This is a genomic window from Burkholderia sp. B10 (assembly GCF_004368385.1).
Classification (GTDB): domain Bacteria; phylum Pseudomonadota; class Gammaproteobacteria; order Burkholderiales; family Burkholderiaceae; genus Burkholderia; species Burkholderia vietnamiensis.
The window spans coordinates 55049-109924 of record NZ_PQMX01000013.1; the positions used below are offsets into that span (position 1 = coordinate 55049).

Below are 54876 nucleotides of genomic sequence, written 5' to 3' on the forward strand. Positions count from 1 at the left end.
GCGCGAGCACGCTTGCGACTGCGTATTGACCGACCCCATGATGCTCCCCATCTTGCACACACCCCGTCGTGATTTCACGACCCTATCCGTAACTAGACCCCGACCCGCGTCGTTGCACCCATCGCGCTTACCAGCGCTTGCCTTCGGGCGTATCGAGCAGCGGACGCAATTTTGCAGCGATTGCCTCGCGAGCCCGGAAGATCCGCGACCGAACCGTCCCGATCGGGCAGTTCATCATTTCCGCGATTTCTTCGTAGCTCAGGCCCTCGATCTCGCGCAGCGTAATCGCCTGACGCAATTCTTCGGGCAGGACGGCCATTGCAGCGTTGACCGTCTCGGCAATCTGCTTGCTCATCAACATCGACTCTGGCGTGTTGATATCCCTTAGTTGGTCTGCGTCGGAGAAAGTTTCCGCCTCCTCGGCATCGGCCTCGGTGGAGGTCGGCGCCCGACGGCCTTGCGTCGCAAGGTAGTTCTTCGCCGTGTTGACGGCAATCCGGTACAACCACGTGTAGAACGCGGACTCACCGCGAAATTGCGGCAACGCACGATACGCCTTGATGAACGCGTCCTGGGCCACGTCCTCGACCTCGGCGGGATCCCGCACGAGGCGCGAGATCAGCCGAATGATCTTGCGGTGGTATTTGGAGACCAGGAGTTCGAACGCCGCCTTGTCGCCTTTCTGTACGCGCTCGACCAGAGCCTGATCGATTTCTTTTTCACTCACCTGACAAATCCGTTAACTAGGGATGCAACGCGGAGCGTTATTGTAGCGTTCCGCCGCCGGCCGCTGGTTACGGTACGTAACGAGCCGCGATCATGCCCGCCCCGTCGTGCGCGCGGTACGCGCGAGCACGGACAGCGCGCTGAACGACGCGGCGTCGAGCGCGTCGGCCGGGATCAGCAACGGCCGCGCGCGGCGGGCGCCTTGCCCGACCGACAGCACGAGCAGCAGGCTGCTCCAGTGTGCATGGCCGGTCACCCGGCCGCGGGCCAGCAAGCGCCCGCCGCGGCTGAACGCCGCGATCTCCCCGAATGCATCGATGCGCAGCTCCGCCGGCAGGCGGTGCGCAAAGGCCCGCACCGCGCACGACGTCAGCAGCGCTGCCGTCGCCGCGGCCATGCCCGCGCCGGCGGCAGCACCCGCGCGCGGGGCCCAGAACAGGTACACGGACGCGGCGCACGCCGCGACGAACGCTGCCAGCACGACATACGACACGGCCGAGGCCCGCAACGCAAAGCGCTGCGGACGCCCGGCCGGAGCATCGAATGGACTCGTCAAGCGATTCGACGTCAGACGCGCTTGAATACCAGCGTGCCGTTGGTGCCGCCGAAGCCGAAGTTGTTCTTCACGGCCACGTCGATCTTCAGGTCACGCGCGGTGTTCGCGCAGTAATCGAGATCGCACTCCGGGTCCTGGTTGAAGATGTTGATGGTCGGCGGCGACACGTTGTTGTGCAACGCCAGCACCGTGAACACCGACTCGAGGCCGCCCGCGCCACCGAGCAGGTGACCCGTCATCGACTTCGTCGAGTTCACGGCGAGCTTGTACGCGTGCTCGCCGAACGCCGCCTTCACCGCGTCCGACTCGTTCTTGTCGCCCAGCTGCGTCGACGTGCCGTGCGCGTTCAGGTACTGCACCTCGTCCGGATTCACGCCGGCATCGCGCAGCGCCGCGACCATGCAGCGGCGCGGACCGTCCATGTTCGGCGCGGTCATGTGGTACGCATCGCCGGTCATGCCGAAGCCGGAGACTTCCGCATAGATCTTCGCGCCGCGCGCCTTCGCCGCCTCGTACTCTTCCAGCACCATCACGCCCGAACCCTCGCCCAGCACGAAGCCGTCGCGGTCCTTGTCCCACGGGCGCGACGCGGTTGCCGGGTCGTCGTTGCGGGTCGACAGCGCGCGCGCGGCCGCGAAACCGCCGATGCCGAGCGGCGACACCGTCGATTCGGCGCCACCCGCGACCATCACGTCGGCGTCGCCGGCCTGGATCAGGCGCGCCGCGAGGCCGATGCTGTGCAGACCGGTCGTGCAGGCCGTGACGGCCGCGAGGTTCGGGCCCTTCAGGCCGAACATGATGCTCAGGTGGCCCGAGATCATGTTGATGATCGAACCCGGCACGAAGAACGGCGAAATCCGGCGCGGGCCGCGATCGACGTAGGTCTGATGCGTGTCTTCGATCATCGGCAGGCCGCCAATGCCGGAGCCGACCAGCACGCCGATGCGCTCCGCATTGGCTTCGTTCACTTCGAGGCCGCTGTCCCGGATAGCCTGGACACCGGCTGCGATGCCGTAATGGATGAACGTATCCATACCGCGGGCTTCCTTCGCCGGGATGTACTCCTCGACGTTGAAACCCTTCACTTCGCCCGCGAAATGGCAGGCGAGGTTCGACGCATCGAACTTCGTGACGGTGGCGATACCGGACTTGCCGGCGACGAGATTGGCCCAGCCGTCGGCAACATTATTGCCAACAGGCGAAATCAGCCCCAGGCCTGTAACAACAACACGACGGCGGCTCACGGTAACCTCTTTTCCATTATTGGATGACAAAAACAAAAGCCACAGTGGCCACAGGAACCAGCCCTGCGAGCCCTGTGGCTGTTAGTCCGTCCGGCGCGAAGCCGGCAGGATGGCGCGTCAATCGCGAAGATCGCGGCGACGTGGCGGACGAGCGCGAAAGGCGCTTACGCCTTGACGTTTGCGCGAGCGTAGTCGATCGCTTGCTGAACCGTCGTGATCTTCTCTGCTTCTTCGTCCGGGATTTCCATGCCGAACTCGTCTTCCAGAGCCATCACCAGTTCGACCGTGTCGAGCGAGTCTGCACCCAGATCGTTCACGAACGATGCTTCGTTCTTGATCTCGGCTTCCGCGACGCCCAGTTGCTCAGCGACGATCTTCTTGACACGTTGTTCGATGTTATCCATTACCCCTCCGAGGGAAAGTTCAGATTTACAAGTGCGCGCATTTTATCAGGTTTGCTGACGCCAAAACGCGCGTTGGCTTGATGGTCGATCAAGCGCCGATCCGCCTGAAAAACGGGATACGGCGCGGATGGTAAACGAAAACCGTTACGACATGTACATGCCGCCGTTCACGTGCAGCGTCGTGCCGGTGATGTAACCGGCCTGCGGCGACGCGAGAAACGCGACGGCATGGGCGATGTCCTCCGGGCTGCCGAGGCGGCCGAGCGGAATCTGGGTCTTGAGCGCGGCCTGCTGTTCTTCCGGCAGCGTCTTGGTCATGTCGGTGTCGATGAAGCCCGGCGCCACGCAGTTGACCGTGATGCCGCGGCTGCCGATTTCGCGAGCCAGCGCGCGCGTCATGCCCGCCACGCCGGCCTTCGCGGCCGCGTAGTTGGCCTGCCCCGGATTGCCGGCCGAGCCGACCACCGACGTGATGTTGATGATGCGCCCGCCGCGGGCCTTCATCATCGGGCGCAGCACCGCGCGCGACAGCCGGAACACCGACTTCAGGTTGGTGTCGATCACCGCGTCCCAGTCCTCGTCCTTCATCCGCATCGCGAGCTGGTCCTGCGTAATCCCGGCGTTGTTGACGAGCACGTTCAGCGCGCCGAATTCCTTCACGGTCGCGTCGATCAACGCTTCGGCCGCAGCCGCGTCGTTGACGTTCAGCACCGCGCCGCGACCCGTCACGCCCGCTTCCGCGAACCCGGCGCTAATCGCGGCCGCGCCCGATTCGCTCGTCGCCGTGCCGATCACCGTCGCGCCCAGGCGCGCGAGTTCGAGCGCGATCGCACGGCCGATGCCGCGCGATGCGCCGGTCACGATCGCGACCTGTTTGTCGAGAGTCTTTTCCATGAATCGAATATCCGTCTCTTGAGGAAAGGCGCCGCGTCAGGCGGTCGCCAGCTTCAGCGCTTCGTCGAGCGACGCCGGATCGAACACCGACGCGCCGACCAGGTTGCCGTCGATGCGCTTCGTCAGCCCCGCCAGCACCTTGCCCGGCCCGCACTCGATCACGTGCGTGACGCCCGTTGCGGCGATGTGCTGCACGCATTCGACCCAGCGCACCGGGCCGGCGGCCTGGCGCACCAGCGCATCCTTGATCGCGGCCGGATCGCTGACCACCGCGACGTCGATGTTGTTGACCACCGGAATCTGCGGCGCCTTCACGTCGATGTTCGCCAGATAGTCGCGCAGCTGGTCCGACGCCGGCTTGAGCAGCGACGAATGGAACGGCGCCGACACCGGCAGCGGCAGCGCGCGCTTCGCACCCTTCGCCTTCGCGATCTCGCACGCCTTTTCGACGGCCGCCTTCGCGCCCGCGATCACGACCTGCGCCGGCGCGTTGAAGTTCACGGCTTCGACGACGCCCGCTTGCGCCGCTTCCGCGCACACCGCGCGCACCGTGTCGTCGTCGAGGCCGAGGATCGCGGCCATGCCGCCCTGGCCGACCGGCACCGCGGTCTGCATCGCCTGCGCACGGAAGCGCACGAGCGGCACCGCGTCCTTGAACGCGAGCGCGCCTGCGGCGACGAGCGCCGTGTATTCGCCGAGGCTGTGGCCCGCGACGATCGACGGCGCCGGGCCGCCGGCCTGCTGCCATGCGCGATAGCACGCGTATGCGGCCGTCAGCATCACCGGCTGCGTGTTGGTCGTGAGATTCAGTTCTTCAGCCGGGCCTTCGGCGATCAGCTTGCCGAGATCCTGGCCGAGTGCATCGGATGCTTCCGCGAGCGTCTCGCGCACGACGGCCAGATCGGCGAATGCGTTCAGCATGCCGACCGACTGCGAGCCCTGCCCCGGAAAAACGAATGCAAATTTCATATCGTCCCCAATTGAATCGATTCGGACGGCGCGCGCGAACGGCGCGCCGGTTCGGGATCCGCGCGCAGCAGTCGCGCGCTGCGGATCAGAAGCGGAAGACCGACGCGCCCCAGGTGAAGCCGCCGCCGACGCCTTCGATCAGCACGTGCTGACCGCGCTGGATGCGGCCGTCGCGGACCGCGACGTCGAGCGCCATCGGGATCGACGCAGCCGACGTGTTGCCGTGCTGGTCGACCGTCACGACCATGCGCTCCTGCGGCAAGCCGAGCTTGCGGCAGGTGCTGGTCATGATGCGGATGTTGGCCTGGTGCGGAATCAGCCAGTCGATCTGCTCGGGCGCGAGATTCGCCTTCGCGAGCGCTTCGACCGCGACCTTCTCCAGCACGTTGACCGCGAGCTTGAACACCGCCTGCCCGTCCATGTGCAGGAACGCGCTGCCTTCGATCACGCCGCGATTGACGTTGCCCGGCGTGCACAGGATGTTCGAATAGCTGCCGTCCGCGTGCAGCGCGCTGCCAAGCACGCCCGGCTCTTCCGATGCGGACAGGATCACCGCGCCCGCGCCGTCGCCGAACAGCACGCAGGTCGTGCGGTCCTTGAAATCGAGAATCCGCGAGAACGTCTCCGCGCCGACGACGAGCGCCGTGCGGTGCTGGCCGCCGCGGATGAAGCTGTCGGCCATCGCCATCGCGTACGCGAAGCCGGAACACACGGCCTGCACGTCGAATGCCGCGCCGCCGCTCTTGATGCCGAGCTTGTTCTGCAGCAGGCAGGCCGTACTCGGGAACACGAAATCGGGAGTCGACGTCGCGACGATGATCAGGTCGATCGATTGCGGGTCGATGTCGGCCGCCTCGATCGCACGGCGCGCGGCTTGGTACGCGAGATCGCTGGTCGTGACGTCGGGTGCGGCGAAATGGCGCGCGTGGATGCCCGTGCGCGCCACGATCCATTCATCGCTCGTCTCGATGCCTTCCTTCGCGAGACGATCGGCAAGCTGCTGGTTCGTGACGCGGTCGGGCGGCAAATAGCTGCCCGTGCCGAGCACGCGGGAATAGAGAGTCGATTGGGCCATTTATGCTTTAGAGGATTGCGCAGCGGGAGGTTCGGCGTGTTGGCCTGCGGCCGGGCCCGTGTGGCCTGCGCCGCCTGCGTCGTGTTCGCCGTCGCCGAGCGACACCGAATTATCCGCCATCGCGCGCGTAAGGCGCTCCAGCACGCCGTTTTTGACGGCATCATACCCGCGTTTGATCGCCCACTCAAACGCGTAGGCATCGGCCGAACCGTGGCTTTTGATCACGAGACTCTTCAGCCCCAGCAACGCCGCGCCGTTGTATTGGCGATGGTCGACGCGCTTCTTGAAACGCATCAGCACGGGCAGCGCGAGCAGCGCCATCAGCTTCGACATCAGCGAACGGCCGAACTCCTCGCGGATGATGTCGGACAGCATCTGCGCGAGCCCTTCGGACGTCTTCAGCGCGACGTTGCCGACGAAGCCGTCGCAGACGATCACGTCGACCGTGCCCTTGTAGATGTCGTTGCCTTCGACGTTGCCGCGGAAATTGAGCGTGCTGGCGCGCAGCAGTTCGCCGGCGCGCTTGATCGTCTCGTTGCCCTTGATGACTTCTTCGCCGATGTTCAACAGGCCGATCGTCGGGCGCTCCTTGCCTTCGAGCGCCGCGACGAGCGCATGGCCCATCTCCGCGAACTGCAGCAGGTGCTGCGGCTCGCAGTCGACGTTCGCGCCGAGGTCGAGCATCATCGTGTAGCCGGTCGGGTTCGGCAGCGCGAACGCGATCGCGGGCCGCTCGATGCCGGGCAGCGTCTTCAGCACGTAACGGGAAACGGCCATCAGCGCGCCGGTGTTGCCGGCGGAAATACAGGCCTGGGCCGCGCCTTCCTTCACGTGATTCAGCGCGACGCGCATCGAAGAATCTTTCTTCTTGCGCAGCGCGACTTCGACAGGATCGTCCATCGCCACGACTTCGGTGGCAGGCACGATGGTCAGCGCGGGATCGTCGAGGGCTTTCAGCTTTTTCAGCTGCGCGCGAATCGCGCTTTCGATGCCGACGAGCATCAGGTGCGCATCGGGATGCGCGCGGACGAACTTGACTGCGGCGGGAACGGTCACGGACGGGCCGTGGTCGCCTCCCATGCAATCGATTGTGAGCTTTACGGTCATGGAATGCGACGAATTTCAGGCACAAAAAAGCGGCAGTTGAATGCCGCCTTTTTGTTGAGCCAGGAAAGTGTCAAGCGAACCAGTTGTCACGCGAACGGCGAACGTAGCGCGCAACGCGTGACTTGACGCTTAGTCGTTCTTCGTCTTGACGACTTTCTTGCCGCGATAGTAGCCGTTCGGGCTGACGTGGTGACGCAGATGCACTTCACCCGTGCTCGGCTCGACTGCCAGCGGCGCTGCCGTCAGGAAATCGTGCGAACGATGCATGCCGCGCTTCGACGGCGACTTCTTGTTTTGCTGGACTGCCATGACTAACTCCTAATTGATTTTCCGGATTCTAACACAGCCCGATCCGGCGCTTAACTACCCTGGCCCAAAGCCCTTACGCCTTCCCGCGCCACAACTGCTTAGTGTTTGTTGCCGCCGTCCCCGTCCTTCTTCAGCGCTTGCAGCGCTGCGAACGGATTCGGCCGTTTGCCTTCGTCCTCGTCTTCCGCGGACGCTTCATCCGCATCTTCCGAAGGACCGCTCACACCCGACACGAGGCTTTCGTGAACTGCCGGGCAAACCTCGTGCTTGGGCACGAGCGGCAGCGAAAGCAGCAACTCCTCTTCGATCAAGTCGACGAGATCGAACTGGCGCGAGCCCACGATCACATCGGCTTCATCGTCGTCGAGCGGAAATTCTTCAGCTTCTTCTTCGGTCGCCACGACGCGGTACGTCATGTCGACGTCGAACGTCTGGTCGTACGGCGCCATGCAGCGCTGGCACGTGAGCCACGCATGGCCGTGCACCGCGAGACGCAGGTACGGCTGCTGGCCGTCGCTGCCGTCGTCCTGCAGCTCCTTCTGGGTGAACCCTTCGGCCTGCCACGTGAACACCGTGTCGCGATCGGACGCGTCCGCCGGCACTTCGTTCAGCATGCGCGCCAGCTGGGACAGCCGCGTCGCACCTGCCGCCTGCCGCCCGCTGCGGGCGAATTCGAACAGGTCGACTGCGTGCGGATCCAGCGCTGCCGCCGGCTTGCCAGAAGAAGTGTTCATGTTGCGCTCCTGTCCACGGGCTGACTTGCGGGATCCGGCTCGGCCGACGTCACACGTTGGGCGCCGCTCTCTTTCATGCGCGACACGAGCCGCACACGGTTGACGTACTGTATTCCGAAGACCCGACAGGCGCCACCACAGCGCAAGCCTGTCGACGAAAAGCGGGAAAGCATACCTGTTTTACCTTTTGCGGTCAATCACTTATGCTTGCGTCCGCGCAACGCCGCATCACACCTGACGATTCACCGACCCAACCGACCATGCCGGATACCGTTTGCCGCCCGCCGCGGCTGATTCTCGCCTCCAGTTCCCGCTATCGCCGCGCGCTCCTCGAGCGCCTCGGCATACCGTTCGACACCGTGTCGCCCGACCTCGACGAAACCCCGCTCGCGGGCGAAACGCCGGCCGCGACGGCGCTGCGGCTCGCCGCCGCGAAGGCGCGCGCGGTCGCCGCGACGATCGACGCGCCCGACGGCGTGCTCGTGATCGGCTCCGATCAGGTCGCGACGTTCGACGGCCTCCAGATCGGCAAGCCGGGCACGCACGAGCGCGCGCTCGCGCAGCTTCTGTCGATGCAGGGCCGCGACGTCGAATTCCACAGCGCGCTGAGCCTGTACGACAGCCGTACCGGCAACACGCAGAGCGAGGACGTGGTGACGCGCGTGCGCTTCCGCTCGCTGCCCGAAGCCGAGCTCGACGCATATCTGCGCGCCGAGACGCCGTATGACGTGGCCGGCAGCGCGAAATCCGAAGGGCTCGGCATCGCGCTGCTCGATGCAATCGATTCCGACGACCCGACCGCGCTCGTCGGCCTGCCGCTGATCGCGCTCACGCGGATGCTGCGCGTCGCCGGCTACCCGCTGTTCGCCCACCACGGAGACCGCGCATGACGGCCGGCACGCTCTATCTCGTCCCCAACACGCTCGGCGAAGGCGACGCCGCGATGCTCGCCGCGGTGCTGCCGGCTGCCGTGCAGGCGCGCGCCGGCACGCTCGGCTATTACATCGGCGAGAACGCGAAAACGACGCGCGCGTTCCTGAAGAAGATCGGCACGACGCGGCCGATCCAGGAGATCGTCATTCAGGAACTGAACGTCAATACGCCGGCCGGCGCAATCGACCGGCTGCTCGCGCCGGTGCTGGCGGGCGCCGATGCCGGGCTCGTGTCCGAGGCCGGCTGCCCCGCGGTGGCCGACCCCGGCGCGCTGCTGGTGCGCCGCGCGCACGAGCGCGGCGTGAAGGTCGTGCCGCTGGTCGGGCCGAGCTCGATCCTGCTCGCGCTGATGGCATCGGGCCTGAACGGCCAAAGCTTCGCGTTCAACGGCTATCTGCCGGTCGACGCGGCCACGCGCGCGAAGCGCCTGCGCGAGCTCGAGCAACTGTCGCGCAAGGCCCGGCAGACGCAGATCTTCATCGAGACGCCCTACCGCAACCAGGCGATGCTCGACACACTCGTGGCGACCTGTGCGCCGTCGACCCAGATCTGCGTCGCGGCCGATCTGACGCTCGAAACCGAGACGATCGCGAGCCGCACCGCGGCGGACTGGAAAAAGGCGGCCGCGCCGAATCTGCACAAGCGCCCGGCGATCTTCCTGCTGCTCGCGAACTGACGGCGCACGTGGCGCGCGCCGCCGCTCGGCGGGCGGCGCGGGCGGCTCGGGCGCCGGGCCGCGCTTGCAGCGCGCCGCGTACCGCCGTTCAGCGCAGGCTGAACGACGTGCCGGCCGCGCCGAGCGCCTTCATCGCCGCCCCGCCGGCCGCCGCGCCGAACTTGCGGGCGACGCGGTTCGTGATGCTTTCCTTCACCGTGTAGTCGACCAGATCCGGCGCCTTCAGCACGTCGCGCGCGACCGTGTCGGTCGTGCCGTAGCCGTCGGCGAGGCCGAGTTCGACGCTCTTCTCGCCGGTCCAGAACAGGCCCGAGAACATGTCGGGCGTCTCGTGCAGCCGCTTGCCGCGGCCGTCCTTCACGGCCTTGATGAACTGCGCATGGACCTGATCGAGCAGCGCCTGCGCATGGGCGTCCATCTTCGGCGTCTCGGGCGAGAACGGATCGTAGAAGCCCTTGTTTTCGCCCGACGTATGCAGGCGGCGCTCGACGCCGAGCTTGCTCATCAGCCCGGTGAAGCCGAAACCGTCCATCAGCACGCCGATCGAGCCGACGATGCTCGCCTTGTCGACGAAGATCTTGTCGGCGGCGGACGCAATGTAATAGCCGCCCGATGCGCAGATGTCGGTCACGACCACGTACAGCGGCTTGTCCGGATACGTCTTGCGCAGCCGGCGGATCTCGTCGTAAACCATCCCGGCCTGCACCGGGCTGCCGCCCGGGCTGTTGATCCGCAGCACGACGCCGGCCGTGCCGTCGTCGTCGAACGCGGCATCCAGCGCGGTGTTGATGTCTTCGGCGTTCGCATTGGTGCCGGCCGCGATTTCACCGTCGATCGTCACCAGCGCCGTGTGGCGCCCGCTGGAGAACTTCGAGTCGCCCGAGAAATCGATCAGCGCGAACGCGAGCAGCGCGAACACGCCGAGGAACGCGAACCGGAAGAAGATCTTCCAGCGCCGCGCCGCGCGCTGTTCCTTGACGGCCGCCAGCGCGATCCGCTCGAGCGCCGCGCGCTCCCAGTTGGGCTCGCGGGGGTCGGGACGGGACGAGGAATCGGGAGTAGTCGGTTGGTCGGCCATGAAGTGGTGTCTGAAGTGGTGTCGTCAGTCGGTCGTGGCGGAAGGCGGCGCAGCGGGCACCAGGTCGGCATCCGGCACCCAGAAAACCGCGCGCCCGTCGGGCGTGTCGCGCTCGTCGACCTCGACCGGCCGCAGCCGAGCGCCGCGGCACGGGCCGCCCACGCACTTTCCCGTATCGGGCGCATAAATGGCGCCGTGCGTCGCGCACATCAGATAGAGCCCGGACGATTCGAAGAACTGCCCTTCGGCCCAGTCGAGCTCCATCGGCACGTGCGCGCAGCGGTTCAGGTAACCGTAGGCACGGCCCTCGTAGCGGACGAAGAACACGACCGCCTGCTCGCCGCGCAGCGTCGCGTCGACGCGCACGCCGGTGCCGCCGTCGGCGAGCGCGTCCGATGCGCAGACGCGCACGGCGGCCGGCGCCGCACTCATGCGTGCTCCCGCAGCCACGCCGCGAGCGCGACGACGTCCGGCGCGACGAAGCGCGGCGCCAGCGCGGCCAGCGCGTCGGCCGTATGCGCACCGTACGACACGCCAACGCCGGCCGCCCCGGCACTTGCCGCCATCTGCAGGTCGTGCGTCGTGTCGCCGATCATCACGGTGCGCGCCAGATCCTGCCCCAGTTCGCGGGACAGTTCGTGCAGCATCGCCGGGTGCGGCTTCGAGAACGTTTCGTCCGCGCAGCGGGTCGCGTCGAACAGGCTCGTCAGCTTCGACTGGTCGAGCACGCGGTTCAGGCCCACGCGCCCCTTGCCGGTCGCGACCGCGAGCAGGTAGCCCACGTCGCGCAATTCCGCGAGCAGTTCGCGCACGCCGGCAAACAGCTCGATGCGCTGGTCGTCCAGCAGGTAGTGGTAGCGGTAGCGCTCGGCGAGCCGCGGATAGTCGGACGGATCGAGGCTCGGCGCGGCGATCTGCAGCGCATCGCGCAGGCCGAGGCCGATCACGTAGCGGGACGCCTCGTCGGACGGCGCGGGCAGGCCGAGATCGCGGCACGCGGCCTGGATGCTGTACGCGATGTGCGCAGTCGAATCCATCAGCGTGCCGTCCCAGTCGAAGACGATCAGATCAAATTGCTGTCGGGCCATGCGAGTCACGCGGTATCGCGCAGAGCGCTGAGTTGATCGAGAAAGCGCCGGCATTCGTCCGGCAGCGGCGCATCGAACTGCAGCGGCTCGCCGCTCAGCGGATGCGCGAGCTTCAGACGGTACGCGTGCAGGAACATCCGTTTGAGCGACGGCTGCGCGTTCGCGCGCGCCAGCGCCTTGTTCAGGGCGAAATCGCCATACTTGGCGTCGCCCGCGATGGGCAAGCCGAGATGCGCGAGATGCACACGGATCTGATGGGTCCGACCCGTTTTGAGTTCCGCTTCGACGAGCGCGTAGTCGGGCCAGCGCTCGATCAGGTTGAACACCGTGTGCGACGGCAGGCCGTCGTCCTGCACGCGCACGCGCCGCTCGCCTTCCGCGGTCGAATACTTGAAGAGCGGCGCCTTCACCACCCGGCGACGCCCCCAATCGGGCTGCCACTGGCCGTGTCCGCAGGCGAAATAGCGCTTGTCCATCCGGTTTTCACGGATCTGCTCGTGCAGCCCCACCAGCGCCGTGCGCTTCTTCGCGAGCATCAGGATCCCGGACGTCTCGCGATCGAGCCGGTGCACCAGTTCGAGGAACTTCGCGCGCGGGCGCGCCTGCCGCATCTGTTCGATCACGCCGAACGCGACGCCGCTGCCGCCATGCACGGCGACGCCGGCCGGCTTGTTGATGACAAGCATCGCGTCGTCCTCGTACAGCACGTCGAACTGCGCGGGCGGGACGATCGGAGTTTCGGCGCGGGCCAGATCGGCCGCCGCCACCCGCACGGGCGGCACGCGCACGAGGTCGCCGAGCGCGAGACGGTACTGGGCGTCGACCCGGCCCTTGTTCACGCGCACTTCGCCGCTGCGCAGGATCCGGTAGATATGGCTCTTGGGCACGCCCTTACAGACGCGCAACAGGAAGTTGTCGATCCGCTGACCGGCCGAGTTTTCGTCGATCTCGATCATCGATACCTGACCGCTTGCGACCGAATTCTGGGATATTTTGCCTAACTCATTCATACTGAATATAATTTTGCCCAGCCTGACGTTGAGGGTGGCCTGACAGGCCGGCCCCGGCTGAATCGGGCAAGGCGCAAGCGCAAACCGCTATTTTACTTGCGCCGGGGGTCTGCTGCTCGCCCTTAACCAAAGAGATGCAGCAAGTTGCACGCACGGCGCCGCTCGTCGGCAAGGATCGCGCCCACAGGCGAATTCGGTCGGCAAGGCGCCGCGGTAACGGAAAGTTGGTTGAAAAGAATTTGATCGGCAGCCCGACGGCGCGAAGTGCGTCCGCAGGCTGCCGGTTGCGAAAATTACGGCGTTGCGCCCGATTTGGCCCCGCGAAGCGTGCGGGGCTTGGCGACGTCAAACCAGGGAAGTACACCCCAGGCGGGAAAGTCGGGCTGGATTCGATACTCCCCGCTGCGGCCCAAGCCGCAGCATCTGCCGCCCGTCGGCGCGCGCGACGCATTGCGCGCGCCCCGTGGCAGTGCCCCGGCCTCAGGCTTAGCGCGCTTGTGCAGCGTGCGGTGTGTGGACGCCTGCTTTGAAGCCGTGTTCGCAGGTGCCCTATGGCCGCCGGCCCCATGTTTCGGGCCCAAGCGCCTCTTCAGGCAATTCTCCCCGCCATCCTTCCCGCTCCAGCGTGCTCGTGACAACACAACAAGGTGCGGCCTGCCGTCGTCCCCGCTCTCGCGACTGACAAAACCGCGAGGCGCCGGCAGTAGAGCCGCCTGGAGTCGTTCATGAAACGCATGCTGTTCAATGCGACGCAGCAGGAGGAGCTGCGCGTCGCCATCGTCGATGGGCAAAAGCTCATCGACATCGACATCGAGACAGCCGGGCGCGAACAGCGCAAAGGCAATATCTACAAAGGTGTCGTGACCCGCATCGAGCCGTCGCTCGAAGCGTGCTTCGTCAACTACGGCGAAGACCGCCACGGCTTCCTGCCGTTCAAGGAAGTCGCCCGCCAGTACTTCAAGGAAGGCATCGACATGCGCTCCGCGCGCATCCAGGATGCGCTGCGCGAGGGCCAGGAGCTGATCGTCCAGGTCGAGAAGGAGGAGCGCGGCAACAAGGGCGCGGCGCTCACGACCTTCATCTCGCTCGCCGGCCGCTACCTGGTGCTGATGCCGAACAACCCGCGCGGCGGCGGCGTGTCGCGCCGGATCGAAGGCGACGAGCGTCAGGAATTGCGCGAAACCATGGCGCAGCTGCAGATTCCGGACGGCATGAGCATGATCGCCCGTACCGCGGGCATCGGCCGCAGCGCCGAGGAACTGCAATGGGACCTGAACTACCTGCTGCAGCTGTGGCGCGCGATCGAAGCGGCGTCGCAAAGCGGTAACTCGGGTCAGCCGATGTTGATCTATCTGGAATCGAGCCTCGTGATCCGCGCGATCCGCGACTATTTCCAGCCCGATATCGGCGAAATCCTGATCGACACGACCGAGATCTACGATCAGGCCCGTGCGTTCATGGACATCGTGATGCCGGACAACGTGTCGAAGGTGAAGCGCTACCACGACGACGTGCCGCTGTTCTCGCGCTTCCAGATCGAGCACCAGATCGAAACGGCCTACTCGCGCACGGTGCCGCTGCCGTCGGGCGGCGCGATCGTGATCGACCACACCGAGGCGCTCGTCGCGATCGACGTGAACTCGGCGCGCGCGACCAAGGGCGCCGACATCGAGGAAACGGCGACGCGCACGAACCTGGAAGCCGCCGACGAAGTGGCCCGCCAGCTGCGCCTGCGCGACCTCGGCGGCCTGATCGTGATCGACTTCATCGACATGGAGTCGGCCAAGAGCCAGCGCGAAGTCGAGCAGCGCCTGAAAGACGCGCTCAAGCACGACCGTGCACGCGTGCAGATGGGCAAGATCTCCCGCTTCGGCCTGATGGAGCTGTCGCGCCAGCGCCTGCGTCCGGCGCTGTCGGAAGGCAGCCACGTGACGTGCCCGCGCTGCAACGGCACGGGCCACATCCGCGACACCGAATCGTCCGCGCTGCAGGTGCTGCGGATCATTCAGGAAGAAGCGATGAAGGAAAACACCGCGGCGATCCATTGCCAGGTGCCGGTCGAAGTGACCGCCTTCCTGCTCAACGAAAAGCGTCAGGAAATCAACAAGATCGAGTCGCGCTTCAAGGTCGGCATCGTGCTGATCCCGAACAAGCACCTCGATACGCCGCACTACAAGCTCGAACGCCTGCGTCACGACGACGCGCGCCTCGACGACCCGCGTGCGTCGTGGAAGATGGCCGAGGAAGCGGCGCGCGAGCTGGAGTCGGAAACCGGCTACAGCAAGCGCACGGCCGACGTGAAGCCGAAGCAGGAAGCGGCGGTCAAGGGCATCACGCCCGAACGTCCGGCGCCGAGCCCGGCAGCGCCGCGCCCGGCCGAGCCGGTCGCGGCCGCACCGGCGCCCGCTCCGGCTCCGGTCGCGCCGGCGAGCGGCGGCTTCATCGGCTGGCTGAAGGGCCTGTTCGGCATGGCGCCGGCGGCGGCACCGGCGCCCGCGCCGGTCGCACCGGCCCCGGTCAGCGAACCGGCTGCCCGTCCGGCCCGCGAGCGCACCGAGAAGTCGGAGCAGCGCGGCGGCGATCGCAACCGTAACCGTCGTGGCGGCCCGCAGGCTCAGGGCGGACGCGACCAGGCACCGGCAGGCCGCGGCCAATCGCCGCGCCTCGAGCGCGAAGGCAAGGAAGCGCGCGAGCCGCGTGAACCGCGCGAAGGTCGTGAACCGCGCGAGGCTCGCGAGCCGCGTGAAGGCCGCGAACCGCGCGAGAACCGCGAAGGTCGTGAGGGCCGCGAAGGTCGCGAAGGCCGAGGCCCGCGCGAAGGCCGCGAGCCGCGTGAACCGCGTGAAATCCGCGAGCCGCGCGAGGCCCGCGAACCCCGTGAACCGCGCGAGCGCGCCGAGCAGTTGGAAGCCGGCGACGCAGCCGGGCGCGGCGAGCGCCAGGAACGCGGCGAACGTCGCGAGCGTGGTGAACGCGGCGAGCGCGGTGAGCGCCGTAAGCCGACCCAACACGCGGCGACGCTCGAGACGGTCAACCGTGGCGAAAACCATCCGGACGAGGAAGCCGACCAGGCCGCCGCAGTTGCGCTGCCCGGCGCAGATGCGGCAGCCGACGCGGAAGCCAGTGGCGAGGAACGTCGCCGTCGCCGCCGCGGCCGCCGTGGCGGTCGTCGCGAACGCGAGGAAGAAGGCGCAGTCGCCGAGCAAGGCGTCGGCGATGAAGCCGCCGTGCAGGAAGTAGCGACCGAGTCGAGCGCAGCAGCACCGGCTCATACGGCCGCAGCGGCTGCACCGGTCGCCGTGGCTGCCGTCGCGGCAGCAGGCGCCGTCGTGGCCGAAACCGCGGTCGAGCAGCACGCCGAAGCCGCCGCACCGGCCGCAGTCGAGCCGCAACCGGCACCGGTACGCGTCGAAGCGACGCCGGTCGCGCCGCTGGAGCCGGCCATCGCCGCTCCGGCAGCCGCAACGGCATCGGTCGCCCCGGCCGCCGCTGTGGAAGCAGGCCCGGCGCCGGTCGCGGTTTCGCCGACCGACGCATTCGAAGTGCCGGCCGAGCCGGCTGCCGTCGAAGCGCCGCAGTCCGCGCCCGTCGAGCACGCCGCGCCGGCACCGGTCGTCGCAGTCGAAGCCGCACCGGCCCCGGCCGAACCGGCTCGCGTCGAAGCGGCACCGGTCGAAGCTGCTCGCGTCGAAGCTGCCCCGGTCGAAACCGTTGCAGCGCCGGCACCCGCGACGCCGGCTCCTGCGGCTGCTGCGCCCGTTTCGGCCGGCCTCGAGGTCGTACTGGAACAGGCCGGTCTGGTGTGGGTGAACACCGACGCCGACAAGTTCCGCGCCGCCCAGGAAGCCGCATCGCGCCTGCCGCGCGCGGCCCGCGTGCCGCGCGAACGCAAGCCGCTGCCGCCGGCCGATTCGACCCCGATGCAGCAGGTCGAGACGTCGCAGCGTTAAGCGCGTCGCAGCCCGAGAAAGCCCGCTTCGGCGGGCTTTTTCTTTTTCGTACCGCGGGTTTGCGCTCACCAGCCCGAAACACCGCTTGCGGCTAGAATACAAGCCCGGCTCGCACTTCTTTAGATATGTCCCGACGCATCATTCCCCTCGCCGACGTCAGCGCGATGCCCGATATCTCCGGCGTCGCGCACACGCCCGACGGCGCGCTGACCGACAGGTTCGCCAGGCCGCTGCGCGACCTGCGCATCTCGGTGACGGACCGCTGCAACTTCCGGTGCGTCTACTGCATGCCGCGCGACGTGTTCGACAAGGACTACCCGTTCCTGCCGCACAGCGCGCTGCTCACGCACGAAGAGATCGAGCGCGTGGCGCGGCTGTTCGTCGCACACGGCGTCGAGAAGATCCGGATCACCGGCGGCGAGCCGCTGCTGCGCAAGAACCTCGAATTCCTGATCGAGCGCCTCGCGCGCCTCACCACCCACGACGGCCGCCCGCTCGACGTCACGCTGACCACCAACGGCTCGCTGCTCGCGCGCAAGGCGCGCGCGCTGAAGGAGGCCGGCCTCACGCGCGTGACGGTCAGCCTCGACGCGCTCGACGACGCGCTGTTCAAGCGCATGAACGACGCCGACTTCGCCAGCGCCGACGTGCTCGACGGCATCTTCGCCGCCCAGGCCGTGGACCTCGCGCCGGTCAAGGTCAACATGGTCGTGAAGCGCGGCACCAACGACACGGAGATCGTGCCGATGGCCGAGCGTTTTCGCGGCACCGGCGTGATCCTGCGCTTCATCGAATACATGGACGTCGGCACGTCGAACGGCTGGAACATGACCGAAGTGCTGCCGTCGGCGGAGGTGGTCGCGCGCATCGCCGAGCACTTCCCGCTCGTGCCGCTCGAGCCACACACGGCCGCCGAGACGGCGCAGCGCTGGGGCTATGCGGACGGCCGCGGCGAGATCGGCGTGATCTCCAGCGTCACGCAGGCCTTCTGCGGCGACTGCACGCGCGCGCGGCTGTCGACCGAAGGCAAGCTGTACCTGTGCCTGTTCGCATCGAGCGGCCACGACCTGCGCGCGCTGGTGCGCGGCGGCGCGAGCGACGCGGAGATCGCGACTGCGATCGCCCGCATCTGGCAGGCCCGCACCGACCGCTATTCGCAGCTGCGCGGCAGCGCCGCCGGCAGCGCCGCGCCCGACAGCGCGGGCAAGCGCGTCGAAATGTCGTACATCGGCGGCTGACGCGCCGCGCCCCGCCTCCCCCGTCACGATGCCCGCTTCCGTCACGCCTTCGATCACCGGCCTGCTGCTCGCCGGCGGACGCGCGACGCGCATGGACGGGGCCGACAAGGGCCTCCAGCTGCTCGACGGCACGCCGCTCGCCTTGCACGTGCTGCGCCGGCTCGCCGGCCAGGTCGACGAGATGGTGATCAGCGCGAATCGCAACGCCGATCGCTATGCCGAACTCGGCGCGCCGTTCGGAGCGCGCGTCGTGCCGGACGAAACCCTGGACTTCGCGGGCCCGCTCGCCGGGCTGCTCGCCGGCATGCGCGCGGCGCGCGCGCCGCTCGTGGTCTGTGCGCCGTGCGATACGCCCCACCTGCCGACCGACCTCGTCGCGCGACTGCACGCGGCCTTCGACGCGCATCGGGCCGACATCGCGATGGCCGTGACCGTCGACGCCCAGCACGCGCGCTCGCCGCAGCCGACCTTCGCGCTGCTGCGCACGTCGCTCGCCGACGACCTCGCCGCCGCGCTCGCAGCCGGCGAGCGCAAGGTGCGTGCGTGGTACGCACGCCACAAGACGGTCGAAGTCGAGTTTCGCGACGAGCGTGCGTTTTACAATGCCAACTCCTGGCAGGAACTCGCCGCGCTGGCCCGCCGCTGACGGCATCGGCCGCGTTTTCCGCCCGCCGCATGCGCGTCCGCGCTCAGGCGCTCCTTTCGCGCCACCGGCCACGAACCCGATACGCCTTGCGGCGCAGTCCGACCGATGATCACGCAACCTTCGTCCGCCTCCCCACCCGCACCCGCTTCCGCTGCTCCGCTGTCGCTCGCCGATGCGCAGGCGCTCGCGTGCCGCTTCGCGGTGCCGGTCGACGCGTGCGACATCGTGTCGCTGCACGATGCGCTCGACCGCGTGCTCGCGGCCGACGTGAACGCGCCGTTCGACATTCCCGCTTACGACAATTCCGCGATGGACGGCTATGCGTTCGACGGCGGCGCGAGCATGGCCGCCGCATCGGCCGAGATCGCGCTGACGGTCGCCGGCACGGCGCTCGCCGGCCATCCGTTCGACGGCGTCGTCGCACCCGGCGCCTGCATCTGCATCATGACCGGCGCGCCGATGCCGGCCGGCTGCGACACCGTCATTCCGCAGGAACGCGTGCGCGTGGCGGGCGACGTCGTCCGCTTCGCCGCGCACGACGTCGCGCGCGGCGCGAATTGCCGCAAGGCCGGCGAGGATCTCGCGCGCGGCGCATGCGCGCTGGCCGCCGGCCGCATCCTGCGTCCGTCCGATCTCGGCCTGCTCGCGTCGTTCGGGCTGCGCGAGGTCACGGTGCGCCGCCGCGTGCGGGTCGCCGTGTTCTCGACCGGCGACGAGCTGCGCGAACCGGGCCAGCCGCGCGCGGACGGCACGCTGTACGACAGCAACCGCGCCATGCTGGTCGCGATGCTCGAACGGCTGCACCTCGACGCGCTCGATCTCGGCATCGTTCGCGACGATCCGGCGGCGCTCGAACGCGCGCTGCGCGATGCGGTCGCCGCAGGCGCCGACGCGGTGATCACGTCGGGCGGCGTATCGGTCGGCGAAGCGGACTTCACGCGGGACGTGATGACGCGGCTCGGCGACGTGACGTTCGCGAGCCTCGCACTGCGGCCCGGCCGGCCGCTCGCGTGCGGCACGCTCGCACGCGCCGCCGGCGATGCCGGCCATACGCTGTTCTTCGGGCTGCCCGGCAACCCGGTCGCGTCCGCCGTGACGTTCTACGCGATCGTGCGCCCGGCGCTGCTCGCGCTGGCCGGCGCGCAGACACCACCGCCGGCGATGTACGCCGCATTCAGCACGCAGCGGCTGAACAAGCGGCCGGGCCGCACCGAATACCTGCGCGCCATCGCGACGCGTGCGGCCGACGGCCGCTGGCACGTCGCACCGGCCGGCTCGCAGAGCTCCGCATCGCTGAGCGGCCTCGCGGCCGCGAACTGTTTCATCGTCCTGGGCCACGACTGCGCGGCGGTCGACGCGGGCGCCCCGGTCGACATCCTGCCGCTCGACGGCCTGATCTGAATTCCAATCGGTATATCTCTACGGGGGCAATCCACACATGAAGAAACAAATCTCGTCGATCGCCGCGGGGCAGACCGCGAAGGCGCTGATCCTCGTCTACCTGACGTTCAGCGTGCCGATCGTGCTGCTCGGCATCCTGGTCGCATACATCCGCTACGGGATGGTCGAGCTCAGCACGATCCTCAGCGCGCTGCTGCTGAACGCGATCCTCGGCTTCGTGCTGCTGTGGATCGCATGCCACGCGTACAACTGGGTCGCGTCGCGTTTCGGCGGCATCGAGATCGTGCTGTCCGACCCGCCGGAGGAAGCGTGAGCGGCGCAGCGCCGATCCGCCCGGCCGAAGCGCGCGATGTCGGCGCGATCGTCGCGCTGATGCGCGAGCTCGCCGAGTTCGAGAAGCTCACGCACCTGTTCGTCGCGACCGAGGCCGATCTGGCCGACGCGCTGTTCGGCGAACGGCCGGCCGCCGAGGCGCTGGTCGCCGAACTGGACGGCGCGATCGTCGCGTATGCGCTGTTCTTCCACAACTATTCGACGTTCGTCGGCCGTCGCGGCCTGTATCTCGAGGATCTGTACGTGCAGCCGGCGCAACGCGGCACGGGGCTCGGCACCGCGATGTTGCGGCACCTCGCCGCGCTCGCCGTCGAGCGCCGCTGCGCGCGCTTCGATTGGTCGGTACTCGACTGGAACCGCCCCGCGATCGACTTCTACGAGAAGATGGGCGCGACCGTGCTGCCCGACTGGCGCATCGTGCGCATGACCGGCGACGCGCTTCACGCGCTCGCCGCGCGCTGAACGCGCAACGCTCGCGGCTACGCGGCCGCTACCGCTGCCGCAAAAGAAGACGGGCGCCACGGCGCCCGTCGTTCGTTTCAGCGCGCTTCAGCCGCGCGCGTGGGGCTTCGCTCTACGCATCGTCGGCATCGGCGCCGTCGGCGGCCTGCGCGCCGAGCAGGCCAGCGGCCGTCTCGTCGGGCAACGCCTCGACCTGCTTCAGCTTGCGGCCCATCACGCGAGTGCGCTGCTCGGCCGCCTCGATCGAGCGCGTGACCGTTTCGAGCTGCGCCTTCGTGCGCGCGAGCACATCGCCGAACTTGCCGAACTCGCTCTTCACCGCACCGAGCACCTGCCACACCTCGCTCGAACGCTGCTCGATCGCGAGCGTGCGGAACCCCATCTGCAGGCTGTTGAGCAGCGCCGTCAACGTCGTCGGCCCGGCCACCGTCACGCGGTAGTCGCGCTGCAGCAGGTCGGTCAGCCCCGGCCGGCGCAGGATCTCCGCATAGAGCCCCTCGGTCGGCAGGAACAGCAGCGCGAAATCGGTGGTGTGCGGCGGTGCGACGTATTTCTCGGCAATCGTGCGCGCTTCCATCCGCACCCGCGCTTCGAGCGCACGCCCCGCTTCTTCGACGGCCGCCGCATCGGCGCGCTCCTGCGCGTCGATCAGCCGCTCGTAGTCCTCGCGCGGGAATTTCGCGTCGATCGGCAGCCATACCGGCGCCGCGTCGCGCGTGCCGGCGTCGCGGCCAGGCAGCCGGATCGCGAATTCGACGCGTTCGCTGCTCTTCGGCACGGTCGCGACGTTCTTCGCGTACTGGTCGGGCGTGAGCATCTGCTCGAGCAACGCCTCGAGCTGCACCTCGCCCCACGTGCCGCGCGTCTTCACGTTGGTCAGCACCTTCTTCAGGTCGCCGACGCCGGCCGCCAGCGTCTGCATTTCGCCGAGGCCGCGGTGCACCTGCTCGAGACGATCCGAGACGAGCTTGAACGATTCGCCGAGCCGCTGTTCGAGCGTCGCATGCAACTTCTCGTCGACGGTGCGGCGCATCTCCTCGAGCTTCGCCGCGTTGTTCGTCTCGATTTCCTTCAGCCGCTGCTCGAGCGTCGCGCGCACTTCGCCGATCCGGCGGTCGTTGGCCTCGGTCAGTTGCGTGAGCTGCCGGTTCAGCGTGTCGCCGAACAGCCGCAGCGCGACCGTCTGCTCCTCGCGCGCCTGCTGCGCCTGGCGCTGCACGCTTTCGCGCATCGCGTCGAACTGCTGCGCGTTGCCGGCGACGAGCTTAGCGAGCTGTTGCGCGAAGCCGTCGATCTGGTTGTTCTGCACGGTCGCGATGCTCGTGAGCTGCGTCGCGAGCGTCTGCTGCAGCTGCGAGAAACTGCCGGCCAGCTCGGTGCGCGAGCCGCGCGCGTTGTCGACGATCTCGCCGCGCAGCTCGCGTTCGAGCCGCTCGATTGCGAGCGCCTGCGCATGCGCGGCGTCCTCGATCTGATCGCCGAGCACGACCGCATCGTCGCGGCCGCCGCCGCGCAGCATCGCGAACACCGCCACCGACAGCGCGACGGCCAGCACGACGATCGCCGCCAACAACAACGTCGTGGTCATGCGCGCGGCTTCCCGATCACGTCAGGGTTGATCGGATTCGGCGGCTGGCCGGCGCGCGGCCCTTCGCCGAGCGCGGCGATCAGGTTGTCGGCGGCGAGGTTCGCCATCGCGCGGCGCGTCTTTTCGGTGGCGCTCGCGATGTGCGGCGTCAGCACGACGTTCGGCACTTCCAGCAACGCCGGGTGCACGCTCGGCTCGCCTTCGAACACGTCGAGGCCGGCCGCGGCGATGGTGCCGTCGCGCAGCGCGACGGCCAGCGCCGCGTCGTCGACGATGCCGCCGCGCGCGATGTTGGTGAGCGTCGCGGTGCGCTTCATCTTCGCCAGCTCGGCCGCGCCGATCGTGTGGTGGTTCTCCTTCGTGTACGGCAGCACCAGCACGACGTGATCGGCGCGCGCCAGCAGCTCGTCCTTCGATACGTACTGCGCGGCGAGCTCCGCCTCGATTTCCGGCGGGACGCGCGAACGGTTGTGATAGATCACCTGCATCCCGAAGCCGCGCGCGCGGCGCGCGAGCGCCTGGCCGATGCGCCCCATCCCGATCACGCCGAGCGTCGACCCGTAGATGTCGCTGCCGAGAAAGCCGTCGTACGCCCATTTGCGCCAATGCCCGGCGCGCAGCCAGTGTTCGGATTCGGCGATCCGGCGCGCGGCGGCCATCATCAGCGCCCAGCCGAAATCGGCGGTGGACTCGTTCAACACGTCCGGCGTGTTGGTGCCGAGCACGTTCGCCGCGTTGAACGCGGCCATGTCGAAGTTGTTGTAGCCGACCGCCATGTTCGACACGACGCGCAGCCGCGGCGCCGCCGCGAGCGCGGCCGCGCCGATCGGGTCGCCGGCCGTCAGCGCGCCGTCCTTGTCGGCGAGCCGGGCGGCGAGCGCATCGGGCGCGAGCGCGTCGCCGTTGTTCCAGTCGACTTCAAAATACTGTTCGAGCCGTTCGATCACGTCCGGAAAAATCGGGCGTGCGACCAGGATCTTCTGCATCGCCATCTCCGCATGCCGCGGCCGGCACGCGGCGCGTCGCGCGCCGCCGTGCCGTGCACGCTGGGTTGAAATTTGCCCGCCTACGCCGTGAAGAAGATCCACGACGTCAGCAGGAACACGGGCACCAGTACCGCGAACGCCCAGCCGAGATACGCGAAGAAGCTCGGCATCCTCACGCCGCGCGACTCCGCGATCGCCTTCACCATGAAGTTCGGCGCATTGCCGATGTAGCTGTTCGCGCCCATGAACACCGCGCCCGCCGAAATCGCGGCGAGCGTCGTCGCGCCGGTCGTCATCAGCGCCTGCGCGTCGCCGCCGGCGAGGTTGAAGAACACGAGGTAGGTCGGCGCGTTGTCGAGGAACGACGACAGCAAGCCCGTTGCCCAGAAGTACATCACGTCGATCGGCTTGCCGTCGGCGCCCGTGACGAGATGGACGATCTGCTCGAACGCGCCGTCGGCGCCGGCGCGCAGGATCACGATCACCGGCGCGATCGTCACGAAGATCCCCGCGAACAGCTTCGCGACTTCCTCGATCGGCGCCCAGTTGAACGCATTGCCCTCGCGCGCCGAGCGCGGCGTCAGCGCGAGCGACGCGAGCGCCACGACGATCAGCGCGACGTCGCGCACGAGGTTCTGCAGCGCGACGTGCGTGCCCCACACGTCGAACGCGACGTCGGGCTTCCAGATGCCGCTCATCAGCACGAGGCCGATCACCGCCGCGAGCAGCACGAAGTTGATCTTGCCGTCGATCGACAGCGCGACGTCGTCGGGCGTCGGATCGAGCGCGGCCGGCCGCTCTTCGCCGCCCTTCCGGTAGAAGTACGTGTCGAGCACGAAGAACAGCGTCAGCAGCAGCGCGCAGATGAACAGCATCGGCAGCGCCAGATGGGTGGTCGTCCAGAAGAAGCTCACGCCGTTCAGAAAGCCGAGGAACAGCGGCGGATCGCCGAGCGGCGACAGCGAGCCGCCCGCATTCGCGACCAGGAAGATGAAGAAGATCACGACGTGCACGACGTGCTTGCGGTTGTCGTTCGCGCGCAGCAGCGGGCGGATCAGCAGCATCGCCGCGCCGGTCGTGCCCATCACGCTCGCGAGCAGCGTGCCGAGCGCGAGGATCGCGGTGTTCAGCTTCGGCGTGCCGTGCAGGTTGCCGTTCACGCAGATGCCGCCGGCCACCGTGTACAGCGCGGTCAGCAGCACGATGAACGGGATGTACTCCTCGAGCAGCGCGTGCACGAGCGTACCGAACGCGGTGCCGGCGCCGAACACAACGGCGAACGGCGCCAGGAACGCAACCGCCCACGCGGCGGCGATCTTGCCGAAATGGTGATGCCAGAACACGGGCGCGATCAGCGGGAACACCGCGATCGACAGCAGGATCCCGGCGAACGGGATGCCCCACAGCGCGGACAGCGTGGCACCGTCGAGCGTGGCGGCCGATGCGAGCGCCGGAACCGCGCCAAGCGCAGCGCCCGACGCCATGCCCGCCCAGGCGGCATGTCGTTTCATGCAGAACGTCCTTCTACGAGTGAGGTGAGATGCGGCCGGCGCGTCATGCGCCGCGCACGATGATCGCGTGCACGCGGTACGGGCCGTGTGCGCCGAGCACGATGGTCTGCTCGATGTCGCCGGTGCGCGACGGCCCCGAGACGAAGTTGACCGCGCGCGGCAGCTCGCCGCGCTCCGCACGGATCAGCGCGAACGCATCTTCGTGACCGGCGACGATGCGCGAAGCCGGCACGATCGCGATGTGCGTCTCCGGCAGCAGGCCGGCCGATGCATAGGTGTCGGGACCGGACAGCAGCACCAGCGAGCCCGTTTCGGCGGTCGCGCAGAAGCAGCCGGTCAGGCCCACCAGATCGCCGTCGCGCGGCTTGCGGCATTCGACCGACAGGCCGGCGCCGGCCCAGTCGAGCTCGGCGAGCGTGCGCCAGGCGACGGCCTGCAGCGGCAGCCCGTGCGCGCCGAGATAGCGTGCAGCGGCGGCCGGTGCGTCGGCGAACGTCGCGACTTCGTCGATGGTGGTGGACAGGCGCGCCGCTTCAGCGACGAACGCGGCGACGAGGTCGGCCGGCGGCGCCGGGCGCGGGCCTTCGGGATGACGGGCGAGATAGTCGGCGACGCCGTCGCGCTCCGCTGCATCGGGTTCGGGCGCGCGTCCTTGCGCCGCGCGGATGCGTGCGAGGATCTGGCGACGGGCAGCGGAAGTGTCCATGAACGGTCCTCGTGACGTTGGCGTGCGATACCGTCGGATTATACCGGCCGCCCCCGCCGCGCCGCACGTCGCCGTGCGGCGAACGCCTACTGCGAAGCGTCGTCGCCGACCGGCTGCGCGATCCCGAATACCTGACGCAGGTACGCGAGATACGCCTTGTCGTCGCACATGCTCTTGCCCGGCGAATCGGACAGCTTGGCGACCGGCTGACCGTTGCAGCGGACCATCTTGATCACGATCTGCAGCGGCACGTAGCCGAGATCGTTCGTCAGGTTGGTGCCGACGCCGAACGCGAGCTTGCAGCGGCCGCGGAACCGTTCGTACAGCTGCATGACCTTCGGGATGTCGAGCGCGTCCGAGAACACGAGCACCTTGGTGCGCGGGTCGCAGCGGTTCGCCTCGTAGTGGCGCAGCATGCGCTCGCCCCAGTCGAACGGATCGCCCGAATCGTGGCGCGCGCCGTCGAACAGCTTGCAGAAGTACATGTCGAAGTCGTTCAGGAACGCGTCCATCCCGTAGACGTCCGACAGCGCGATCCCGAGGTCGCCGCGATACTCCTTCGCCCACATCTCGAAACCGTAGGTCTGCGAATCGCGCAGCCGCGGCCCGAGCGCCTGACACGCCTGCAGGTATTCGTGCGCCATCGTGCCGAGCGGCGTGAGGTCGTGCTTCATCGCGTAGAACACGTTGCTCGTGCCGGCGAATTGCGGGCCGAGCCCGTCGCGCAGCGTCAGCGCGACTTCCTCGTGCCACACCTTCGAGAAGCGGCGGCGCGTGCCGTAGTCGGCGATCTTGCAGTCGGCGAACTCGGGCTTCGCGCCGAGCAGCTTGATCTTGTCGCGCAGCCGCTCGCGGCCTTCGCGGTAGTCGGGCTCGCGCTGCGTGTTGCGGAAATAGACTTCGTTGACGATCGCGAGCACCGGGATCTCGAACAGGATCGTATGCAGCCACGGCCCTTCGATCACGATGTCGATCTCGCCGTTGCCCTTCGGCGAAGGCGTGATCGAAATGTACTTTTCGTTCAGGTGGAACAGCGCGAGGAAATCGACGAAGTCGCTCTTGATGAAGCGCATGCGCCGCAGGTAGTCGAGCTCGACGTCGGTGAAGCGCAGCGCGCAGAGGCCGCGCACCTCGTCGCGGATCTCGTCGATGTACGGCACGAGATCGACGCCGCGCGTGCGACACCGGAAGCGGTACTCGACCGTTGCGGCAGGAAAGTGATGCAGGACGACCTGCATCATCGTGAACTTGTAGAGATCCGTGTCGAGCAGCGAAGTAATGATCATGTTTGCGGCACCGCCAATATCGTGACAAGGCCCCGGCGCACGGCGCGCCGCCCGGTCTGCCGGCCATGTTACCCGAATGCGGGACGGACCATCGTGAAGCCGTCCGGCGCGCGCGTGCGGCGGCGCCGTCGCCGCGCAGGTCCGCCATCGCCCCATAAACTAATCACGAAACGATATAAGCCGGAAAGTCGAGCACGCGATGCGGGTTTTGCGCTTCAGTTACAATGCCGCTTTTGGCGCAAACGCCACCCCATATATACCGCCAAGCAGGAGCGTTTTAATGACTCACGTTGTGACCGAAGGCTGCATCAAGTGCAAATACACGGATTGCGTGGATGTATGCCCGGTGGATTGCTTCCGTGAAGGTCCCAACTTTCTCGCCATCGATCCGGACGAGTGCATCGACTGCGCAGTGTGCGTCGCCGAATGCCCGACCAACGCGATCTATGCCGAAGAAGACGTTCCGGGCGACCAGCAGCAGTTCACCGCGCTGAACGCCGAACTGGCGAAGAACTGGCCGTCGATCACCAAGACCAAGCCGGCACCGGCCGACGCGGACGAGTGGAAGGACGTGCAGGACAAGCTGCACCTGCTCGAGCGCTGATCCAGCAGCGGCGCCGCAAAAAATTTTGCATGTCGCCGCCCAAAGGTATTGACAGGTCAGAAGCCACTCCATAAAATCTCGTTTCTCTGCTGTTGATGTTTGTTCCCCGATAGCTCAGTCGGTAGAGCGCCGGACTGTTAATCCGTAGGTCCCTGGTTCGAGCCCAGGTCGGGGAGCCAAAAAGCAAAGGCCCGTTGAAAGTGGACGGGTTTTTTGTTGGTCACCGAACACACATGCAGATGTACCGATTTATTCCCCGATAGCTCAGTCGGTAGAGCGCCGGACTGTTAATCCGTAGGTCCCTGGTTCGAGCCCAGGTCGGGGAGCCAGACAATGAAAGGCCCGTCATTCGACGGGCCTTTTGTCTTTCCGGCGCCCGTTCGCCGCGGCGGCGCATGCTAGAGTCTCTGTCTCCCATTTGCATCCGGCCACGTCGATGAAGCATCGCCTCCTTTACGCCGCTCGTTCCGCCCTGCTGCTATCCGCCGTTGCCGCCGCGCCGCTCGCGCACGCGGAGGAAGTCGGCAGCGTCAACACCCACTTTCGCGTGACGGGCTCCGATCGCGTGGTCGTCGAAGCGTACGACGATCCGCTCGTGACCGGCGTCACCTGCTACGTGTCGCGCGCGCGCACCGGCGGGATCAAGGGCACGCTGGGCGTCGCCGAAGATCCGACCGAAGCGTCGATCGCGTGCCGGCAAGTCGGGCCGCTCAGCTTCAAGGAACCGCTCAAGCAGCAGACCGACGTGTTCAGCGAGCGCATGTCGTTCATCTTCAAGACGCTGCACGTCGTGCGCGTCGTCGATACGAAGCGCAACACGCTCGTCTACCTGACCTACAGCGATCGCGTCGTCAGCGGCAGCCCGAAGAACGCCGTCACCGCGGTGCCGATGCCGGCCGGCACGACGATTCCGGTCAAGTAGGCGCACGCGGGCCGCGCGCACGAACGATACACTGTCGGATCGACCGCTTCGCGCCCCACCATGCCCGCTGCCCGCCTTCCCGATTCCGCCCGCTACTGGCGCACGCCGCTGCTGCCGGACGCGGACCTGCTCACGGCCACCTATCGCAACCACACGTTCGCGCCGCACTGGCACGACGCGTACACGATTCCCGTGATCCTGGAAGGCGCCGAGCGCTACATGTGCCGCGGCAGCGGCCATGTCGCCGAAACCGGCACGGTGCCGGTGATCAATCCCGGCGAAGTCCACACGGGCTCGCGCGCGACCGACGAAGGGTGGTGCTATCGCGTCAGCTACGTGCCGGTTGCTTACCTGCGCACGCTGGCCAGCACGATCGTCGGCCGGCCGCAGGACGCGCCGTGGTTCCCGAACGGCGTGATCCGCGACACCGATCTCGCGGCACGACTCGCGCGCGCGCACCGAATGATGGAGGCCGGGAGCGAGTGCGTGGCGGGTGAACGCGTGGATTCGGCGGATGCCCTGCATTCCGCGCACGCCGGCGCGCTCCCGGTCTACGATCCGCTCGCCGCCGAAACGGCGCTGCTCGATGCGCTGTCGACGCTGATCGCGCGTCATGCCGACGCGCGGCTGCAACCGCACGCGCTCGCGGCCGACGAGCCGCGCGTCGACGCCATGCGCGAACGGCTCGCCGCCGATCTCACGTGCAGCGTCACGCTCGACGACGTCGCGCAGGCCGTCGGCCTGTCGCCGTTTCACGCGGCGCGCTTGTTCACGCGCACGATCGGGATGCCGCCGCACGCATGGCGCAACCAGTTGCGGCTGCAGCGCGCGCTTGCGCCGTTGCGCGCGGGCGCATCGGTCGCCGACGTCGCCGCGGCCACCGGCTTCGTCGATCAAAGCCACTTCACACGGCACTTCAAGCGGATGTTCGGCGTCCCGCCGGGGCGCTGGCAGGCGCGCTGAGGCATACGCCTCGTTCGCCTACGGCGCCGGTTTCGCCTCGGATTCCGGTTTCGCTTCGGGTTCCGCTTCCAGTTCCAGTTCCAGTTCCAGTTCCAGTTCCAGTTCAGGTTCGCTTCGGCGTCCACCACTACCGCCGACTGCGCCTCCACCGCAACCGAACCAAGCACAACCAAACCCCCATCCTACTCGGCACGCGTCTTGCGCCGCCCACCGGCGCCCGCGCCAGCGCCCCGCGCCGCCGCAAGAACGTACAAGCCGCGACGCGCCTCGCCCCGCTATCCTCCGTCGTCATGGAGACGCGCACTTTGAACCCGACACCCACTTCCTCCGCACCGCCGCGCCGTGCGTTGACCGAATCGCTCGACGGCGCGCGCGACACGATCCCGATGATGATCGGCGCCGCCCCGTTCGGCGTGATCTTCGGCACGCTGGTCGCCGGCGGCCCGCTCGCCGCGTGGCACGGCGCGCTGATGTCGCTCACGGTGTTCGCGGGCTCCGCGCAATTCATCGCGCTCGGCCTGATCGCCGGCAGCGCGAGCTTCGTCGTCGTGCTCGCGACCACGCTGATCGTGAACCTGCGCCACCTGCTGTACAGCGCGACGCTCGCGCCCTATGTCGCCCACCTGCCGCTGCGCTGGCGCGCGACGCTCGGCGCGCTGATGACCGACGAAGTGTTCGCGGTCGCGTACGCCCACTACCGGCACTTCAAGCCCGGCACGATCGGCCCCCACTACTTCTTCGGCTCGGGCCTCGCGATGTACCTGAACTGGCAGGTCTGGACGCTCGCGGGCATCGGCTTCGGCGCGGCGTTCCCCGGCCTGCAGTCGCTCGGCCTCGACTTCGCGATGGCGGCCACCTTCATCTCGATCGTCGTCCCGCAGCTGCGCACGCTGCGCTACTTCGCGGCCGCCGCGACGGCCGGCACGCTCGCGTACTTCTGGCAGGGCTGGCCGTACAAGCTCGGGCTGCTGGGCGCGGTTGCCGCCGGCGTCGCGGTCGGCGTCGCGCTCACGCTCGCGCGCGAGCGCGCGCGGCCCGATTCGCGCACGGAGGCCGCATCGTGAGCTACGCGCTGCTGATCCTCGGCATGGCCGCCATCACCTATGCGATCCGCACGACGCTGTTCCTGTTCGGCGAGCGGCTGACCTTCCCGCCGCTGGTGCGGACCGCGCTCGGCTTCGTCCCCGTCACCGTGCTGACCGCGATCATCGTGCCGATGACCGTCGCCCCGCACGGCGGCACGGCCGAGCTCACCTGGCGCAACCCGCAGCTCGTCGGCGCGCTCGCGGCCGTGCTCGTGTCCGCGACGACCCGCCGGCCGCTCGTGACGATCGCGGTCGGGCTCGCGGTGTTCTTCTTCTGGCAAGGGGTCGTGATCCCCCACTGGCTGCCGGCCTGACGAGCGTCGCCGGCGGTGCTCAAGTTTTCGTCGTACGGGCCGATATAGCGGATGAAGACCCGCCATCGGCCTCGGCGTGAACCGGTCCGCCGACGCCGCGCCCGTACCGGCGGACAGTGGCGGCCACCGGTCCGCACGGGCCGCCATCGAGACCATTCATGGGCCAGATCACTCTTTCCCTCAAGGACGACACGCTTGCGTCCCTGCGCAAGGACTACGACGCATTCGTGCGCGTGTCGCTGAAACTCGACCCGCAATTCGCGACGCCGTCGTTCGAGGACTTCCTGCGCGCCAAGCTGCTCGACAACATGGTGCCGCTGACCGAGCACGCGGTGCAGCGGATGCTCGAAGGCGGCCAGTACGCGTGGGCGAAACGCACGCTCGACAAGGAATTCCCGGACGTCGTCGCGATCCTGATGCGGCAGGCCGGCGAGTTCGGCTTCGGCTTCGCGTCGCGCGCCGAATGGACGCCCGACGAACTCGCGAAGGCGTGCCGCGACTGGGCCAAGGCGATCGTCGCCGAGGCGCAGGGCGATGCGTCGCTGGTCGATCCGATGGCCGCGCAGATCAAGAGCGCGGTGCAGGACATCCAGGCGCTCGAGGAAATGATGCAGACGCCCGCGTGGCGACTCGCGGAATCGCTGCGGCAGCGCATCTACGAGGCCAAGCTCGCGTGCGAGATGAGCGTCGGCAGCGCGGCGCGCGACAAGCTCGGCGAACTGCGCGGGCTGCTGCGGCTCGCGCTGTCGCACGGATCGTTCCAGAAACAGGAAGCGCAGCAGCTGATGGAATATCTGCGGCTCCTGAAGCCGGAGATCTTCGTCGAAGAGCCGTACGACGTGTTCGCGCGGCTCGCCGCGTGGCTGCGCAGCGTCTTCGCGCCGGTCGCCGCGCGCCCGGCACCGGGGCCGGAACAGCGGCGGCCCTGAGCGCCGCTCTGCCCGAATGAAGCGCGGCCCGGCTCGCATCAAGCGAACCGGGCCGCGCGAGTGTCGCCGCCACGCCGCCACATCGTCACGCCGCGCCGTCCGGGGCGAGCGGCGAGCGGCGGCCCGACACCGCTTACTGCGTCCCGCCGGCAGCCGAAGCGCCGCCTTCCACGGCTTCGTCGCCGACCTTCGACTTGGTCGTGCCGGCACGATGCTTGGCCGACTTCGTCGTGTGCTTCATGTGCTTCTTGGTCGAATGGACCGACGAAGCCGCCGTATCGGTCGCACCGCCGACCGCGTTGCCCGACACGTTCGCACCGGCGCCCTCGCCTGCGCCCGGCGCCTGGGTCTGCACGCCGGCACCGGCGGTGCCCTGCGCGGCCGTTCCCGTCTGGGCAAACGCGGCCGAAGTGGCAAACACCGTCAGCGCGGCACCGATCAGCATCGTACGAATCTTGGACATGACTATCCTCCTCGAGAAGTTGCGGGCGCGGAACGCATCGATACGCTCCGTCGCGTGACCTGCCGCAACACGCAGCAGGCACGATGAAAGACCCGCGCCCGGCGGCACCGGTTCTCGAATCTCTCAGACTGTTACCCACCGTTTCATTTGCTGACGTCTCGCTCACAGACGCTAACAACAGGCCGGCGCACTCGCGCGGCCCGCGTTGCTGCCGTATGATGCGGGGCGATTCCTCCCGCGCAGCCCGCGCCACCTTCGTCATGCCCAATCTGGATTTCACGCTGACCGGCGAATACGTCGAGTTGCACAACCTGCTCAAGATCACCGGCCTCGCGGACAGCGGCGGAACGGCGAAGATGTTCGTCGCGTCCGGCGCGGTGAAGGTCGACGGCGTGGTCGAACTGCGCAAGACCTGCAAGATTCGCGCGGGCCAGGTCGTGCTGTTCGGCGACACGCGCATCGCGGTCCACGACGCGTAGCGGTGCCCCTGAGCCCGACATGGCCATCGGCGCGCGCGTTCGACACCATTCGCAGAAAGCCGTAAGCTAGGCGTCTCTCAAAATAAATACGGACAGCGCCGGCCTGTCGCCGCGCGAGCGCCCATCCCATGTCGCATTCCGGTCTCACGCGGACGGCCGCCGCGCCGCCGTCGCTCTCCCGCCATGCCGTCGATACCGCGCGCCTCGCCGCACCGCTGGCGATCGCGCAGCTCTCGCAGATGGCGATGAGCGTCACCGACACCGTGCTGCTCGGCTCGCTCGGCCCCGATTCGCTGGCGGCCGGCGGCCTCGGCGCAAACTTCTTCTTCGTCATCGTGACCGTGCTGCAGGGCGTGCTGTCGTCCGTCAGCGTGAGCGTCGCGCATGCGCGCGGCGCGCAGGCCGAACATCGCGTGCCGCACATCTACTGGACCGGCTTCGTGCTGTCGGTGCTGCTCGCGATTCCGGCGGTCGTCGCGCTGTCGCTGTCGGAACCGCTCCTGCTGATGTTCCACGAGCCGCCGACGCTCGCGCAACACGTCGGCGAATACACCGGCATCCTGCGCTTCGCGGCGCTCGGCAGCCTGATCGGCGTCGGGCTGATGCGGGCCTTCCTGCCGGCGATCGGCGCCGCGCGGCGGCTGCTGTGGGTGTCGATCGGCGGCATCGGCGTCAATGCCGTGCTGAACTACGGCCTGATCCACGGCGCATACGGCCTGCCGAGGCTCGGCTTCCTCGGCTCCGCGGTCGCGACCACCATCACGATCTGGCTCACCGCGTTCGCGCTGATCTGGCTGCTGCACGGCCGCGCGCGGTTCCGCCACTTCGTGAGCGCCGCGCGCCCGAAGCTGCCGATGATGGGCGAGCTGATCGGCATCGGCTGGCCGGTCGCGATCACGTACGGCGTCGAATCGACGCTCTTTCTCGCGACCGGGCTGACCGTCGGCGTGCTCGGCGCGACGGCGCTTGCGGCGCACCAGATCGCGCTGAACGTCGCGTCGGTGGCGTTCATGGTGCCGCTCGCGATCGGCCAGGCGGCCAACGTGCGGGTCGGCTACTGGATCGGCGCCGGCGACCCGGTCGCCGCGCGGCATGCGGGCTTCGTCGCGCTCGGCCTCGGCGTCGCGTTCATGTCGCTGTCGGGGCTCGTGCTGATCCTCGCGCCGCACGCGATCGTCGGCCTGTATCTGCACCTCGACGACCCGGCCAACGCGGCGACCGTGTCGCTCGCCGCGTCGCTGCTCGGCATCGCCGCGGTGTTCCAGATCGTCGACGGGATGCAGACGGTGGGCTCCGGCGCGCTGCGAGGGCTGCGCGATACGCGCATCCCGATGCTCGCGGCGACCTTCGGCTACTGGGGCATCGGCTTTCCGACCGGGTACTGGCTCGCCTTTCACGCGGGGCTCGGCGCACGCGGCCTGTGGTGGGGCCTCGCGGCCGGCCTAGCGAGCGTCGCCGTGCTGATGGCGTGGCGCTTCCATCTGAAGACGTCGTCGCTGATCGCCGCGCCGCGGTAAAGCGCGACACGACGCGAAATCGCGGCCGGCGCTATGCTTGTCCGCTGGCGCATCCGCGACGCCGCGCCGGCGGCGCGGCTGCCTGATGCCATGCCGCACCACGCCATGCCCGACGCCGCGCGACGCGCGGCCCTTCCCTTTCCGACAGGAGTGCATCATGAACGAAGCAGTTCGGATGGAACGCGACACGTTCGGCGAGATCGCCGTGCCCGCCGACCGGCTCTGGGGCGCGCAGACCGAGCGCTCGCTGCAGAATTTCCGGATCTCGACGGAGAAGCAGTCGCCCGAGCTGATCCACGCGCTCGCGATCGTGAAGCGCGCCGCGGCCGCCGTGAACCAGGCGCTCGGCGTCCTCGCCGACGACAAGGCGCGCGCGATCATCGATGCGGCCGACGAGATCATCGCGGGCAAGCATCCGCGTGAATTCCCGCTCGCCGTGTGGCAGACGGGCTCCGGCACGCAGACCAACATGAACCTGAACGAAGTGATCGCGAACCGCGCGAGCGAGCTGCTCGGCGGCGAGCGCGGCGAAGCGCGCAAGGTTCATCCGAACGACGACGTGAACCGCGGCCAGTCGTCGAACGACGTGTTCCCGACCGCGATGCACGTCGCGGCCGCCTACGCGATCGTCAACCACCTGCTGCCCGCGCTGCGCACGCTGCGCACGACGCTCGACGCGAAGTCGAAGGCGTTCGCCGATATCGTGAAGATCGGCCGCACGCACCTGCAGGACGCGACGCCGCTCACGCTCGGCCAGGAGTTCTCCGGTTATGTCGCGCAGCTCGACCAGGGCATCCGGCACGTCGAATCGGCGCTGCCGCACCTGTACGAGCTCGCGCTCGGCGGCACCGCGGTCGGCACCGGGCTGAACGCGCATCCGGAATTCGCGGTGCGCGTGGCCGACGAGATCGGGCGCCTGACCAAGCTGCCGTTCGTCACCGCGCCGAGCAAGTTCGAGGTGATGGCGGCCGCCGACGCGCTGGTGTTCGCACACGGCGCGCTCAAGACGGTCGCGGCCGGGCTGATGAAGATCGCGAACGACGTGCGCTGGCTCGCGAGCGGGCCGCGCTGCGGGCTCGGCGAGCTGTCGATTCCGGAAAACGAGCCGGGCAGCTCGATCATGCCGGGCAAGGTGAACCCGACGCAGTCGGAAGCCGTGACGATGCTGTGCTGCCAGGTGTTCGGCAACGACGTCGCGGTGAACGTCGGCGGCGCGAGCGGCAACTTCGAGCTGAACGTGTTCCGGCCGATGATCGCGCACAACGTGCTGCAGTCGGTGCGCCTGCTCGCCGACGGCGCGCAGAGCTTCAACGACCACTGCGCGGTCGGCATCGAGCCGAACCGGGCGCGCATCGACCTGCTGTTGAACGAATCGCTGATGCTCGTGACCGCGCTCAATCCGCACATCGGCTACGACAAGTCCGCGCAGATCGCGAAGAAGGCGCACAAGGAAGGCACGACGCTGAAGGCGGCCGCGCTCGCGCTCGGCTACCTCACCGAAGCGGAATTCGACGAATGGGTGCGGCCCGAGCAGATGATCGGTTCGCGCTGATCGCGGGTTTCGCGCGATGTGGCGACGGGCGCGGCGGGCGCGGCGCGACGGCTGCGCCCGCAGCCGTCAGACCGTGCCGTTCGCCACTTCCTCGGGCTTCATTTCGATGATCTTGTCGAGCGCGGCGCGCACGTCGCTCGCATACTTCGCGAGCACCTTCTGCTCGGCGGTCTCGGGGACGAACGGCGGCACCGGCACCGGGTTGCCGTTTTCGTCGACGGCGACGAACACGACGAGGCAGTCCGTCGTCTGACGCAGCACGCCGCCCTTCGGATCGCCGGCGTGCACGGACACGTGAATGTGCATGCTGGTGCGGCCCGTCGCGACGACGCGCGCCTTCAGCTCGACCAGATTGCCGACCAGAATCGGCCGCTGGAACCGGATGTTGCCGACGCTCACCGTCACGCAATAGCGGCTCGACCACACGGCCGCGCACGCATACGCGACCTCGTCGATCCACTTCATCAGCGCGCCGCCGTGCACCTTGCCGCCGAAGTTCACGGACGACGGCTCGGCCAGGAAGCGGAACACGGTTTCGGTGCGGTCGAGGGCGGCGGGTACGGGGGAAGATTGCGACATCGTGGGGGCTCCAGGCTACGGGGTGCTGCGGTCGGCGCATTATACGTTGCACTGCGGCAATGCGTCGCGGGCGGGCTGGGGGCGTCGGCATCGTGGCAGTGTGCGCTGTGCAGGTGCGCATCGGGTGCGCATCAGGGGACACGTTGGGTCTCACATCATCCCCTCGCATCTGGCCTCGTGTCGGGCTTCCCATCAAACCTCCCACCCAGCCGCGCACCGGCCCGAAAGCGGCTTCGCGAGCGGCATCGACAGCCTCCGCATCAGTGGCGCAGCGTGACTCCCTGATCGATCGTCCCGTACATCTCGATGCTGCCGCCCCGCCCGCCTGCGGCATCGCTGCCGCCCTGCGCACAGGCGGCGCAGAGGAGCGCGGCCGCCACCAGGCAAAAAATCGTCTTCATCGTCAGATCGCATCCCATGCGGCGGCCCACTGCCGCCGCGTGCGGCCATTCTACGCGGGCGCGGCCGGCGGCCGCCGCGGTACACGGCGGTACGTCAGCCGTCGCATCCGACATTTCAGCCGAGCCCGAAACATCGAATCGATGCTGCCACTACACTGCAGTGACTCCACCCGCTCCGACGAGGCACGACGATGACCGATCAGGACGATCACCACTTTCCCGGCCTGAGCCGGATCGGCGCATTGCTCGCCGATCCCGGGCGCGCGGCGATGCTGTGGGTGCTGATGGACGGCAGCGCGCGGCCGGCCGGAGAACTGACGATGATCGCGGGGCTGTCGCCGTCCGCGGCAAGCGCGCATCTGGCGCGCCTGACCGACAGCGGGCTGCTCGCGCTCGACATCCGTGGCCGGCATCGTTATTACCGGCTCGCGTCGTCCGACGTCGCGGCGTCGCTCGAGGCGCTCGCGAACGTCGCGCGCGCCGCCGCGCCGAACCGTCCGGTGCCGCCGCCGTCGCGCACGGTGCCGGCCGAGCTGCGCTACGCGCGCACCTGCTACGACCACATGGCCGGCGAGCTCGCGGTCCGCATCTTCGACGGCCTGACTGCCCGCGGCTGGCTGCACGCGAACGGCGACGCGATCGAGACCACCGACGCCGGCGCGCACGCGCTCGCGCGCTGGGGCATCGACGTTGCGCAGCAGCGCGCGCGCCGGCGCCGCTTCGCGTGCGGCTGCCTCGACTGGAGCGAGCGCCGCGCGCATCTTGGCGGCGCGCTCGGCGCGGCACTGCTCGACAGCTTCTGCACACACGGCTGGATCGAGCGCACCGCGCGGCCGCGCGTGCTGCGCGTCACCGTGTCCGGCCAGCGCGTTTTCGACGACTGGCTTACGTCCGCTTGACGCGCACATTGCGCGCAGACGACAACCGCGGCCGCTGGACAGGTTTTGTTACATCGGATGCGGTCGGACTTACAAAACACCGAGCACTGAAACAGCCCGAGCGGATATCGTGAGCTGGACGGCACGAATCGACGCGCCGAGACAACGACGATGACGCTCATGATGGACTCCCTGTTCACGCTCAGGCGTACCGCCCGCTGCGCCCTGCTCGCGTTCGCCGCACTGGCGAGCCTGCCCGCCGCATTTGCGCAATCCACCGCCGCGCCGCCGTATGCGGCCGCCGCGCGGCAAGCGGGCGGCGATCCGCCCGGCCGCGTCGCGCGGCTCGATTATTTGTCCGGCGCCGTGACGACCGAGCCGGCCGGCACCGATACGTGGTCGTATGCGGCCGTGAATCGACCGCTGACGACGGGCGACCAGCTGTGGAACGACGCCGGCGCGCGCTCGGAGCTGCATATCGGCTCGACGGCGGTGCGTCTCGGCGAATCGACGAGCCTGTCGGTACTGAACCTCGACGACACGACCACGCAGCTGAAAGTCGGGCTCGGCACGGTGTCGACGCACGTGCGCAATCTGCCGCCCGGCGGATCGTACGAAATCGACACGCCGAACCTCGCATTGGGCATCGCCGGCCCCGGCGACTATCGCGTCGACGTCGCGCCGGACGGTGCGAGCACGACGGTCACCGTGCGCAGCGGCAACGCAACCGTCTACGGCAGCAACGGCCAGTACCCGCTGTCGCCCGGACAGCAGGTCGTGTTCACCGGCACCGACCTGCAGGTCGCCCAGCAAGCGGCCGCGCCGGCGCCGGACCCGCTCGACCAGTGGGCCGCGAGCCGCGACGCGGCCGAGCAACGCTCGGTGTCGGCCCGCTACGTGTCGCGCGACATTCCGGGCTACCAGGATCTCGACGCGAACGGCACGTGGCGCGAAACGCCGAACTACGGTGCGGTATGGGTGCCGAACGACACGCCGGCCGACTGGGCGCCGTATCACGACGGGCACTGGATCTGGCAGGCGCCGTGGGGCTGGACCTGGGTCGACGATGCGCCGTGGGGCTTCGCGCCGTACCACTACGGCCGCTGGGCCTACGTCGACGACAGCTGGGCCTGGGTGCCCGGCCCGATGGTCGTCAGCCAGCCGCCCGCCTATGCGCCGGCGCTCGTCGCGTTCGTGGGCGGCGGCGGCGGGCCCGACTGGAGCGTCGCATTGACGGTCGGCGGCATCGCGGCGGCCGGCTGCGCGTGGTTCGCGCTGGGGCCGGGCGAACCGTGGCATCCCGGCTGGGGCGGCTGGAGCCCGCACTACTACGAGCGCGTGAACCGCAACATCGTCGTGAACAACGTGACGGTCAACAAGACGGTGAACATCACGAACATCAACAAGACCTACGTGAACTTCCGCGCGCCGCATGCGATCACCGCCGTGCCGGCCGCCGCGTTCGTCCACGGTCAGCCGGTCGCGCGCGTCGCACAGCACGTCGACCCGCGGCAATGGCGCAACGCACACGTGATGCCGGGTACGCCGGGCATTGCGCCGGTGCGGCAGAGCTTCACCGGCGGTCTGCGCACGGCCGCCTACCGGCCGCCGCCGGCGCTCGGACAACACCCGTTCGTCGCGACGCGCAATCCGGCCGTGCCGCCCGCCTATCGCGACCAGGCGGCCGCGCAGCTCGCGCGCCAGGGAGCGCGCGTGCCCGGTGCGGGTGCGCCGGTCGTGAAGACCAGCGTGCCGGCCGACTACACGCCGCGGCCGGTCCACGTACCCGGCAACCCGGCCGGCGGCGCGTGGGCGATGCGCAACGTGCGGCTCGTGAATCCGCACGGGCCGGTCGTGCAGCCCGCGCATGGGGCGACTGCCGGCCAGCCGGCTGCGGGGATGGCACAAGCGGCCCGGCCCGGCGTGCCGACGCCGAACGCACGTATGCCGGGCGCGCCTGAACCGGGCGCACGGAGCGAACCTGCGCCGGGCATGCCCAACGGCGAGCGGACGCCGAACGCAGCAGCGCCGAACGCCGCGCACTTCGCGAACGGCGCCGCGGCCCAAGCGCCCGGCCCCGCTCAGCATCAGGCCGTGGGCGCCGGCAATGGCGCCCCGCATCCGCCGACGGCCGGCAACAGCCCGGCCGCGCACGACGGCGCGCATGCCGCAGCTGCGCCTGCGCCCGTCTGGATGCAGCCGCATACTCCGATGGACCGGCAGCGCCCGAACCCGCCGACGGCGCTGCACGCTGCCGGACAGAACGCGCTGCCGCCGGTCCGCGCTGCAGCGCCGACGCCGCGTCCGCAAACCCCGGCCGGCGCGCAACCGGGCGAGCGGCAGCCCACGCCGCACGAAGCACCGCAGCCCCGCTTCGACACGTCCGCGCAGATGCAGCAGCCGCGTCCGCACGCCGATTTCGCGGCGCCGGCCCAGCATGGGCAACCGCACGCCGAACGCCCGGCGCCCGCGCCGCAGCCGCGCGCCGACTTCGCGCAGCCCGCGCCGCACCGCGAAGTCGCGCCGCCGCATGTGAGCGAGTACCGGCCGCCGGCGCCCGTCGTGCATGAGATGCCGCGGCCGCAACCGGCGCCGCGCATGGAGCCGCGACCGTCGATGCCCGCGCCGCACGTGGAGCCCCGCCCGCAGCCGGCGCCGCACGTCGAAGCGCCGCATCCGAGCAACCCACCGCCCGCCGCCCACGAGGAGCGACACCGCCAGTAACCGGCGGCGCAGCAAACGAAAAGGCCCGACCGTTCCCGGTCGGGCCTTCGTCATTCCGTCGTGCGCGCCGCGCTACGCGGCGTACGGCCTTGCGTCGCCGCTCAGACCGCCATCGGCGCGCTCAGCGGCTCATGATGCCGATAGCCGACGAGCGAGAAGTCCGACGGCTCGATCAGCTCGAGCCACTCCGGCGCATAGACGCCCGTCTTCGCGTAGTCGGGCACGCGCTCGGCGATCTCGAGCCGCGGGCTGTCGTACGGCTCGCGCGTGAGCTGCTGCTGCAGCATGTCGAGCTGGTTCTCGTAGATGTGCGCGTCGCCGATGAAGTACGTGAACCAGCGCGGCGTATAGCCGGTCAGCCGCCCCACCAGCGACAGCAGCGCGGCGCCTTCGGTCAGGTTGAACGGCGTGCCGAGCCCGACGTCGTTGCTACGGATGTACAGGCACAGCGAAATCTCGCGCTTCGCGGCGTTCGGCAGGAACTGATACAGCAGATGGCAAGCGGGCAATGCGATCTGGTCGAGCACGGCCGGGTTCCACGCATGAAACAGGATGCGACGGTCGGACGGGTTCTCGATGATCGTGTCGAGGCACTGGCGCAGCTGGTCGATCGCCTTGTAGAGCAGCACCTTCGGCGCACCGTCTTCGTCGAACTGCGTGACGATCCGGAAGCCGCGGCGCGTCGCGTCGGCGATCTGCGCGTCGGCGCTCGCGTCCAGCACCTTGTAGCCGGGCCATTGCCGCCATTGCACGCCGTACACGTCGCCGAGATCGTCGACGCCGCGACGGTAAGGATTCGCGAGCCACTGCGCGTTGTCGTTCGCGTTCGCGTCCCACACCTTGCAGCCGAGCGCACGGAAATCGGCCGCGCTGCGCGATGCACGCAGGAACCCGACCAGCTCGCCGATCGCCGACTTGAACGCGAGCTTCTTCGTCGTCACGGCCGGAAAGCCTTGCTGCAGGTCGAAGCGCAGCATCGCGCCGGGCATGCTGATGGTACGGATTCCCGTGCGGTTCTCCTGCCAGGTGCCGGTGTCGAGGATGGTGCGAACGAGGTCGAGGTACTGTTTCATGCGGGTTCCTTCGGCCGCGAGGGCGGCCGTACCCGCCAATTTTAGCAAGCGTGGCGAGAAACCTCCGGCAGCGGCGGCGTGAAGCCGCCGAGCGGGTCGCCGCGGTCGCGCATCCCGTGCGCGCACATCAGCCGGTACAGCGTGACGCGCGACACGCCGAGCTCGCGCGCCGCGTCCGCAAAACGGCCGCGGTGACGCAGCAGCGCCTGCTCGATCGCCTGCCGCTCGGCGGCCTCCCGCGCCTCGTTCAGCGACACGGGCGCGAGCACCGCGAACTCGTTCAGCTCGAGATCGGCCGCGGTGATCATCCGCCCCTCCGACATCACGATCGCCCTGCGCACGCGATTGATCAGCTCGCGCACGTTGCCCGGCCACGCGTAGCCGTACAGCGCGGCGATCGCATCCGGCGAGAAGCCGCGCAGCCGGCGGTGCGCATCGCCCTTGAAACGTTCGAGCATGTGACGCGCGAGCAACTCGATGTCCTTGCCGCGCGCGCGCAGCGGCGGCTCCTCGATCTTCAGCACGCACAGACGATGGTAGAGGTCCTCGCGAAAGCGCCCTTCGCGCAACGCCGCTTCCATGTCCACGTGCGTCGCGCAAATCACGCGCACGTCGACCGGCACCGACACGTGCGCGCCGAGCCGCTCGATCTTGCCCTCCTGCAGAAACCGCAACAGGCTCGCCTGGCTCTCGAACGGCAGGTCGCCGATCTCGTCGAGGAACAGCGTGCCGCCGTTCGCGGCCTCCACGCGGCCGACCTTGCGCTGGGTCGCACCGGTGAACGCGCCGCGCTCGTAGCCGAACAGTTCGGCCTGCAGCAGCGTCGACGGAATCGCGCCGCAGTTGATCGCGACGAACGGCCCCGGCGCGCGCGTCGAGCGCTCGTGAATTGCCGCGGCAGTCAGCTCCTTGCCGGTGCCCGATTCGCCGGAGATGAACACGGGCGCATCGGTGGTAGCCACACGGCGGATCGTCCTGAACAACCCGAGCATCGCGTCGCAGGTGCCGACCATTTCGCCTTCGGAGCGCCCGGCGCCCACCGGCGCCGCCGCCGTTGCCGCCGCGTCCGCCAGCGCGATCATCCCGTGCGCATGGCCGACGGTCTCGACGATGCGCGCCGTCTCGTACGGCATCGTCACGTAGTCGAAGCAATAGTCGCGGATCAGATGCCGCAGCGTGGCGTCCTGCAGCTGGCCGCGCCGGGTCGCCGCGATCCAGCCGATGTGCTGGATGCTCAGGCACGCCTCGAGCTCGCGCAGCTCGGCGGGCTTGAAGCCCGGCGAGAAATCGAGCAGGCCGGCCGTCGCAACGCCGTGCTGCACGACGCGGCGAACGTCGCGCACCGATTCCGCGAGATCGACGCGCCAGCCGCGTTCGTCGAAATAGCCGCGCAATGCATCGTCCGGCTCGCGCGAGAAATAGATTACGTGCCGCTGCTCGGCTTCCATGTGCTCACCCCGTTCATCAACCGTCTAACGATTGCCGCACACGTCAAGCGACGTGCGAAAAGGATCGAATCGGGGCAGCCGAAGCAGCTCGATTCGCCATGCCGATACGCGACCACGTCGGGCCGCGCATGATGGCGCTTATCTCGCGTCCACTATTTTTCTGATCAACACAGCTTGTTATAGGCGCTGAATACGACAGGTCGGTTGCAGCGCGAAGCGGCGAACGGCCAAATCGCTCGATGGTCGATGCAAGTCAATCCTCTGCATAAAACCGCTACGCAGCGGCCATCCAATGCATCGACACACGCACTGATTTTCATCCGTGAAGCGAGTCGATTGAATCCGCAGTATTCCCGAGCCCCGCCGTTTCACGACTGAAACATTTCCCGGCATTTTCGCGCGCCATTCACGATGCATATCGCTCAATCGCAGGCGCGACAACCGATCGCGTTCGATGGCATGCATTTCGCTGAATCATCACGAAGCGGAGAAGGTGGCCATGCGAACACGTTTTTCATTGCCTTGCGTGCGGCTCGTGATTGCGTTCGCGCTCGCGTGCCCGTTCACATCGGTGTGCGCGCAACAACGCGCGATGCACGAGCGCGCGGTGCCGGCCGGCGACGGCCTGCGGCACGACGGCGCGGGTGGCTTCGAGCTGGTCGCCGCCGTCGGAGCGCGGTCGACCGACGCGCTGTCGGTGACGTTGTGGGACGAACTCGCGCGGCCGACGCCACCGCCCGCTCCGTTGCCGCTGCCCGTCGATACGCAGCACGCGATGGCCGGCGGCACGACGCATCGCACGCATCAATAGCCGGTACACGACCTCGCATGCCGGCCACTCGATGAGCATCCCGTATCGAACGCCCGCTGCAGACCGTGCGACCCGCGTCGCCGTCGCGACGCGCAGCTTTTCTGTGTCCGTCCCCCGGCGGGCACTCTTTTTATTCGACGCGCGGCGGCGCCGATGCGCGTGCATCGGCACGGCGCTGACGGCGCCGCCGTTCCGGTAGAATCGGCGCCATTCCGCTTCACTTCTCCCCGACCTTCATGACGACGTTGACCCTGATCGTCGCGCGTGCCCGCAACGGCATCATCGGCCGCGACAACCAGTTGCCCTGGAAACTTCCCGAAGACCTCGCGTTCTTCAAGCGCACGACGATGGGCGCGCCGATCGTGATGGGCCGCAAGACCCACGAGTCGATCGGCCGCCCGCTGCCGGGCCGTCGCAACATCGTCGTGACGCGCGATCCCGCGCGCCGCTTCGACGGCTGCGACACCGTCACGTCGCTCGCCGACGCGCTCGCGCTCGCGTCGCGCGACGGCGCCGCCGAAGCGTTCCTGATCGGCGGTGCGCAGCTTTATGCGGAAGGCCTGATGCTCGCGGACAAGCTGATCGTCACCGAAATCGATGCGGACTTCGACGGCGACGCGGCGTTCCCCGCGCCCGACCCCGCGCACTGGCGCGAAGTCTCGCGCGACCCGCATCAGGCCGCCGCGCCGAACACGTTCGGCTACGCGTTCGTCGTCTACGCGCGCAAGCGCGACTGACGCGCGGCACACGACAAAAAGCCCGACCGGTGCATGCGCGCCGGTCGGGCTTTTCATTTGGTCGCGGCCGACGCCGCGCCGCTTACTGCCCTGCGATCGTCATCTGCTCGATCAGCACCGAGCCGGTTTCCTTCGTGCCGCGCACGAGCGAATCCGCACCGATCGCGACGATGTGGCGGAACATCTCCTGCAGCGTGCTCGCGACCGTGATTTCCTCGACCGGATACTGGATCACGCCGTTCTCGACCCAGAAGCCGGCCGCGCCGCGCGAATAATCGCCGGTGACGTAGTTCACGCCCTGCCCCATCAGTTCGGTCAGCAGCAGACCGGTGCCGAGCTTCTTGAGCATCGCGTCGAAATCGTCGCCCGGCTGCGTGTTCGAGCTGCGCAGCGCGAGGTTGTGCGAGCCGCCTGCGTTGCCGGTCGTCTGCGTGCCGAGCTTGCGCGCCGAATAGGTCGACAGGAAATACCCCTCGACGACGCCGTCCTTGACGACGCTGCGCGCGCGCGTGCGCACGCCTTCCTCGTCGAACGGCGCGCTGCCCATCGCGCGCGGCACGTGCGGATCCTCGACGACCTGCACGTGCGGCGCGAACACCGGCTTGCCGAGGCTGTCGACCAGGAACGACGTCTTGCGGTACAGCGCGCCGCCGCTCACCGCCTGCACGAAGGCGCCGAGCAGGCCGGCCGCGAGCGGCGCCTCGAACAGCACCGGAACCTTGCGCGTGTCGAGACGGCGCGCGCCCATCCGCGCGAGCGCACGCTCGGCCGCGTAGCGCCCGACGGCTTCGGGCGCCGCGAGATCGACGGCGCTGCGCTTCGACGTGTACCAGTCGTCGCGCTGCATGTGCCGGCCGCTGCCGGCGATCGGCGCGCAGGCGATGTAGTGGCGCGAGTACGGATAGCCGGCGAGGAAGCCGCGCGACGTCGCGAGCACGAACTGCGAATGCTGCGCCGATACGCTCGCGCCTTCCGAGTTGCGGATCTGCGGGCTGACCGCGAACGCGGCATCTTCCGCGCGGCGCGCGAGCTCGACGGCTTCGTCGGCCGTCAGCGCCCACGGGTGATAGAGATCGAGATCGCGCGGGTCGGTCTCGAGCAGCTCGGCTTCGGCGAGGCCGGCCGCATCGTCCTCGGCCGTGAAGCGCGCGATGTTGTACGCGGCGGCGACCGTGTCCTTGATCGCGGCCGGCGAGAAGTCCGACGTGCTCGCGTTGCCGCGCTTCTTGCCGATGAACACCGTCACGCCGACCATCTTGTCGCGGTTGTGCTCGATCGTCTCGACCTCGCCGCGGCGCACCGACACCGACAGGCCGTCGCCTTCGGAGATTTCGGTCGCGGCGTCGGTCGCGCCGAGAGCCTTCGCATGGCGAAGGATGTCCGAGGCAATTTCTTTGAGCTGGTCCTGCGTGTGCGGGAAATAGCGCGCTTGTACGTCGAGATTGGCTGCCATCGTCGTGATATCCGGTGGCGGGCGACACGCCCGCATGATCAAAATGTTGCGTATCCCGCGATCATAGCAAGGTCCGCGGCCGCGCACCGACAAGCTTGGGGCATGCGCGCCGCGATACAATGCCGCCCATGACACGCAAAACCCGAATCCAGCCGATCGAGCATGCCGACGACGACGTCGACAACGGCTACGATCGCCCCAGCAAATCCCAGTTGAAACGCGAGATGCACGCGCTGCAGGAGCTCGGCCAGGCGCTGGTCGACCTGCCGAAGGACGCGCTCAAGCGGATGCCGATGCCGGAAGCCCTCGCGGACGCCGTGCGCGAGGCGCGCCGGATCACCGATCACGAAGGCAAGCGCCGCCAGCTTCAGTACGTCGGCCGCGTGATGCGCTCGCTGACCGACGACGAAACGGCGGCGCTGCGCACCGCGCTCGACGCGCAGCGCGGCGTCAACAAGGCCGCCACCGCGCGCCTGCACTGGATCGAGCGCACGCGCGAGCAGCTGCTCGCCAACGACGACGCGCTCACCGAATTCCTGCGCCAGCACCCGGAAGCCGACATCCAGGAAGGCCGCACGCTGATCCGCAATGCCCGCAAGGAAGCGCAGCAAGGCAAGCCGCCGCGCTATTTCCGCGAGTTGTTCCAGTGGATCAAGACCGCGAGCGGGTCGGACGACGCCGACGCCGATGCGGACGAAGCGGCCGGCGAAGCCGGAGACGACCATGACGACGAAGCGTAATCACCCGGACGAGCTCGTGGTCGGCCTCGTGTCGATCAGCGACCGCGCGAGCGCGGGCGTCTACGAGGACAAGGGGATTCCGGCGCTGCAGGAATGGCTCGCGGCCGCGCTGCGCTCGCCGTGGCGCGCCGAGACGCGGCTGATCCAGGACGACGCGCCGACGATCTCCGCGACGCTCGCCGAGCTGGTCGACGTCGCCGGCTGCGATCTGGTGCTGACGACCGGCGGCACCGGCCCCGCGCGCCGCGACGTGACGCCGGAAGCCACGCTGGCCGTCGCGACGAAGGAAATGCCGGGGTTCGGCGAACAGATGCGGCAGATCAGCCTGAACTTCGTACCGACGGCGATTCTGTCGCGGCAGGTCGCGGTGATCCGCGAGACCGCCGACCACGCCGCACTGATCATCAATCTGCCCGGTCAGCCGAAGTCGATCCGGGAAACGCTCGAAGGGCTGCGCGATGCCGACGGCAAGTCGACCGTGCCCGGCATCTTTGCGGCGGTGCCCTATTGCATCGACCTGATCGGCGGCCCGTACGTCGAGACCGACGACGCGGTGGTCGCCGCGTTCCGGCCGAAAAGCGCGCGGCGCTGAACGCGCGCCGCGTGCGCGGCGCCGTTCAGGCGGCCGATGCGGGCGCAGCCGGAATCAGGAAGTGCTCGCGGTAGTACTTCAGCTCGTCGATCGACTCGTGGATGTCGGCGAGCGCCGTGTGCATCGCGCGCTTCTGGAAGCCCTTGTAGATCGCGGGCTGCCAGCGGCGGCACAGCTCCTTGAGCGTGCTGACGTCGAGGTTGCGGTAGTGGAAGAAGCGCTCGAATTCCGGCATCCAGCGCGCCATGAAGCGGCGGTCCTGGCAGATCGAGTTGCCGCACATCGGCGATTTGCCGGGCGACACGTAGTCGGCCAGAAACGCCTGCAGTTGCGCGGCGGCTTGCGCTTCGGTCACGGTCGACGCGCGCACGCGATCGATCAGCCCCGAACGGCCGTGCGTGGACTTGTTCCAGTCGTCCATCTTCGCGAGCGTTTCGTCGCTCTGGTGGATCGCGAACACGGGCCCTTCCACCGCGATGTCGAGCGTGGAATTGGTCACGACGACGGCGATCTCGATGATGCGGTCGTTATCCGGATCGAGGCCGGTCATCTCCATGTCGAGCCAGACGAGGTTCAGTTCGTTGCGCACGAGCGCGGGCTGGCTGGCGGAAGCGGCGATATCGGTCATGAGTCATCCTGGCAAATGGCGGACGGCGCATGGCGCCGCCCGGGCGGCCGGCATCGCGTGAGCGGCCCCGGTCCGCAAGCACATATAATTCTCGCATAGAACCCTTTGGCGCCTTCGATGTCACCCTTTTCGTTCACCCTGCTGTTCGCGATCGCCGTGCTCGCGATGGTCGTCACCAAGCTGTGGCTCGCGTCGCGGCAGATCCGCTTCGTCGCCGCGCACCGCAACGGCGTACCCGTGCAATTCAGCGCGACCATCGCGCTGAGCGCCCACCAGCGTGCGGCCGATTACACGGTCGAGCGCACACGGCTCGCGATGGCCGAGATCGTCGTCAGCGCGGCCGTGCTGGTCGGGCTGACGCTGCTCGGCGGCGTCGGCGCGCTCGACACGCTGCTGACCGGCTGGTTCGGTCGCGGCTACGGCCAGCAGGTCGCGCTCGTCGCCGCGGTGCTCGCGATCACGAGCGTCATCGACGTGCCGTTCGAGTACTACCGCCAGTTCGGCATCGAGCAGCGCTTCGGCTTCAACCGGATGACGCGGCGCCTGTTCTTCACCGACATGCTGAAAAACACGCTGCTCGGCGCCGTGCTCGGCCTGCCGCTGCTGTTCGTCGTGCTGTGGCTGATGAACCAGGCCGGCAGCCTGTGGTGGCTGTGGACCTGGGTCGTCTGGGTCGTGTTCCAGATGCTCGTGCTGCTGATCTACCCGACCTTCATCGCGCCGCTCTTCAACAAGTTCGAACCGCTGAAGGACGACGCGCTGCGCACCCGCATCGAAGCGCTGATGAAGCGTTGCGGCTTCGCGGCCAAGGGGCTGTTCGTGATGGACGGCAGCCGCCGCTCGGCGCACGGCAATGCGTACTTCACCGGCTTCGGCGCCTCGAAGCGGATCGTGTTCTTCGACACGCTGCTCGCGCGGCTGTCCGGACAGGAAATCGAAGCGGTGCTGGCGCACGAGCTCGGCCACTTCAAGCGTCGCCACGTGATGAAGCGCATGCTCGTGTCGTTCGTGCTGAGCCTCGTGCTGCTCGCCCTGCTCGGCTGGCTCGCGCAGCGCGCGTGGTTCTATACGGGGCTCGGCGTCACGCCGTCGCTCGACTCGAGCAACGCAGGCGCCGCGCTCGTGCTGTTCTTCCTCGCGATTCCGGTGTTCCTGTTCTTCGCGACGCCGTTCAGCAGCCTCACGTCGCGCAAGCACGAGTTCGAAGCCGACGCGTTCGCCGCGAGCCAGACCGACGCGCAGGATCTCGTCAGCGCGCTCGTGAAGCTCTACGAGGACAATGCGTCGACGCTGACGCCCGACCCCGTCTACACGGCCTTCTATTACTCGCATCCGCCGGCTTCGCAGCGGATCGATCGCCTGATGCGACACGCATGAGCCGACCGACTTCCCGCAAGCCCGCCGCGCGCGCGGCCGGCGCAGCGCGCGTCGAAGGCCGCGTGATCGCCGCGCACGGGCGCCATTACATCGTCGCCCCCGACGACGGCGGCCCGATGCTCCAGTGTTTCCCGCGCGGCAAGAAGAGCGAGATCGCGGTCGGCGACCGCGTCGTGTACGAGCATGCGTCGGCCGATCAGGGCGTGATCGTCGAGATCGGCGAGCGGCGCAATCTGCTGTACCGCTCCGACCAGTTCAAGTCGAAGCTGTTCGCGGCGAACCTCGACCAGTTGCTGATCGTGCTCGCGACCGAACCGTACTTCAGCGAGGACCTGCTCGGCCGCGCGCTGATCGCGGCCGAAGCGAACGAACTGAAGCCGCTCGTCGTGCTGAACAAGATCGACGTCGAGGCGGCGCTGCCGGTCGCGCGCGAGCGCCTCGCGCCCTATCGCGCGCTCGGCTACGACGTGCTCGAGCTGTCGGTCAAGGGCGCGCCCGACGAGGCGCGCGCGCAGCTGATGCCGCACCTGGCCGGACATTCGACGATCCTGCTCGGCCAGTCGGGGATGGGCAAGTCGACGCTGGTGAACCTGCTCGTGCCGGATGCCGAAGCCGCGACGCGCGAGATCTCGGCGGCGCTGAACAGCGGTCGCCACACGACGACGTTCACGCGCCTCTATCCGCTCGACGGCGGCGGCGCGCTGATCGACTCGCCCGGTTTCCAGGAATTCGGCCTGTACCATCTGACCGAAGGGCGCCTCGAGCGCGCGTTCCCGGAATTCCGGCCGTTGCTCGGCGATTGCCGTTTCTATAATTGTCATCATCTGCACGAGCCCGGATGCGCGATTCTCGCCGCGGTGTCCGACGGCCGCATTGCGCCGTCGCGCCATGCGCTGTACGCGCAGCTGGTGCACGAGGCAAGCCAGATCGTCCGCTGACGTCGCGGCGGACGGGAAGACGTCCGGCCCGGAAAGGCCGGCCTTTACCGACAGGAGCCGCGATGCGTTTCAAGGCCCCCGATCTCGCGACCGCGCAGCACTGGGCCAACGTGCTGCAGGCAGCCGGCATCGGCTGCGAACTGCACAACCGCTATGCGACCGGCGCGCTGGGCGGCTTGCCCGCCGACGCGTGCGCGCCCGAGCTGTGGCTCGACGACGAACGCGACGACGCGCTCGCGCGGCGGCTGCTCGACGCGGCCGCCGATGGCCCGCCCGCCGACGCCGCGCCGTGGCGTTGCCGCCAATGCGGCGAAACGCTCGGCGCGCAGTTCACCGCGTGCTGGCAATGCGGCGCCGCCCGCGATCCGCTCGCCGACTGAACGCACCGCACCGCATCGCGCCACAGTGAAAAGGCCGGCATCGAGCCGGCCTTGGTTCATCGCGCAGCGGGGATTACGTCACGAAACCCACACGGCCAGCGTCAGCATCAGCAGCAGGATCATCCACAGGATCACCGCGCGCCACACGAGGCCGACCGCCGATTGCAACGTGCGCGGCGTGCAGTCGTCGCCGACCGTCACCGGACCGCTGTCGCCGACCGCGAGCGCGTCGAGGCTCGACGGCTCCGCGAGCGGCCCGGCCAGACGCGCGCCCAGCGCGCCGCTGCCAGCGGCGAGCAGGACGCCGTCGTTCGCATCGGGCCACTGGCGCGTGTGATTGCGCCACGCGTAGATCGCATCCTCGAAGTTGCCGACGATCGCAAAGCCGAGCGCGGTCAGCCGCGACGGAATCCAGTCGATCACGAAGAACGCGCGTTGCGCGAAGGTCGAGAACGCAGCCGTGCGTTCGTCGCCCGGCGTCGACCAGCTGCGCGCGAGATATTCGGAGATCCGGTACAGCACGGCGCCTGCGGGACCGAGCGGCAGCACGTACCAGAAGAACACGCCGAACACGTGCCGATGCGATGCAACGACCGCATGGATCAGCGTGTGCCGGACGATTTCGCTGACCGGCATGTCGACCGTATCGAGGCCCGTCCACTCGTGCAGGATCTCACGCGCGCGCGGCACGTCATCGTTGTTGAGCGCGAGATGGATGTCGGTGAAGTAATGGCTGAACTGGCGAAAGCCGAGCGTGAAATAGACGACGGCGACGTTCCAGATGAATGCGAGCACGAAGCTCACCTTGTACAACAGGAAGTAGACCAGCGCGACGATCAGCACCCACGGCAGCACGACTGCGAGCCATGCGAGCACGCCGTGTTTCTGCTTGCCGGCGTCGAGGCCATGTGCGACGGTTTCCGCATGAAACTGGAACAGCGCGAACACCGGATTGCTCGGCGACAACGCGCGTACCTGTTCGATGATGAGAGCGAGGAGAACCGAAAAGAAAGTCATACGTGCGCCGTCTTCGGAGTTATGTCACTTTTTTGCATAACGATAGCACAGCGTAAGCTGCAGCATGCTGTCGGCGCGGGCTCGCGACGGCGGTGCACGGGCGCGCGGCTAGGCGCGACGCTAGCCGGCGGCCAAGAAGCGGTACAGATTGCGCAACATGCCGGCAGTTGCGCCCCAGATGAAGTAATGCCCGGCCGCTTCGACGCTCGGATAAGGCATCGCAAAAAAACGACGCTCGCCGCCTTCCCATCGGAACACGCGCACCTGGTGGTTCGCGGGGCTCATCAGGAACGCCAGCGGCACCTCGAAGATCTCGGCGACCTCGAGCGTGTCGGCCTGCACGGTAAACGGCGGATGCACGAGCCCGACAATGGGCGTCACGCAGAAGCCGGTGCCGGTCAGGTAGTCGGGCAGCGCACCGAGGATCTCGACCGGCTCGGCGGCCAGCCCGATTTCTTCGTTGGCCTCGCGCAATGCAGTGGCGACCGCATCGCGGTCGTACGGCTCGCGACGCCCGCCGGGAAAGCTGATCTGTCCGGCATGATCGTTCAGGTGATCGGCACGCTGGGTCAGCAGCACGGTGAGGCCGGTTTCGCGCGCCACGAGCGGCACGAGGACGGCGGCGCTACGCGGGTCGACGCCTTCCTGCAGCCGCGCCTCGCCCGGCTCGACGCTCCATTCGAGCGTACGCGCGAATCGTTCGCGCAGGCCGGACGGCGTCAGCAACCGTGAATCGATGGACGGCAAGCCGGTGCCGGTGCCTTCGACCGGCAGCACTTCGGGATCAATGATGGGGCGGCGATTCAATGGGACTCTCGGGTTCGCGTGTCGTATCGAGCATATTGTCGCGCCAGAATGAAAAAAGCACCCGGTTGGGTGCTTTTTCCTTACAGATCTTACTCTTGGGAAGCGGCTGCCGTGCGATCCTTCGACACCAGCTTTTCCTTGATTCGAGCCGACTTGCCCGAACGCTCGCGCAGGTAGTACAGCTTCGCACGACGCACGTCACCGCGACGCTTCACGACGATGCTCGCCAGCAGCGGCGAGTAGGTCTGGAACGTACGCTCGACGCCTTCGCCCGACGAGATCTTGCGGACGATGAAGTTCGAGTTCAGGCCGCGGTTGCGAATCGCGATCACGACGCCTTCGTAAGCCTGAACGCGCTTGCGGTTACCTTCAACCACGTTCACGTTCACGATCACCGTATCGCCCGGGGCGAATTCGGGGATCGTCTTGCCGGCGAGCGCGCGCTCGATCTCTTCCTGCTCAAGTTTTGCAATCAGATTCATCACTGACTCCTAAAGCCATCTTGTCGGCGTTTGCGCCCGCCTGCTTCCAGGCCTGGCCCCGATAGAGGATGGATTCACATCTGGCGCCGCGCACGCATGCCCGGCACCGCCATTTCCCGCCCGCGAAACCGCCTCAGGAGGCGTTTTTCGCTTCGCGTGCGAGGTTCGCAAGCCACGCCTCGTCGGCGCGGCTCAGCAACTTCTCGCGGCGCGCCCGGACGATCAGGTCCGGCCGCTTCCGCAACGTGTTTCTCAATGCTTCCTGGCGCCGCCACTTCTCGATCTCGGCATGATGCCCGCCGAGCAGCACGTCCGGCACGCGCATCCCCTCGTATTCCTCGGGGCGCGTGTAATGCGGACAATCGAGCAAGCCGTCGACGAAGCTGTCCTGCACGGCCGACTGCGCATCGTTCAGCACGCCGGGCAACAGACGCACGACCGCATCCATCATCGCCATCGCCGGGAGCTCGCCGCCGGACAGCACGAAATCGCCGAGACTGATTTCCTCGTCCACACATCGGTCGAGCAGACGCTGATCGATCGCCTCGTAACGGCCGCACAGCACGACGACGCCTGGCTCCTGCGCCATGCGCACCGCACGTTCGTGCGTGAAAGGCGCGCCCTGCGGCGACATCATCACCACGCGCGTGCTCGCGATGCCCTGCTCCGCCTGCGCCGCCTTCGCGGCGCCGATCGCAGCCTCGAGCGGCTTTGCGAGCATCACCATGCCCGGACCGCCGCCGTACGGACGATCGTCGATCGTGCGGTAGTTGTCCGTCGTGAAATCACGCGGATTCCAGGTGCGCAGCCCGAAGCGCTCCTGCTTCACGGCCCGGCTGGTGATACCCCAGTCGGTCAGCGCACGGAACATCTCGGGAAAGAGCGTGACGACATCGAACTGCACCGCGCGCTCCGTAGCCTGGTTCATTTAGTAATCGGCTTCCCAGTCGACGACGATGCGACGGGCCGCCTGATCCACCGTTTTGACATATACGCCGACGAACGGAATCAGCCGCTCGTCGGTGGCCGGCGCACCATCCTTGCCGACCGTCGGATACTCGACGCGCAGGATCGAATGCACGCCGTTGTCGATCATCCCGCTGACCTTCCCGAGTGACACCGATTGCTCGTTGACCACCTCGAGGCCGATCAGGTCGACCCAATAGAATTCGTCCGCGGCCAACGCCGGGAAATCTTCCCGGCGCACGAACACGCGAAAGCCGCGCATAGCCAGCGCGGCATCGCGGTCGCCGACACCCGCGGGTTGCGCGACGACCGTGTCGCCGTGCGTCTTCGACTGCAGAATGCGGACGGACAACCGCTCTCCGCCGCGTTCGAGCCACCAGCGACGCGCGCTGAGCAGCGCATCGCCGCCGCGACCGGCGTCGGCATGCGCCGCCACCTTGATCCAGCCTTTCAGGCCGTACGCGTCGACCACGGCGCCGACCTCGACTGCATCGTCGGGCCAGTCCTGCGCCGCTTCGAGGCTACCTTGCTCGGCAGCCGCACCGGTGCTCGCGGCAGCGCCGCGCTCGACCGGCTTGCGGACGAATGCGCCAAACGACGCTCGCCCGCGCCTTGCATTACCGGAATCGTGACCGGACATCAATGCTCCTTGCAGCCGGTACGACCGGTACGCCGCGCCATGTTAGGCAGCCGGCTGCGCCTTTTGCGCTTCCTTCACGAGACGCTGGACGGTCGGCGACAGTTGCGCGCCAACACCTTGCCAGTACGTCAGACGATCCTGAGCAATACGCAGCGATTCGCCCTTCGTGGCGACCGGGTTGTAGAAGCCGACGCGCTCGATGAAGCGACCGTCACGACGGTTGCGCGAATCGGTAGCGACGATGTTGTAGAACGGGCGCTTCTTCGAGCCGCCACGAGCCAGACGGATGATAACCATATGAAATCCTTCGGGAAAACCGGGTTCGAAACTACTGAAACGTGCGATTATAGCCGGAAACCAAAGCCACAACAAACACTTACGCGCAAAAATTCGACGGACGCGTTGTGGGGCCGGCATACAATCGTCGTGTCCGTGACGCCGCCCGATGCCATGCCGCCCTTTCGCGC

General features: G+C 68.1%; 60 protein-coding genes and 2 tRNA genes (2 of these 62 only partly in view). 29 read left to right on the top strand and 33 right to left on the bottom strand.

The window, feature by feature from the left end; genetic code table 11:
• The 11 genes from C3Y15_RS09460 to C3Y15_RS09510 all read right to left on the bottom strand — a co-directional run.
• A protein-coding gene (locus C3Y15_RS09460; RefSeq protein ID WP_011883962.1) for a sigma-E factor negative regulatory protein crosses the window boundary here: on the bottom strand, positions 1 to 39 show its 5' portion. 579 nt of this gene lie to the left of the window's left edge; 39 of the gene's 618 nt are visible here — the first part of the coding sequence; it begins with the start codon at positions 37 to 39; its stop codon lies beyond the left edge, outside the window.
• Between the two features lie 88 nt (positions 40 to 127).
• Entirely contained in the window at positions 128 to 727 is a 600-nt protein-coding gene (rpoE, locus tag C3Y15_RS09465) for an RNA polymerase sigma factor RpoE (protein ID WP_011883961.1), read from the bottom strand.
• A 90-nt stretch (positions 728 to 817) separates the two neighbouring features.
• Entirely contained in the window at positions 818 to 1282 is a 465-nt protein-coding gene (locus C3Y15_RS09470; protein ID WP_014722720.1) for a hypothetical protein, read from the bottom strand.
• A gap of 11 nt (positions 1283 to 1293) precedes the next feature.
• Entirely contained in the window at positions 1294 to 2526 is a 1233-nt protein-coding gene (gene fabF, locus C3Y15_RS09475; protein ID WP_011883959.1) for a beta-ketoacyl-ACP synthase II, read from the bottom strand.
• 164 nt (positions 2527 to 2690) lie between these two features.
• Complete coding sequence (acpP, locus tag C3Y15_RS09480) at positions 2691 to 2930, bottom strand: acyl carrier protein (protein WP_004197638.1); 240 nt, start codon at positions 2928 to 2930, stop codon at positions 2691 to 2693.
• A 144-nt stretch (positions 2931 to 3074) separates the two neighbouring features.
• Complete coding sequence (fabG, locus tag C3Y15_RS09485) at positions 3075 to 3824, bottom strand: 3-oxoacyl-ACP reductase FabG (RefSeq protein WP_011883958.1); 750 nt, start codon at positions 3822 to 3824, stop codon at positions 3075 to 3077.
• Positions 3825 to 3860: 36 nt separating this feature from the next.
• Positions 3861 to 4793 carry an ACP S-malonyltransferase gene (fabD, locus tag C3Y15_RS09490; RefSeq protein ID WP_011883957.1) on the bottom strand — a complete coding sequence of 311 codons (933 nt, stop codon included), beginning with the start codon at positions 4791 to 4793 and terminating at the stop codon, positions 3861 to 3863.
• Positions 4794 to 4878: 85 nt separating this feature from the next.
• Complete coding sequence (locus C3Y15_RS09495) at positions 4879 to 5868, bottom strand: beta-ketoacyl-ACP synthase III (RefSeq protein ID WP_011883955.1); 990 nt, start codon at positions 5866 to 5868, stop codon at positions 4879 to 4881.
• The gene (gene plsX / locus C3Y15_RS09500) at positions 5869 to 6975 is read right to left on the bottom strand and encodes a phosphate acyltransferase PlsX (protein ID WP_011883953.1); all 1107 of its coding nucleotides are present in this window, start codon (positions 6973 to 6975) and stop codon (positions 5869 to 5871) included.
• Positions 6976 to 7104: 129 nt separating this feature from the next.
• Positions 7105 to 7284 (bottom strand): 50S ribosomal protein L32, encoded by a 180-nt coding sequence (gene rpmF / locus C3Y15_RS09505; protein ID WP_006051932.1) that lies wholly within the window; start codon positions 7282 to 7284, stop codon positions 7105 to 7107.
• A gap of 98 nt (positions 7285 to 7382) precedes the next feature.
• Positions 7383 to 8018, bottom strand: a complete 636-nt coding sequence (locus C3Y15_RS09510) for a DUF177 domain-containing protein (protein ID WP_011883952.1) — start codon at positions 8016 to 8018, stop codon at positions 7383 to 7385.
• Between the two features lie 260 nt (positions 8019 to 8278).
• On the opposite strand from C3Y15_RS09510, the gene C3Y15_RS09515 reads away from it, so the two are divergent.
• Both C3Y15_RS09515 and C3Y15_RS09520 read left to right on the top strand, forming a co-directional pair.
• On the top strand, positions 8279 to 8908 hold the full coding sequence (locus C3Y15_RS09515) for a Maf-like protein (RefSeq protein WP_034194220.1): 630 nt from the start codon (positions 8279 to 8281) through the stop codon (positions 8906 to 8908).
• Positions 8905 to 9627 (top strand): SAM-dependent methyltransferase, encoded by a 723-nt coding sequence (locus C3Y15_RS09520; protein WP_059735236.1) that lies wholly within the window; start codon positions 8905 to 8907, stop codon positions 9625 to 9627. Before C3Y15_RS09515 ends, C3Y15_RS09520 begins: the two co-directional genes overlap by 4 nt.
• An 88-nt stretch (positions 9628 to 9715) precedes the next feature.
• On the opposite strand, the gene C3Y15_RS09525 is transcribed toward C3Y15_RS09520, so the two are convergent.
• Genes C3Y15_RS09525 through C3Y15_RS09540 form a run of 4 tightly spaced genes read right to left on the bottom strand, consistent with a single transcriptional unit; the run spans position 9716 to position 12803 of the window.
• Complete coding sequence (locus tag C3Y15_RS09525; protein ID WP_014722714.1) at positions 9716 to 10705, bottom strand: S49 family peptidase; 990 nt, start codon at positions 10703 to 10705, stop codon at positions 9716 to 9718.
• Between the two features lie 24 nt (positions 10706 to 10729).
• Positions 10730 to 11137 carry a Rieske 2Fe-2S domain-containing protein gene (locus C3Y15_RS09530; protein WP_011883935.1) on the bottom strand — a complete coding sequence of 136 codons (408 nt, stop codon included), beginning with the start codon at positions 11135 to 11137 and terminating at the stop codon, positions 10730 to 10732.
• Positions 11134 to 11793 (bottom strand): HAD-IA family hydrolase, encoded by a 660-nt coding sequence (locus tag C3Y15_RS09535; RefSeq protein ID WP_011883934.1) that lies wholly within the window; start codon positions 11791 to 11793, stop codon positions 11134 to 11136. Before C3Y15_RS09535 ends, C3Y15_RS09530 begins: the two co-directional genes overlap by 4 nt.
• A 5-nt stretch (positions 11794 to 11798) precedes the next feature.
• Positions 11799 to 12803, bottom strand: a complete 1005-nt coding sequence (locus C3Y15_RS09540) for an RluA family pseudouridine synthase (RefSeq protein WP_011883933.1) — start codon at positions 12801 to 12803, stop codon at positions 11799 to 11801.
• A gap of 725 nt (positions 12804 to 13528) precedes the next feature.
• Here C3Y15_RS09540 and C3Y15_RS09550 point away from each other — a divergent pair.
• The 6 genes from C3Y15_RS09550 to C3Y15_RS09575 all read left to right on the top strand — a co-directional run bounded on the left by C3Y15_RS09550 (position 13529) and on the right by C3Y15_RS09575 (position 20833).
• Positions 13529 to 16753, top strand: a complete 3225-nt coding sequence (locus tag C3Y15_RS09550) for an Rne/Rng family ribonuclease (RefSeq protein ID WP_069246179.1) — start codon at positions 13529 to 13531, stop codon at positions 16751 to 16753.
• Positions 16754 to 16878: 125 nt separating this feature from the next.
• Complete coding sequence (gene moaA / locus C3Y15_RS09555; RefSeq protein ID WP_069246178.1) at positions 16879 to 17991, top strand: GTP 3',8-cyclase MoaA; 1113 nt, start codon at positions 16879 to 16881, stop codon at positions 17989 to 17991.
• 28 nt (positions 17992 to 18019) lie between these two features.
• Positions 18020 to 18637 (top strand): molybdenum cofactor guanylyltransferase MobA, encoded by a 618-nt coding sequence (gene mobA, locus C3Y15_RS09560; RefSeq protein ID WP_059735240.1) that lies wholly within the window; start codon positions 18020 to 18022, stop codon positions 18635 to 18637.
• Positions 18638 to 18742: 105 nt separating this feature from the next.
• On the top strand, positions 18743 to 20038 hold the full coding sequence (glp, locus tag C3Y15_RS09565; RefSeq protein WP_069246177.1) for a gephyrin-like molybdotransferase Glp: 1296 nt from the start codon (positions 18743 to 18745) through the stop codon (positions 20036 to 20038).
• 37 nt (positions 20039 to 20075) lie between these two features.
• Positions 20076 to 20351, top strand: coding sequence for a hypothetical protein (locus C3Y15_RS09570; protein WP_006476519.1), 276 nt, complete (start codon positions 20076 to 20078; stop codon positions 20349 to 20351).
• Positions 20348 to 20833 (top strand): GNAT family N-acetyltransferase, encoded by a 486-nt coding sequence (locus tag C3Y15_RS09575; protein ID WP_069246176.1) that lies wholly within the window; start codon positions 20348 to 20350, stop codon positions 20831 to 20833. The genes C3Y15_RS09570 and C3Y15_RS09575 overlap by 4 nt, the downstream gene beginning before the upstream one ends.
• A 112-nt stretch (positions 20834 to 20945) precedes the next feature.
• On the opposite strand, the gene rmuC is transcribed toward C3Y15_RS09575, so the two are convergent.
• The 5 genes from rmuC to pncB form a co-directional block, all read right to left on the bottom strand.
• On the bottom strand, positions 20946 to 22421 hold the full coding sequence (rmuC, locus tag C3Y15_RS09580) for a DNA recombination protein RmuC (protein WP_011883921.1): 1476 nt from the start codon (positions 22419 to 22421) through the stop codon (positions 20946 to 20948).
• Positions 22418 to 23407, bottom strand: a complete 990-nt coding sequence (locus C3Y15_RS09585; RefSeq protein WP_069246372.1) for a D-glycerate dehydrogenase — start codon at positions 23405 to 23407, stop codon at positions 22418 to 22420. The genes rmuC and C3Y15_RS09585 overlap by 4 nt, the downstream gene beginning before the upstream one ends.
• Positions 23408 to 23487: 80 nt before the next feature.
• A complete protein-coding gene (locus C3Y15_RS09590; protein ID WP_069246175.1) occupies positions 23488 to 24918 on the bottom strand; it encodes a sodium:proton antiporter in 1431 nt (476 codons plus the stop codon).
• Positions 24919 to 24961: 43 nt separating this feature from the next.
• Complete coding sequence (locus C3Y15_RS09595) at positions 24962 to 25624, bottom strand: lactate utilization protein C (protein ID WP_059668787.1); 663 nt, start codon at positions 25622 to 25624, stop codon at positions 24962 to 24964.
• 86 nt (positions 25625 to 25710) lie between these two features.
• A complete protein-coding gene (gene pncB / locus C3Y15_RS09600; protein WP_034194229.1) occupies positions 25711 to 26910 on the bottom strand; it encodes a nicotinate phosphoribosyltransferase in 1200 nt (399 codons plus the stop codon).
• A 280-nt stretch (positions 26911 to 27190) separates the two neighbouring features.
• Here pncB and fdxA point away from each other — a divergent pair, with 280 nt between their 5' ends.
• From fdxA to C3Y15_RS09645, 8 genes are all read left to right on the top strand, one after another.
• Positions 27191 to 27514, top strand: a complete 324-nt coding sequence (fdxA, locus tag C3Y15_RS09610) for a ferredoxin FdxA (protein ID WP_009688972.1) — start codon at positions 27191 to 27193, stop codon at positions 27512 to 27514.
• Between the two features lie 103 nt (positions 27515 to 27617).
• Positions 27618 to 27693 (top strand) — tRNA-Asn (locus tag C3Y15_RS09615).
• A 74-nt stretch (positions 27694 to 27767) separates the two neighbouring features.
• Positions 27768 to 27843 (top strand) — tRNA-Asn (locus tag C3Y15_RS09620).
• Positions 27844 to 27950: 107 nt separating this feature from the next.
• The gene (locus C3Y15_RS09625) at positions 27951 to 28436 is read left to right on the top strand and encodes a CreA family protein (protein WP_011883909.1); all 486 of its coding nucleotides are present in this window, start codon (positions 27951 to 27953) and stop codon (positions 28434 to 28436) included.
• A 60-nt stretch (positions 28437 to 28496) separates the two neighbouring features.
• Positions 28497 to 29399: an AraC family transcriptional regulator gene (locus C3Y15_RS09630; protein WP_059568587.1), complete on the top strand. Its 903-nt coding sequence runs from the start codon at positions 28497 to 28499 to the stop codon at positions 29397 to 29399.
• Positions 29400 to 29689: 290 nt separating this feature from the next.
• Complete coding sequence (locus tag C3Y15_RS09635) at positions 29690 to 30463, top strand: AzlC family ABC transporter permease (RefSeq protein ID WP_045579332.1); 774 nt, start codon at positions 29690 to 29692, stop codon at positions 30461 to 30463.
• Positions 30460 to 30798, top strand: coding sequence for an AzlD domain-containing protein (locus C3Y15_RS09640; protein WP_011883902.1), 339 nt, complete (start codon positions 30460 to 30462; stop codon positions 30796 to 30798). Before C3Y15_RS09635 ends, C3Y15_RS09640 begins: the two co-directional genes overlap by 4 nt.
• A 158-nt stretch (positions 30799 to 30956) precedes the next feature.
• On the top strand, positions 30957 to 31727 hold the full coding sequence (locus C3Y15_RS09645; protein ID WP_059475864.1) for a DUF4088 family protein: 771 nt from the start codon (positions 30957 to 30959) through the stop codon (positions 31725 to 31727).
• A 133-nt stretch (positions 31728 to 31860) separates the two neighbouring features.
• Here C3Y15_RS09645 and C3Y15_RS09650 read toward each other — a convergent pair whose 3' ends face one another.
• A complete protein-coding gene (locus C3Y15_RS09650; RefSeq protein ID WP_069246174.1) occupies positions 31861 to 32190 on the bottom strand; it encodes a hypothetical protein in 330 nt (109 codons plus the stop codon).
• Positions 32191 to 32450: 260 nt separating this feature from the next.
• Between C3Y15_RS09650 and C3Y15_RS09655 the strand changes: the two genes are divergently transcribed.
• The 3 genes from C3Y15_RS09655 (at position 32451) to fumC (ending at position 35738) form a co-directional block, all read left to right on the top strand.
• Positions 32451 to 32669 carry an RNA-binding S4 domain-containing protein gene (locus tag C3Y15_RS09655; RefSeq protein WP_006753074.1) on the top strand — a complete coding sequence of 73 codons (219 nt, stop codon included), beginning with the start codon at positions 32451 to 32453 and terminating at the stop codon, positions 32667 to 32669.
• Between the two features lie 128 nt (positions 32670 to 32797).
• A complete protein-coding gene (gene norM, locus C3Y15_RS09660) occupies positions 32798 to 34186 on the top strand; it encodes a multidrug efflux MATE transporter NorM (RefSeq protein WP_011883895.1) in 1389 nt (462 codons plus the stop codon).
• 157 nt (positions 34187 to 34343) lie between these two features.
• On the top strand, positions 34344 to 35738 hold the full coding sequence (gene fumC / locus C3Y15_RS09670; RefSeq protein WP_014722698.1) for a class II fumarate hydratase: 1395 nt from the start codon (positions 34344 to 34346) through the stop codon (positions 35736 to 35738).
• A gap of 66 nt (positions 35739 to 35804) precedes the next feature.
• On the opposite strand, the gene C3Y15_RS09675 is transcribed toward fumC, so the two are convergent.
• Positions 35805 to 36317, bottom strand: a complete 513-nt coding sequence (locus C3Y15_RS09675; RefSeq protein WP_011883890.1) for an acyl-CoA thioesterase — start codon at positions 36315 to 36317, stop codon at positions 35805 to 35807.
• Positions 36318 to 36577: 260 nt separating this feature from the next.
• Complete coding sequence (locus C3Y15_RS31685; RefSeq protein WP_164715996.1) at positions 36578 to 36718, bottom strand: hypothetical protein; 141 nt, start codon at positions 36716 to 36718, stop codon at positions 36578 to 36580.
• A 191-nt stretch (positions 36719 to 36909) separates the two neighbouring features.
• Between C3Y15_RS31685 and C3Y15_RS09680 the strand changes: the two genes are divergently transcribed.
• Together C3Y15_RS09680 and C3Y15_RS09685 are read left to right on the top strand one after the other, a co-directional pair.
• Positions 36910 to 37617, top strand: coding sequence for a helix-turn-helix transcriptional regulator (locus tag C3Y15_RS09680; protein WP_011883886.1), 708 nt, complete (start codon positions 36910 to 36912; stop codon positions 37615 to 37617).
• 162 nt (positions 37618 to 37779) lie between these two features.
• Positions 37780 to 40320: a DUF6600 domain-containing protein gene (locus tag C3Y15_RS09685; RefSeq protein ID WP_059735258.1), complete on the top strand. Its 2541-nt coding sequence runs from the start codon at positions 37780 to 37782 to the stop codon at positions 40318 to 40320.
• Between the two features lie 101 nt (positions 40321 to 40421).
• Here the strand turns inward: C3Y15_RS09685 and C3Y15_RS09690 are convergent, their stop codons facing one another.
• Positions 40422 to 41393: a thymidylate synthase gene (locus C3Y15_RS09690; protein WP_011883883.1), complete on the bottom strand. Its 972-nt coding sequence runs from the start codon at positions 41391 to 41393 to the stop codon at positions 40422 to 40424.
• 41 nt (positions 41394 to 41434) lie between these two features.
• Positions 41435 to 42841, bottom strand: a complete 1407-nt coding sequence (locus C3Y15_RS09695) for a sigma-54 dependent transcriptional regulator (protein WP_011883881.1) — start codon at positions 42839 to 42841, stop codon at positions 41435 to 41437.
• 499 nt (positions 42842 to 43340) lie between these two features.
• Between C3Y15_RS09695 and C3Y15_RS09705 the strand changes: the two genes are divergently transcribed.
• A complete protein-coding gene (locus tag C3Y15_RS09705; RefSeq protein ID WP_069239413.1) occupies positions 43341 to 43652 on the top strand; it encodes a hypothetical protein in 312 nt (103 codons plus the stop codon).
• Between the two features lie 236 nt (positions 43653 to 43888).
• Positions 43889 to 44389, top strand: a complete 501-nt coding sequence (locus C3Y15_RS09710; RefSeq protein WP_011883878.1) for a dihydrofolate reductase — start codon at positions 43889 to 43891, stop codon at positions 44387 to 44389.
• 82 nt (positions 44390 to 44471) lie between these two features.
• Here the strand turns inward: C3Y15_RS09710 and pmbA are convergent, their stop codons facing one another.
• Positions 44472 to 45842 (bottom strand): metalloprotease PmbA, encoded by a 1371-nt coding sequence (pmbA, locus tag C3Y15_RS09715; RefSeq protein WP_014722694.1) that lies wholly within the window; start codon positions 45840 to 45842, stop codon positions 44472 to 44474.
• 128 nt (positions 45843 to 45970) lie between these two features.
• Between pmbA and yjgA the strand changes: the two genes are divergently transcribed.
• Together yjgA and mog are read left to right on the top strand one after the other, a co-directional pair.
• A complete protein-coding gene (gene yjgA, locus C3Y15_RS09720; RefSeq protein WP_272481909.1) occupies positions 45971 to 46582 on the top strand; it encodes a ribosome biogenesis factor YjgA in 612 nt (203 codons plus the stop codon).
• The gene (mog, locus tag C3Y15_RS09725; RefSeq protein ID WP_011883872.1) at positions 46566 to 47174 is read left to right on the top strand and encodes a molybdopterin adenylyltransferase; all 609 of its coding nucleotides are present in this window, start codon (positions 46566 to 46568) and stop codon (positions 47172 to 47174) included. Before yjgA ends, mog begins: the two co-directional genes overlap by 17 nt.
• 25 nt (positions 47175 to 47199) lie before the next feature.
• Here the strand turns inward: mog and orn are convergent, their stop codons facing one another.
• A complete protein-coding gene (gene orn / locus C3Y15_RS09730) occupies positions 47200 to 47802 on the bottom strand; it encodes an oligoribonuclease (RefSeq protein ID WP_011883871.1) in 603 nt (200 codons plus the stop codon).
• A gap of 117 nt (positions 47803 to 47919) precedes the next feature.
• On the opposite strand from orn, the gene C3Y15_RS09735 reads away from it, so the two are divergent.
• From C3Y15_RS09735 to C3Y15_RS09745, 3 genes are all read left to right on the top strand, one after another.
• The gene (locus C3Y15_RS09735; RefSeq protein ID WP_014722693.1) at positions 47920 to 49179 is read left to right on the top strand and encodes a M48 family metallopeptidase; all 1260 of its coding nucleotides are present in this window, start codon (positions 47920 to 47922) and stop codon (positions 49177 to 49179) included.
• A complete protein-coding gene (gene rsgA, locus C3Y15_RS09740; protein ID WP_011883868.1) occupies positions 49176 to 50117 on the top strand; it encodes a ribosome small subunit-dependent GTPase A in 942 nt (313 codons plus the stop codon). The genes C3Y15_RS09735 and rsgA overlap by 4 nt, the downstream gene beginning before the upstream one ends.
• Before the next feature lie 62 nt (positions 50118 to 50179).
• Positions 50180 to 50497, top strand: coding sequence for a DUF2007 domain-containing protein (locus C3Y15_RS09745; RefSeq protein ID WP_011883866.1), 318 nt, complete (start codon positions 50180 to 50182; stop codon positions 50495 to 50497).
• Positions 50498 to 50575: 78 nt separating this feature from the next.
• On the opposite strand, the gene C3Y15_RS09750 is transcribed toward C3Y15_RS09745, so the two are convergent.
• From C3Y15_RS09750 to rpsP, 6 genes are all read right to left on the bottom strand, one after another.
• The gene (locus tag C3Y15_RS09750; RefSeq protein WP_011883864.1) at positions 50576 to 51514 is read right to left on the bottom strand and encodes a CobD/CbiB family protein; all 939 of its coding nucleotides are present in this window, start codon (positions 51512 to 51514) and stop codon (positions 50576 to 50578) included.
• 120 nt (positions 51515 to 51634) lie between these two features.
• Complete coding sequence (locus C3Y15_RS09755; RefSeq protein WP_069246172.1) at positions 51635 to 52321, bottom strand: CoA pyrophosphatase; 687 nt, start codon at positions 52319 to 52321, stop codon at positions 51635 to 51637.
• Positions 52322 to 52410: 89 nt separating this feature from the next.
• Complete coding sequence (rplS, locus tag C3Y15_RS09760; protein ID WP_011883860.1) at positions 52411 to 52803, bottom strand: 50S ribosomal protein L19; 393 nt, start codon at positions 52801 to 52803, stop codon at positions 52411 to 52413.
• Positions 52804 to 52936: 133 nt separating this feature from the next.
• Positions 52937 to 53731, bottom strand: a complete 795-nt coding sequence (trmD, locus tag C3Y15_RS09765; RefSeq protein ID WP_011883859.1) for a tRNA (guanosine(37)-N1)-methyltransferase TrmD — start codon at positions 53729 to 53731, stop codon at positions 52937 to 52939.
• Positions 53732 to 54409, bottom strand: a complete 678-nt coding sequence (gene rimM / locus C3Y15_RS09770; RefSeq protein ID WP_059460856.1) for a ribosome maturation factor RimM — start codon at positions 54407 to 54409, stop codon at positions 53732 to 53734. It lies immediately after the preceding gene.
• Between the two features lie 42 nt (positions 54410 to 54451).
• The gene (gene rpsP, locus C3Y15_RS09775) at positions 54452 to 54706 is read right to left on the bottom strand and encodes a 30S ribosomal protein S16 (protein WP_006476550.1); all 255 of its coding nucleotides are present in this window, start codon (positions 54704 to 54706) and stop codon (positions 54452 to 54454) included.
• A 153-nt stretch (positions 54707 to 54859) separates the two neighbouring features.
• Between rpsP and C3Y15_RS09780 the strand changes: the two genes are divergently transcribed.
• On the top strand, positions 54860 to 54876 hold the 5' end (the start) of the coding sequence (locus tag C3Y15_RS09780) for a PQQ-dependent sugar dehydrogenase (RefSeq protein WP_069246371.1). 1123 nt of this gene lie beyond the right edge of the window; the window shows 17 of its 1140 coding nt (coding positions 1-17); its start codon is at positions 54860 to 54862; the stop codon falls past the right edge of the window.

Coding starts and splice junctions, on each gene's coding strand:
- acpP (WP_004197638.1), bottom strand. CDS start 2,930: ATGGATAACATCGAACAACGTGTCAAGAAGATCGTCGCTGAGCAACTG.
- rsgA (WP_011883868.1), top strand. CDS start 49,176: ATGAGCCGACCGACTTCCCGCAAGCCCGCCGCGCGCGCGGCCGGCGCA.
- C3Y15_RS31685 (WP_164715996.1), bottom strand. CDS start 36,718: ATGAAGACGATTTTTTGCCTGGTGGCGGCCGCGCTCCTCTGCGCCGCC.
- C3Y15_RS09710 (WP_011883878.1), top strand. CDS start 43,889: ATGACGACGTTGACCCTGATCGTCGCGCGTGCCCGCAACGGCATCATC.
- moaA (WP_069246178.1), top strand. CDS start 16,879: ATGTCCCGACGCATCATTCCCCTCGCCGACGTCAGCGCGATGCCCGAT.
- C3Y15_RS09745 (WP_011883866.1), top strand. CDS start 50,180: ATGCGTTTCAAGGCCCCCGATCTCGCGACCGCGCAGCACTGGGCCAAC.
- yjgA (WP_272481909.1), top strand. CDS start 45,971: ATGACACGCAAAACCCGAATCCAGCCGATCGAGCATGCCGACGACGAC.
- fumC (WP_014722698.1), top strand. CDS start 34,344: ATGAACGAAGCAGTTCGGATGGAACGCGACACGTTCGGCGAGATCGCC.
- C3Y15_RS09735 (WP_014722693.1), top strand. CDS start 47,920: ATGTCACCCTTTTCGTTCACCCTGCTGTTCGCGATCGCCGTGCTCGCG.
- pncB (WP_034194229.1), bottom strand. CDS start 26,910: ATGATCATTACTTCGCTGCTCGACACGGATCTCTACAAGTTCACGATG.
- C3Y15_RS09690 (WP_011883883.1), bottom strand. CDS start 41,393: ATGAAACAGTACCTCGACCTCGTTCGCACCATCCTCGACACCGGCACC.
- plsX (WP_011883953.1), bottom strand. CDS start 6,975: ATGACCGTAAAGCTCACAATCGATTGCATGGGAGGCGACCACGGCCCG.
- C3Y15_RS09595 (WP_059668787.1), bottom strand. CDS start 25,624: ATGGACACTTCCGCTGCCCGTCGCCAGATCCTCGCACGCATCCGCGCG.
- trmD (WP_011883859.1), bottom strand. CDS start 53,731: ATGAACCAGGCTACGGAGCGCGCGGTGCAGTTCGATGTCGTCACGCTC.
- C3Y15_RS09645 (WP_059475864.1), top strand. CDS start 30,957: ATGGGCCAGATCACTCTTTCCCTCAAGGACGACACGCTTGCGTCCCTG.
- fdxA (WP_009688972.1), top strand. CDS start 27,191: ATGACTCACGTTGTGACCGAAGGCTGCATCAAGTGCAAATACACGGAT.
- C3Y15_RS09585 (WP_069246372.1), bottom strand. CDS start 23,407: ATGCAGAAGATCCTGGTCGCACGCCCGATTTTTCCGGACGTGATCGAA.
- rmuC (WP_011883921.1), bottom strand. CDS start 22,421: ATGACCACGACGTTGTTGTTGGCGGCGATCGTCGTGCTGGCCGTCGCG.
- C3Y15_RS09750 (WP_011883864.1), bottom strand. CDS start 51,514: ATGACTTTCTTTTCGGTTCTCCTCGCTCTCATCATCGAACAGGTACGC.
- C3Y15_RS09570 (WP_006476519.1), top strand. CDS start 20,076: ATGAAGAAACAAATCTCGTCGATCGCCGCGGGGCAGACCGCGAAGGCG.
- rplS (WP_011883860.1), bottom strand. CDS start 52,803: ATGAATCTGATTGCAAAACTTGAGCAGGAAGAGATCGAGCGCGCGCTC.
- C3Y15_RS09495 (WP_011883955.1), bottom strand. CDS start 5,868: ATGGCCCAATCGACTCTCTATTCCCGCGTGCTCGGCACGGGCAGCTAT.
- C3Y15_RS09680 (WP_011883886.1), top strand. CDS start 36,910: ATGACCGATCAGGACGATCACCACTTTCCCGGCCTGAGCCGGATCGGC.
- C3Y15_RS09705 (WP_069239413.1), top strand. CDS start 43,341: ATGCGAACACGTTTTTCATTGCCTTGCGTGCGGCTCGTGATTGCGTTC.
- mobA (WP_059735240.1), top strand. CDS start 18,020: ATGCCCGCTTCCGTCACGCCTTCGATCACCGGCCTGCTGCTCGCCGGC.
- C3Y15_RS09675 (WP_011883890.1), bottom strand. CDS start 36,317: ATGTCGCAATCTTCCCCCGTACCCGCCGCCCTCGACCGCACCGAAACC.
- C3Y15_RS09525 (WP_014722714.1), bottom strand. CDS start 10,705: ATGGCCGACCAACCGACTACTCCCGATTCCTCGTCCCGTCCCGACCCC.
- C3Y15_RS09590 (WP_069246175.1), bottom strand. CDS start 24,918: ATGAAACGACATGCCGCCTGGGCGGGCATGGCGTCGGGCGCTGCGCTT.
- C3Y15_RS09540 (WP_011883933.1), bottom strand. CDS start 12,803: ATGAATGAGTTAGGCAAAATATCCCAGAATTCGGTCGCAAGCGGTCAG.
- C3Y15_RS09510 (WP_011883952.1), bottom strand. CDS start 8,018: ATGAACACTTCTTCTGGCAAGCCGGCGGCAGCGCTGGATCCGCACGCA.
- norM (WP_011883895.1), top strand. CDS start 32,798: ATGTCGCATTCCGGTCTCACGCGGACGGCCGCCGCGCCGCCGTCGCTC.
- orn (WP_011883871.1), bottom strand. CDS start 47,802: ATGACCGATATCGCCGCTTCCGCCAGCCAGCCCGCGCTCGTGCGCAAC.
- mog (WP_011883872.1), top strand. CDS start 46,566: ATGACGACGAAGCGTAATCACCCGGACGAGCTCGTGGTCGGCCTCGTG.
- C3Y15_RS09520 (WP_059735236.1), top strand. CDS start 8,905: ATGACGGCCGGCACGCTCTATCTCGTCCCCAACACGCTCGGCGAAGGC.
- C3Y15_RS09535 (WP_011883934.1), bottom strand. CDS start 11,793: ATGGCCCGACAGCAATTTGATCTGATCGTCTTCGACTGGGACGGCACG.
- C3Y15_RS09635 (WP_045579332.1), top strand. CDS start 29,690: ATGGAGACGCGCACTTTGAACCCGACACCCACTTCCTCCGCACCGCCG.
- rpmF (WP_006051932.1), bottom strand. CDS start 7,284: ATGGCAGTCCAGCAAAACAAGAAGTCGCCGTCGAAGCGCGGCATGCAT.
- C3Y15_RS09695 (WP_011883881.1), bottom strand. CDS start 42,841: ATGGAAGCCGAGCAGCGGCACGTAATCTATTTCTCGCGCGAGCCGGAC.
- glp (WP_069246177.1), top strand. CDS start 18,743: ATGATCACGCAACCTTCGTCCGCCTCCCCACCCGCACCCGCTTCCGCT.
- fabG (WP_011883958.1), bottom strand. CDS start 3,824: ATGGAAAAGACTCTCGACAAACAGGTCGCGATCGTGACCGGCGCATCG.
- pmbA (WP_014722694.1), bottom strand. CDS start 45,842: ATGGCAGCCAATCTCGACGTACAAGCGCGCTATTTCCCGCACACGCAG.
- C3Y15_RS09655 (WP_006753074.1), top strand. CDS start 32,451: ATGCCCAATCTGGATTTCACGCTGACCGGCGAATACGTCGAGTTGCAC.
- C3Y15_RS09630 (WP_059568587.1), top strand. CDS start 28,497: ATGCCCGCTGCCCGCCTTCCCGATTCCGCCCGCTACTGGCGCACGCCG.
- rpsP (WP_006476550.1), bottom strand. CDS start 54,706: ATGGTTATCATCCGTCTGGCTCGTGGCGGCTCGAAGAAGCGCCCGTTC.
- C3Y15_RS09515 (WP_034194220.1), top strand. CDS start 8,279: ATGCCGGATACCGTTTGCCGCCCGCCGCGGCTGATTCTCGCCTCCAGT.
- rimM (WP_059460856.1), bottom strand. CDS start 54,409: ATGTCCGGTCACGATTCCGGTAATGCAAGGCGCGGGCGAGCGTCGTTT.
- C3Y15_RS09685 (WP_059735258.1), top strand. CDS start 37,780: ATGGACTCCCTGTTCACGCTCAGGCGTACCGCCCGCTGCGCCCTGCTC.
- C3Y15_RS09650 (WP_069246174.1), bottom strand. CDS start 32,190: ATGTCCAAGATTCGTACGATGCTGATCGGTGCCGCGCTGACGGTGTTT.
- C3Y15_RS09625 (WP_011883909.1), top strand. CDS start 27,951: ATGAAGCATCGCCTCCTTTACGCCGCTCGTTCCGCCCTGCTGCTATCC.
- fabD (WP_011883957.1), bottom strand. CDS start 4,793: ATGAAATTTGCATTCGTTTTTCCGGGGCAGGGCTCGCAGTCGGTCGGC.
- C3Y15_RS09550 (WP_069246179.1), top strand. CDS start 13,529: ATGAAACGCATGCTGTTCAATGCGACGCAGCAGGAGGAGCTGCGCGTC.
- C3Y15_RS09530 (WP_011883935.1), bottom strand. CDS start 11,137: ATGAGTGCGGCGCCGGCCGCCGTGCGCGTCTGCGCATCGGACGCGCTC.